Origin of the sequence: Paractinoplanes maris (genome assembly GCF_023544465.1) — a bacterium.
Classification (GTDB): domain Bacteria; phylum Actinomycetota; class Actinomycetes; order Mycobacteriales; family Micromonosporaceae; genus Actinoplanes; species Actinoplanes maris.
Window position 1 is genome coordinate 346,029 of record NZ_JALPVL010000007.1, and the last position, 57,390, is coordinate 403,418.

At 70.1% G+C, this 57,390-nt stretch carries 47 protein-coding genes (2 of these 47 running past the window's edge); 24 read left to right on the top strand and 23 right to left on the bottom strand.

What is annotated here, in order from left to right:
• On the top strand, window positions 1-874 hold the 3' portion of the coding sequence (locus NAG42_RS22120; RefSeq protein WP_250032666.1) for a chemotaxis protein CheW. Its footprint begins 575 nt before the window's first position; 874 of the gene's 1,449 nt are visible here — the last part of the coding sequence; the start codon falls outside the window, past its left edge; the stop codon is at window positions 872-874.
• A gap of 212 nt (window positions 875-1,086) precedes the next feature.
• Window positions 1,087-2,328: a family 16 glycosylhydrolase gene (locus tag NAG42_RS22125; RefSeq protein WP_250032668.1), complete on the top strand. Its 1,242-nt coding sequence runs from the start codon at window positions 1,087-1,089 to the stop codon at window positions 2,326-2,328.
• A 172-nt stretch (window positions 2,329-2,500) separates the two neighbouring features.
• Here the strand turns inward: NAG42_RS22125 and NAG42_RS22130 are convergent, their stop codons facing one another.
• The 6 genes from NAG42_RS22130 to NAG42_RS22155 form a co-directional block, all read right to left on the bottom strand.
• Window positions 2,501-3,775, bottom strand: a complete 1,275-nt coding sequence (locus NAG42_RS22130) for an MFS transporter (protein ID WP_250032670.1) — start codon at window positions 3,773-3,775, stop codon at window positions 2,501-2,503.
• Entirely contained in the window at window positions 3,768-4,868 is a 1,101-nt protein-coding gene (locus tag NAG42_RS22135) for a DNA glycosylase AlkZ-like family protein (protein ID WP_250032671.1), read from the bottom strand. The genes NAG42_RS22130 and NAG42_RS22135 overlap by 8 nt, the downstream gene beginning before the upstream one ends.
• Window positions 4,865-5,497, bottom strand: a complete 633-nt coding sequence (locus tag NAG42_RS22140) for a hypothetical protein (RefSeq protein ID WP_250032673.1) — start codon at window positions 5,495-5,497, stop codon at window positions 4,865-4,867. The genes NAG42_RS22135 and NAG42_RS22140 overlap by 4 nt, the downstream gene beginning before the upstream one ends.
• A gap of 104 nt (window positions 5,498-5,601) precedes the next feature.
• The gene (locus NAG42_RS22145; protein ID WP_250032675.1) at window positions 5,602-6,666 is read right to left on the bottom strand and encodes a cytochrome D1 domain-containing protein; all 1,065 of its coding nucleotides are present in this window, start codon (window positions 6,664-6,666) and stop codon (window positions 5,602-5,604) included.
• A 106-nt stretch (window positions 6,667-6,772) separates the two neighbouring features.
• A complete protein-coding gene (locus NAG42_RS22150) occupies window positions 6,773-7,438 on the bottom strand; it encodes a putative 2OG-Fe(II) oxygenase (RefSeq protein WP_250032677.1) in 666 nt (221 codons plus the stop codon).
• 365 nt (window positions 7,439-7,803) lie between these two features.
• A complete protein-coding gene (locus NAG42_RS22155; protein ID WP_250032679.1) occupies window positions 7,804-8,199 on the bottom strand; it encodes a DUF3592 domain-containing protein in 396 nt (131 codons plus the stop codon).
• Between the two features lie 117 nt (window positions 8,200-8,316).
• Here NAG42_RS22155 and NAG42_RS22160 point away from each other — a divergent pair, with 117 nt between their 5' ends.
• Window positions 8,317-9,129, top strand: coding sequence for an MBL fold metallo-hydrolase (locus NAG42_RS22160; RefSeq protein ID WP_250032680.1), 813 nt, complete (start codon window positions 8,317-8,319; stop codon window positions 9,127-9,129).
• A gap of 244 nt (window positions 9,130-9,373) precedes the next feature.
• Here NAG42_RS22160 and NAG42_RS22165 read toward each other — a convergent pair whose 3' ends face one another.
• Both NAG42_RS22165 and NAG42_RS22170 read right to left on the bottom strand, forming a co-directional pair.
• Window positions 9,374-12,148 (bottom strand): ATP-binding protein, encoded by a 2,775-nt coding sequence (locus NAG42_RS22165; protein ID WP_250032682.1) that lies wholly within the window; start codon window positions 12,146-12,148, stop codon window positions 9,374-9,376.
• Window positions 12,149-12,157: 9 nt separating this feature from the next.
• Window positions 12,158-13,711, bottom strand: coding sequence for an alpha/beta hydrolase (locus NAG42_RS22170; RefSeq protein ID WP_250032685.1), 1,554 nt, complete (start codon window positions 13,709-13,711; stop codon window positions 12,158-12,160).
• A gap of 320 nt (window positions 13,712-14,031) precedes the next feature.
• On the opposite strand from NAG42_RS22170, the gene NAG42_RS22175 reads away from it, so the two are divergent.
• The 4 genes from NAG42_RS22175 to NAG42_RS22190 all read left to right on the top strand — a co-directional run bounded on the left by NAG42_RS22175 (window position 14,032) and on the right by NAG42_RS22190 (window position 16,804).
• A complete protein-coding gene (locus NAG42_RS22175) occupies window positions 14,032-14,412 on the top strand; it encodes a MerR family transcriptional regulator (RefSeq protein WP_250032687.1) in 381 nt (126 codons plus the stop codon).
• Window positions 14,413-14,494: 82 nt separating this feature from the next.
• Window positions 14,495-15,586 (top strand): alkene reductase, encoded by a 1,092-nt coding sequence (locus NAG42_RS22180; RefSeq protein ID WP_250032688.1) that lies wholly within the window; start codon window positions 14,495-14,497, stop codon window positions 15,584-15,586.
• A gap of 96 nt (window positions 15,587-15,682) precedes the next feature.
• Window positions 15,683-16,087: a RidA family protein gene (locus tag NAG42_RS22185; protein ID WP_250032689.1), complete on the top strand. Its 405-nt coding sequence runs from the start codon at window positions 15,683-15,685 to the stop codon at window positions 16,085-16,087.
• A 60-nt stretch (window positions 16,088-16,147) separates the two neighbouring features.
• Window positions 16,148-16,804 carry a GOLPH3/VPS74 family protein gene (locus tag NAG42_RS22190; RefSeq protein WP_250032690.1) on the top strand — a complete coding sequence of 219 codons (657 nt, stop codon included), beginning with the start codon at window positions 16,148-16,150 and terminating at the stop codon, window positions 16,802-16,804.
• On the opposite strand, the gene NAG42_RS22195 is transcribed toward NAG42_RS22190, so the two are convergent.
• Window positions 16,774-17,601 carry a DedA family protein gene (locus NAG42_RS22195; protein WP_250032691.1) on the bottom strand — a complete coding sequence of 276 codons (828 nt, stop codon included), beginning with the start codon at window positions 17,599-17,601 and terminating at the stop codon, window positions 16,774-16,776. The two genes, NAG42_RS22190 and NAG42_RS22195, sit on opposite strands and share 31 nt — an antisense overlap.
• A 177-nt stretch (window positions 17,602-17,778) precedes the next feature.
• On the opposite strand from NAG42_RS22195, the gene NAG42_RS45000 reads away from it, so the two are divergent.
• Window positions 17,779-19,035, top strand: a complete 1,257-nt coding sequence (locus NAG42_RS45000) for a sensor histidine kinase (protein WP_250032692.1) — start codon at window positions 17,779-17,781, stop codon at window positions 19,033-19,035.
• The gene (locus tag NAG42_RS22205; protein ID WP_250032694.1) at window positions 19,032-19,721 is read left to right on the top strand and encodes a response regulator; all 690 of its coding nucleotides are present in this window, start codon (window positions 19,032-19,034) and stop codon (window positions 19,719-19,721) included. Before NAG42_RS45000 ends, NAG42_RS22205 begins: the two co-directional genes overlap by 4 nt.
• 42 nt (window positions 19,722-19,763) lie before the next feature.
• On the opposite strand, the gene NAG42_RS22210 is transcribed toward NAG42_RS22205, so the two are convergent.
• Window positions 19,764-20,885, bottom strand: coding sequence for an acyltransferase family protein (locus NAG42_RS22210; protein WP_250032695.1), 1,122 nt, complete (start codon window positions 20,883-20,885; stop codon window positions 19,764-19,766).
• Window positions 20,886-21,074: 189 nt separating this feature from the next.
• Here NAG42_RS22210 and NAG42_RS22215 point away from each other — a divergent pair, with 189 nt between their 5' ends.
• Window positions 21,075-21,893, top strand: coding sequence for an ABC transporter ATP-binding protein (locus NAG42_RS22215; protein WP_438872430.1), 819 nt, complete (start codon window positions 21,075-21,077; stop codon window positions 21,891-21,893).
• Entirely contained in the window at window positions 21,890-24,373 is a 2,484-nt protein-coding gene (locus tag NAG42_RS22220) for an FtsX-like permease family protein (RefSeq protein WP_250032696.1), read from the top strand. Before NAG42_RS22215 ends, NAG42_RS22220 begins: the two co-directional genes overlap by 4 nt.
• Before the next feature lie 103 nt (window positions 24,374-24,476).
• On the opposite strand, the gene NAG42_RS22225 is transcribed toward NAG42_RS22220, so the two are convergent.
• On the bottom strand, window positions 24,477-25,226 hold the full coding sequence (locus NAG42_RS22225) for a helix-turn-helix domain-containing protein (protein ID WP_250032697.1): 750 nt from the start codon (window positions 25,224-25,226) through the stop codon (window positions 24,477-24,479).
• A gap of 128 nt (window positions 25,227-25,354) precedes the next feature.
• Here NAG42_RS22225 and NAG42_RS22230 point away from each other — a divergent pair, with 128 nt between their 5' ends.
• A complete protein-coding gene (locus tag NAG42_RS22230) occupies window positions 25,355-26,272 on the top strand; it encodes a serine hydrolase (RefSeq protein WP_250032698.1) in 918 nt (305 codons plus the stop codon).
• A 13-nt stretch (window positions 26,273-26,285) separates the two neighbouring features.
• Here the strand turns inward: NAG42_RS22230 and NAG42_RS22235 are convergent, their stop codons facing one another.
• Entirely contained in the window at window positions 26,286-27,149 is an 864-nt protein-coding gene (locus tag NAG42_RS22235; RefSeq protein ID WP_250032699.1) for a LysR family transcriptional regulator, read from the bottom strand.
• Between the two features lie 120 nt (window positions 27,150-27,269).
• On the opposite strand from NAG42_RS22235, the gene NAG42_RS22240 reads away from it, so the two are divergent.
• Window positions 27,270-29,357, top strand: a complete 2,088-nt coding sequence (locus NAG42_RS22240; protein ID WP_250032700.1) for a transglycosylase domain-containing protein — start codon at window positions 27,270-27,272, stop codon at window positions 29,355-29,357.
• Window positions 29,358-29,464: 107 nt separating this feature from the next.
• Window positions 29,465-30,391, top strand: coding sequence for a class A beta-lactamase (gene bla / locus NAG42_RS22245; RefSeq protein WP_250032702.1), 927 nt, complete (start codon window positions 29,465-29,467; stop codon window positions 30,389-30,391).
• Between the two features lie 36 nt (window positions 30,392-30,427).
• On the opposite strand, the gene NAG42_RS22250 is transcribed toward bla, so the two are convergent.
• From NAG42_RS22250 to NAG42_RS22260, 3 genes are all read right to left on the bottom strand, one after another.
• Window positions 30,428-30,913, bottom strand: coding sequence for a sigma-70 family RNA polymerase sigma factor (locus NAG42_RS22250; RefSeq protein WP_250032703.1), 486 nt, complete (start codon window positions 30,911-30,913; stop codon window positions 30,428-30,430).
• A gap of 174 nt (window positions 30,914-31,087) precedes the next feature.
• On the bottom strand, window positions 31,088-32,929 hold the full coding sequence (locus tag NAG42_RS22255; protein ID WP_250032704.1) for a CocE/NonD family hydrolase: 1,842 nt from the start codon (window positions 32,927-32,929) through the stop codon (window positions 31,088-31,090).
• Window positions 32,930-33,061: 132 nt separating this feature from the next.
• Entirely contained in the window at window positions 33,062-34,582 is a 1,521-nt protein-coding gene (locus NAG42_RS22260) for an alpha/beta hydrolase (protein WP_250032706.1), read from the bottom strand.
• A gap of 348 nt (window positions 34,583-34,930) precedes the next feature.
• On the opposite strand from NAG42_RS22260, the gene NAG42_RS22265 reads away from it, so the two are divergent.
• From NAG42_RS22265 to NAG42_RS22280, 4 genes are all read left to right on the top strand, one after another.
• The gene (locus tag NAG42_RS22265; RefSeq protein WP_284045688.1) at window positions 34,931-36,058 is read left to right on the top strand and encodes an ATP-NAD kinase family protein; all 1,128 of its coding nucleotides are present in this window, start codon (window positions 34,931-34,933) and stop codon (window positions 36,056-36,058) included.
• A 37-nt stretch (window positions 36,059-36,095) separates the two neighbouring features.
• The gene (gcvPA, locus tag NAG42_RS22270) at window positions 36,096-37,496 is read left to right on the top strand and encodes an aminomethyl-transferring glycine dehydrogenase subunit GcvPA (protein WP_250032707.1); all 1,401 of its coding nucleotides are present in this window, start codon (window positions 36,096-36,098) and stop codon (window positions 37,494-37,496) included.
• Window positions 37,496-39,097 (top strand): aminomethyl-transferring glycine dehydrogenase subunit GcvPB, encoded by a 1,602-nt coding sequence (gene gcvPB, locus NAG42_RS22275; protein ID WP_250032708.1) that lies wholly within the window; start codon window positions 37,496-37,498, stop codon window positions 39,095-39,097. Before gcvPA ends, gcvPB begins: the two co-directional genes overlap by 1 nt.
• A gap of 386 nt (window positions 39,098-39,483) precedes the next feature.
• Window positions 39,484-40,323, top strand: coding sequence for an SDR family oxidoreductase (locus tag NAG42_RS22280; protein ID WP_250032709.1), 840 nt, complete (start codon window positions 39,484-39,486; stop codon window positions 40,321-40,323).
• Window positions 40,324-40,403: 80 nt separating this feature from the next.
• On the opposite strand, the gene NAG42_RS22285 is transcribed toward NAG42_RS22280, so the two are convergent.
• Window positions 40,404-41,012 (bottom strand): TetR family transcriptional regulator, encoded by a 609-nt coding sequence (locus tag NAG42_RS22285; RefSeq protein ID WP_250032710.1) that lies wholly within the window; start codon window positions 41,010-41,012, stop codon window positions 40,404-40,406.
• Window positions 41,013-41,085: 73 nt separating this feature from the next.
• Here NAG42_RS22285 and NAG42_RS22290 point away from each other — a divergent pair, with 73 nt between their 5' ends.
• Window positions 41,086-42,006 carry a zinc-binding dehydrogenase gene (locus NAG42_RS22290; protein WP_250032711.1) on the top strand — a complete coding sequence of 307 codons (921 nt, stop codon included), beginning with the start codon at window positions 41,086-41,088 and terminating at the stop codon, window positions 42,004-42,006.
• A 92-nt stretch (window positions 42,007-42,098) separates the two neighbouring features.
• Here the strand turns inward: NAG42_RS22290 and NAG42_RS22295 are convergent, their stop codons facing one another.
• From NAG42_RS22295 to NAG42_RS22310, 4 genes are all read right to left on the bottom strand, one after another.
• A complete protein-coding gene (locus NAG42_RS22295) occupies window positions 42,099-44,213 on the bottom strand; it encodes an alpha/beta fold hydrolase (RefSeq protein WP_250032712.1) in 2,115 nt (704 codons plus the stop codon).
• A 64-nt stretch (window positions 44,214-44,277) separates the two neighbouring features.
• Window positions 44,278-45,111 (bottom strand): enoyl-CoA hydratase/isomerase family protein, encoded by an 834-nt coding sequence (locus NAG42_RS22300; RefSeq protein WP_250032713.1) that lies wholly within the window; start codon window positions 45,109-45,111, stop codon window positions 44,278-44,280.
• Window positions 45,112-45,703: 592 nt separating this feature from the next.
• Window positions 45,704-46,390 (bottom strand): response regulator, encoded by a 687-nt coding sequence (locus NAG42_RS22305; protein WP_250032714.1) that lies wholly within the window; start codon window positions 46,388-46,390, stop codon window positions 45,704-45,706.
• Complete coding sequence (locus NAG42_RS22310) at window positions 46,387-47,697, bottom strand: sensor histidine kinase (RefSeq protein ID WP_250032715.1); 1,311 nt, start codon at window positions 47,695-47,697, stop codon at window positions 46,387-46,389. The genes NAG42_RS22305 and NAG42_RS22310 overlap by 4 nt, the downstream gene beginning before the upstream one ends.
• 248 nt (window positions 47,698-47,945) lie before the next feature.
• Here NAG42_RS22310 and NAG42_RS22315 point away from each other — a divergent pair, with 248 nt between their 5' ends.
• Both NAG42_RS22315 and NAG42_RS22320 read left to right on the top strand, forming a co-directional pair.
• Entirely contained in the window at window positions 47,946-50,762 is a 2,817-nt protein-coding gene (locus NAG42_RS22315) for an ATP-binding protein (RefSeq protein ID WP_438872432.1), read from the top strand.
• A gap of 160 nt (window positions 50,763-50,922) precedes the next feature.
• Entirely contained in the window at window positions 50,923-51,240 is a 318-nt protein-coding gene (locus tag NAG42_RS22320) for a hypothetical protein (RefSeq protein ID WP_250032718.1), read from the top strand.
• Between the two features lie 38 nt (window positions 51,241-51,278).
• Here NAG42_RS22320 and NAG42_RS22325 read toward each other — a convergent pair whose 3' ends face one another.
• Window positions 51,279-51,683: a MerR family transcriptional regulator gene (locus NAG42_RS22325; RefSeq protein ID WP_250032719.1), complete on the bottom strand. Its 405-nt coding sequence runs from the start codon at window positions 51,681-51,683 to the stop codon at window positions 51,279-51,281.
• 146 nt (window positions 51,684-51,829) lie between these two features.
• Between NAG42_RS22325 and NAG42_RS22330 the strand changes: the two genes are divergently transcribed.
• Window positions 51,830-52,624 carry an NAD(P)H-binding protein gene (locus NAG42_RS22330; RefSeq protein WP_250032720.1) on the top strand — a complete coding sequence of 265 codons (795 nt, stop codon included), beginning with the start codon at window positions 51,830-51,832 and terminating at the stop codon, window positions 52,622-52,624.
• Between the two features lie 25 nt (window positions 52,625-52,649).
• Here NAG42_RS22330 and NAG42_RS22335 read toward each other — a convergent pair whose 3' ends face one another.
• Window positions 52,650-53,006 (bottom strand): DUF6221 family protein, encoded by a 357-nt coding sequence (locus NAG42_RS22335; RefSeq protein WP_250032721.1) that lies wholly within the window; start codon window positions 53,004-53,006, stop codon window positions 52,650-52,652.
• A 63-nt stretch (window positions 53,007-53,069) separates the two neighbouring features.
• A complete protein-coding gene (locus NAG42_RS44275) occupies window positions 53,070-54,503 on the bottom strand; it encodes a diguanylate cyclase domain-containing protein (RefSeq protein ID WP_284045689.1) in 1,434 nt (477 codons plus the stop codon).
• Between the two features lie 162 nt (window positions 54,504-54,665).
• Here NAG42_RS44275 and NAG42_RS22345 point away from each other — a divergent pair, with 162 nt between their 5' ends.
• Window positions 54,666-56,183, top strand: coding sequence for a S8 family serine peptidase (locus NAG42_RS22345; protein ID WP_250032722.1), 1,518 nt, complete (start codon window positions 54,666-54,668; stop codon window positions 56,181-56,183).
• A 92-nt stretch (window positions 56,184-56,275) separates the two neighbouring features.
• Window positions 56,276-57,390, top strand: partial view of a putative bifunctional diguanylate cyclase/phosphodiesterase gene (locus NAG42_RS22350; RefSeq protein ID WP_250032723.1) — the 5' end (the start) only. 1,414 nt of this gene lie beyond the right edge of the window; the window shows 1,115 of its 2,529 coding nt (coding positions 1-1,115); the start codon lies at window positions 56,276-56,278; its stop codon lies off the right edge, out of view.

Below are 57,390 nucleotides of genomic sequence, written 5' to 3' on the forward strand. Positions count from 1 at the left end.
CCGGGTCCACTCGGTCATCCCCGAACTGCGGGTGAGACCGTCACCGATGACCGGTGGCGCGGTCCTGGGCGTGGTGACCATCGGTGACTACGAGGTCCCGGTGCTGGACCCGCTGATGCACCTCGGCCTGGGTGACCTGAACACGGCCCGGGCCGACCGCGGCGTGGCCCTGAGCTTCGACGAGGGCCTGCTGGTCTTCGCGGTCACCGAGGTGGAACAGATCGTCGCGGTGCCGGACAACGAGATCCTCCCGCTGCCCCCGTTCGCCGTATCGGTACCCGACGCGCTGACCGGCATCGTGACCGGTCACGGCGATCGTCTCTACCTGATCCTGGACGAGGAGAAACTGCGGCGCGACCCCGGCCTGCGCGCGCTGGCCGCGCTGGGCATCGCGACCGGCACGGAGCAGGACATCGGCACGGCCAACGCCGAGGCCGCCTTCACCCCGCGGACATTCCTCACCTACAACGCCGGCGTGGACGTGGCGACCCTGCTCGACCAGATCGACGAGATCCTGCCCTACCCGGAGCACATCGTCCCGCTGGCCGGGCCCTTCCCCGGGGTGCGCGGGGTCTTCACGCACCGGGGACGGGTCATCCCGCTGGTCTGCCTGACCACCATGGTCGGCCACGTCCCGCCCGCCGACGGCCCGCCGGCCCGGGTCCTGGTCGTCCTGACCCCGTCCGGCTGTGTCGGCTTCGTCGTGCCGCACCTGCAAGCGATCGAGCAGACGGTCTGGGAGGAAGAGCCCGGGCAACGGACCACCCGGCCCGAGGCCCCGCTGTCCTCCAGCCCGCTGGTCGAAGTGACCGAAGGCGGCCGGCGGCGGACACTGCCGCACATCGACCTGCTGGGCCTGGCCGCCGCGCTGTGACCAGTCGATGACGCCGGCGCCGAATCGGGGGATAACGGTTTTTTGAACCACGGGTAGAAAGTCTGCCGGTTCGGCCACATCTGCTTAACGCTGCCTTAAGCCAGCACGAACAGTCAGGCCGGGTCGGCCGTCCGGTGGTTACGGTGACGGCAGGCGGCCGAGGTTGGACATCGGGCGCCGGCTATCCCATCCCCTCCCCCGAGGAATCCCCGATGCGTAGATCAAGGCTTTTCATCGGCGCGGCCGTCATCGCGGTGGCCCTGAGCGCCGGCTTGACCGTCGCCTCCAGGAGCGACACAGCAGAAGCGGCTGTGGTGTGGAACGAAGACTTCAACGGTGCGGCCGGCTCCGGCGTCGACTCGTCGAAGTGGAACTTCGACACCGGTGGCAGTGGCTTCGGCAATCAGGAGCTGCAGTACTACAACAGCGGCACGAGCAACGTCGCCATGGACGGCCAGGGCCACCTGGTGATCACCGCCCGTAAGGGCAGCGGTGGCCACAACGACTGCTGGAACGGCACCTGCCAGTTCACCTCCGGCCGCATTCAGACCGCCGGCAAGTTCACCCAGCAGTACGGGCACGTCGAGGCCCGCATCCAGGTCCCCAACGGCTCCGGCCTCTGGCCCGCCTTCTGGATGCTCGGCGGCGGCAACTGGCCGACCGACGGCGAGATCGACATCATGGAGGTCGTCGGCCGGGACCCCAACCGGCTCTTCGGCACCCTGCACGGCCCCGGCTACTCCGGCGGCGAATCGTTCGGCGGCAGCCTCGTCGCCGGCTCGCCGTGGTATCAGGCCTTCCACACGTACGCCGTGGACTGGTCACCCACTCAGATCGTCTGGACCGTGGACGGCCAGGAATACTTCCGGGCCACGCCGGCCTCCCTGGCGGCGGCCAAGAACGGCGCGCGCTGGGTCTTCGACCACCCGTTCTTCATCATCCTCAACCTCGCCGTCGGCGGTAACTTCGGCCAGGGCAACCCGGCCGGCCTGCCCAACGAGAGCCGGATGCTGATCGACTACGTGCACGTCAGCACCTCGGCCGGCACGCCTGCTCCGCCGCCCGCCAGTGGCGGCAAAGCGCTCAAGTCGAGCCTGAGCGGCCGCTGCATCGACATCCCCGGCGGCAACGCGGTCGACGGGGCGCGCCTGCAGACGTACGACTGCAACGGCACCGCGGCGCAGCAGTGGGCAGCGAACGGCGACGGCACGATGCGCTCCCTGGGCAAGTGCATGGACCCGGCCGGTGGCGCTCTGACCAACGGCACACCGATCCAACTGGTCGGCTGCAACGGCAACCCCGTGCAGCGGTTCACCCTGTCCGACTCGGGTGACCTCGTGAACGTCTCCGCGAACAAGTGCGTCGACCTCAAGGATCGCAACACCGCCAACGGCGCCCAGCTCCAACTGTGGGACTGCTCCGGCGGCTCCAACCAGAAGTGGGCGCGCGCCTGACCCGCTCAGCAACGTGAACGCCGGCCGCCCTCGTGGGCGGCCGGCGTTTTCGATTCCGGCGCGGCATCGATCGGCTCGGCCGCCGGGTCAACGGAGTGTCGTTGCGGGCCCGGCACGACCACCTCCGCGCAACGTCTCGAGGGCGCCCCGCCCACTCGGCGAACGCGCCGCGCTACAGCACATCCGCTTCGGCCGGCGGGGCGGGACCGGCACCGGCCGGGGCCGGGGCCGGCGCTGAGGTGGATCGGCCCAGGAGGGCGATCGCGCCCAGGGCCAGGGTGGCCAGCGCCACCACGATCAGCGTGGCGGGCAGCGACCAGATGCCCAGGGCCGCGCCGGCGGCCAGGGCCGCCACGCCCGAGCCGAGGTTGTAGGACGAGCCGATGGCGGCGTTGACGGCGGTGTGCCGGTCGTCGGGGAAGGCCGCGCCGACAAGGGTGTAGGCCACGATGTACATCGGTGTCAGGGCGGCGCCGACCAGGAAGCTGCCGATCACGACGACCGGGATCGTCTGGCTGACGGCGACCACTAGGACGCCGGTGCAGAGGATCAGGATGCCGGTGAAGTACCGCACCCACGGCCCGGGGCGCCGGCTCGAGAGGTGGCCGTAGACGATCCCGGCCAGGATGCCGCCCACCGAGTCCAGCGCCACCAGCACGCCGGCCAGTTCGGCGTTCGCGTGGCGCAGGGCCCAGGCCGGATAGCCCACGCTGAGCGCGCCCATCGCCAGGCCGACCGCGATCATCGGGACGAGCAGCGCGGCCCCGTTGCGGGAGAGCAGCACCCCGATCGTGCGTTGCCGGGGGCGGTCGCCCGGTGGCCGGCTGCCGGTCGAGACCCGGTGGGCGCCGATCCGGTGGATCAGACCGCGGAACCACACTGTGCCGACCAGGGCGCACAGGCCGCCGGCGATGACCGCCCACTGGGCGCCGACGACCAGCCAGATCCCCGAGGTCAGCAACGGCGCGACCACGAACGTGGCCTCCTCCACGACCGAGTCGAGCGCATGCAACCGGGTGTTCTTCCCGGCGTCCGGGCCGGCCACCTCGGTCCACACCGAGCGCAGGACCGCGCTGTTGGGTGGCGCGAGGATGGCCGCCGACGCCGTCAGGACCAGGGCAGCGGCATAAGCGCCGACGCCGCCGTGCTGGGCCAGCAAGGCGGCCGCGGTGGCGACCACCGCAAAGGCGACCGCCATGGGCACGAGCATGCGGCGCGCACCGAACCGGTCGACCAGTGCGCCCTTGTGGGGCCCGGCCACGGCCGCCCCGATCAGGAACGCCGCGAACGACCCGCCCGCCCAGCCCAGCTCATTCTTGCTGGTGTAGATGGCGATCATGCCGAACGGGACCATGCCGGCGGCGAGGCGGCCGATCGATACGGCCCCGATGATGCCGGCGACGCGGCTGTCGCGCAGGAGCGACAGGAAACCGGTCGGCTCAGTCATGGTCACGTCCTTCGTACGCGATGGATTTGCTCCCGGTCCATCGGGCCACGATCTCGGCGCTCCGGTCGATGACTCCGGCCGGGAGGCCCGCGTCGACCTCACCGTTCTCCATCACGAGCACGTCACCGCGCCGGCGCAGCGCGATCCGGCCGACGATCGCGTCGCCCAGCAGGATCGGGAGCGCGAAGTAGCCGAACTCGCGCTTGGCAGCTGGCTTGTAGGCCTCGAGACGGTAGTCCTTGCCGAAGATCCGCAGCAGACGATCCCTGGTCCACACGAGCGGGTCGAAGGGGGACAACGGGTTCGGAGCATCCTCGATGATCTTCTTGGTGGGATCGGCGGTGGGGGCGAGCCACACCGGGTCCTTCCAGCCGGCCACCGCCGCCTGCTCCAGCCCGAGGCCGGCCAGCGCGGTGCGGGCGGTGGTGGCGTGGATCCGGAAGTAGTCGGCCACGTCCTTGGTGGTGGCCACCCCCAGCGCGTCGATGGCCCGGCGGCACAGGCGCGCGACGCACTCGTCGTCGTTCAGTTCCACCGCCCGTACGTCCGGTGGGATGACCAGGTCGGGCCGGCAGTAGACGCGCTCCCAGCGGTCGCGCTCGGCGCAGACCGCTCCGCCGGTGGCGGCGAGCCACTCCAGTGCCCAGCGGTAGGGCGAGTCGCGCTCCCATCCGCTGCCTTTCATGCCGCCGAAGTCGCGCAGCCGTACCCGGCCGTCGGCCTCCAGCCGGGCTCGCGCGACCTCGACGGCGGCGAAGTCCACCGCCGGTCCGCGCCAGCCGTGCGCGCTGATGTGCCGGCGGCGGAAGCCGAAGGCCGGCCACAGGTCCATAGCGACCAGCGACAACGCGTGCGCCATGCCCTCGAAGGTGGCGCCCTCGCCGGCCGCCGTGCCGACTTGGAGCACGACGTCGAGCGGGACGCCCCGACTGAGCAGCACGAGCTCGTGGGACCGGCGTACGGCCGACATCGAGTCGATCTGGACGCACCCGAGCCGGTCGAACACGGTCGTCGCCGACCGGGTCGGCTCGTCCAGGATCTGGGCGGCGATGGCGACGCTGCGCGCCTCGGCCGCCGTCAGCGTGGCGGTCATGACGCTCGCAGTGACTCGGGACCGACCAGGACGATCCGCGCGATCTCCTGACCGCGGCGGATGCCCAGCTCGCGGCGGGGCTGAATGGCGATGCTGAAGCCGGTGCCGTGCATCCGGTCCAAGGACGCCGGGGTCAGCACACCCACCATGACGCCGAGGTCCGGCAGGTCCTCGCTGGGGAAGACCAGCACCGACATCGGCTGGAAGTCGTCCGGTGACCAGCCCATCCGCCATTCGACGGTGCCCTGGCCGTTCGGCACGAACATGCTCCCCCAGCCGTCGCCGTCACGGAACTCGTACAGGTGCAGCCACGGCGGACGGTCCATCGCCAGCGCCGTACCGCTGCGCAGCCAGACTTCGCTCCGGCCGACCGCCGCGGCCGCGGCCTCGGTCTCCTCCCCGGAGATCTCGACCTGCGGAAGCGGTGCGACCGTCACGTCGACCGGGCTGAGGATCCGCCAGCCGACGCGCTGACCGAGGACCCAGGGCGCGCAGAACTCGGGCTGGCGGGCGGCCCGCAGATGGCGGAAGTTCTCCCGGTAGAGACGTTCCCGCTCCTTCGCCGCGTCGAGGTCGACCGTGCGCCGCTCAGGCAGAACCGCCCACGGCTGAAGGCGTACAAATTTCATGCCGTCCTTCCATGGGTACGTCGCCGGTGATCCCCCACCGGCGACGTCCCCTCGTCGTCTGATCGCTCCCTCGTCCTCTTGTCGCTCCAGGACCGGCGCCGCTCTCAGCCGGCCGAGCCTACCGAACTGTCCGCGACGTGCTTCGCGTCGATGTCGACGTTGTCCAGGCTGACCCGGTCGGTGTCGAAGAGCGACACGCTGCACGGGCCGAAGCCGACCTGGATGTCGTCGAACACCGGCCGGCCGCCGGTCTCCTCGTCCGTACTGAGGTCGACCCCGTCCATCTTGACCACGGTGATCGCGTGCGGCGCGCTGCCGGGCTGGCCGGCGTGCATCACAGTGCCACGGGCGAACGCCGCGGCGTAGATGGTGAAGTCGTTCTCGTCGACGGCGATGCCACGCGGCGAGGGACCGACCGGCAGGTACCGGGTCGCCTCGAAGGTGGACATGTCGATGACCGCGACCGTCGACTCGCGTTCCAGCGTCACCAGCGCGAACCGGTTGTCCGGCGAGAACGCGACCGCGCGGCCGCCCTGGCTCGTCACCGCGACCCGGTGCACGACCTTGTCGGTGGTCAGGTCGATGACCGGCACGTAGCCGACCGAGTTGCAGGCGACCAGCGCGTACCGGCCGGTGCGGTCGACGTTCAGGCTGTACGGGTGCGAGTTCTCCTGGATGCGGATCCGGGCGATCTCGCGCACGTTGGTGACGTCGCCGTTGTGCAGGCCGGCGATGTCGATCTTCGCGAGGTAGCCGGAACCCCAGATGCACACGTAGGCGAAGTCGCCGACGATGGCCATGTGCCGGGGGTCACGGCCGACGGCGACCTGGGTCAGTTCCTCGCGGGACTCCAGGTCGACGATGGAGACGGTGTTCGAGCCGGAGTTCGAGACCAGCATGTAGCGGTCGCCGGGCAGGATACCGATGCCCCGGGGGCCGGAGCCCACGCTGATCCGGGCCACCTCCCGGTGCGTGAGGGCATCGATCTCCGAAACGGAGTTGGTCGAGGTGTTGGACACGAAGCCCCGCCCGTCACGGGTGAACTTGACGCTCCCGCGGGGAGCGTTGCCCACCGGGATGGCGGTGACATTCGTGTAGCCGTCCGCGTCCTTGCGGACGACGGAGATCTGGCCGGAGTCGGTGTCGGTGGAGAAGATTTCGATCGGCACGAAAAGCTCCTAAACTGGATTGATGGCGCCTTTGCGGTTCGCGATCCGGGCAGCTTTCTTCGCGACCATCTCCTTTCCGAGAGAATGGACGAATGCCGTACGAGATTCAGTCCCCAGCGGGTTTGAGATGAACTTCCTCGCCGAATGCGTAAGCCAGGTTCCAGGCGATAGAAATGCGCACGTCGGCGTCGCCGTACTGCGGAACGGCGTGTTTCATCCACCCGGGAATCAGGACGAGTTCGCCCGGCCGGGAGGAGATCCGCACTATCTGGCCCTCGCTCGCGAAGGTGATGCCGGGGTCGAAGAGGTCCACGTTGACCCGCGGATCGAACAGGTCGAGCTCGCAGGTGCTCGCCGACGCCACGTAATAGATGGCCGCGATCGCCGTGTTGGGATGGTTGTGGGCCGAGTGGTGGTCGCCGCCACGATAGATGCTCGCCCAGCTCCGCTGGGGCAAAATCTGCACGTCAGTGGCCGTCTTGGCGCCCACCGCCTCGTGCAGCGGCTCGCGCCGCACGGTCTCCACGAACGTCCGCGCCACGCCCAGCATCCACCCGGTCAGCCGGTCGACGGCCGGGTCGTCCCAGTCGGTGAGGTTGCCGACGGTCTCCGACTTGAAGGCGAGATCTTTGACCTCGGTGGTCATCCGGCGACGGACGGCATTGGTCAGCGCCTCGTTGATCTCGGTGCCGAAAGGGCAGGGTACGCGAGCCGCCGGAGTGGCGAAAAGATTGAGCAGCTTGGCGCCGTTGCTCTCAGAACTCAATGTCATCCCCCGTGTCGGATGAGATAAGCCATTGATCGACGTTATTGGCTGGCCGCCACGGATCAGGCTAACACTCGGTCAGCCGCTGTCAATGCCAACTATTACCGTGAGCACTGGGGGAAACACGAAGCGCTCCGGAAGATAAATCTTGTATTCAATGATCGAAAGGCCCGCCACCTGCCCGGGATCTCCGCCCCGCCCGTGCGGTCAGCCGAGAGCCAGGCGTTCGTGCCCTTCACCAGCCGGGCGACGTTCCCCGGATCTCCGCGTCGGCCAGCAGCGACGTGGTGGCGTCCGCGACGGCCCGGGCGGCAGGTGTCGCCGTGCCCAGGTTCAAGCCGAGTCGGTGACAGGCGACGCTGCGCCGGCCGTCAACCCTGAAGTGACCAGAACAGGCCCAACAGCGCGAAGACCACGCCGAAGGCCAGCGGCAGACCGGCCACCACTGCCGCGTGTGTCCCCGAGACCAACTCCGCGGCGCCCGGCCGGCCCGCCGGATACCGCACCGGAACCCGCTGCCCGACGCGGTGAACCCGCCAGCTCGTACGCATGGCGGCCGTGAACTGGTGCTCGCCGCCACCCTCGTCGACGAAGGCCACAACCGGCTGGTAGATCGGGCCGTCGTCGCTCGTTTCCTCATGGCGGACGACGGTGCCCACCGCCGCGACACCTGTCCGCCGCAACCGGCGGCTCCCCAGCATCCGCACCACGCCGAAAGCGCCCACGGCCAAGCCCACGACCAACATGAGGACGCCACCCGGATTCATCAGTGCATGATGCCACCCGCCGTACCACTGCTATATCACCAGGCACAGAGTGCCGAAAGGCGATTGGCGATGGCATCGTCAGGTGAGCAGTCCACCCATCGCCGAAGGAGCCGGCCCATGCCGCAGCAAGCCAAAGCCCCACCTACGCAGCGGTTCGGTGCCGACGCGTTCGCGCCCTCCGACGACACGACCCTGCGCTGGTTGGGCATGGCCGGCTTCCTGATCAACAGCCGCGGCACGACTCTGATGATCGACCCGCTGCTGCGGGGGTTCGACATGCCGATCATGATCGAGATGCCGGTCATCGCCGCCGACGTGCCACACCTGGACGCTGTCCTGGTCACCCACAGCGACAACGACCACTACAGCGTCCCGACCTGCCGGGACCTCGCCGAGGTCACCGGCGCCTACCATTCCACCCGATACGTCGCCGCCCTGATGACCGGCCAGGGGCTCCCGGCGCATGGCCACGACATCGGCGGCGACTTCACCGTCGGTCCGGCCGGTGTCGAGGTGACGCCGGCCGACCACGCCTGGCAGAACGAGGCCCCCGGCGCCGCCGACCGCGTCTTCCGGCCCGAGGATGCCTGTGGGTTCTGGATCACCACACCCGACGGCACCATCTGGGCGCCCGGCGACTCCCGGCTCATCCCCGAACACCACCTCACGAGACCCGCACCGGACGCCCTGCTGTTCGACTTCTCCGACAGCGAATGGCACTTCGGACTCGCCGGCGCTGTGCGGATGGCCAACGCCTACCCCCGAACGCCGCTGCTGCTGCACCATTGGGGATCGGTCGACGCACCCGACTTTCCGCCCTTCAACGGCAACCCGCAGACCCTGTACGACCTGGTCCAGCACCCCCAGCGCATCCAGGTGCTCGCCCCGGGCCAGCCCTACCGCCTGCACCGGTCGCCGCCGCCGGCCTGACCGCGCCGGCCCTGCTGCTCACTGGGACGAGTCCGACCAGGAGATCTACAACGAAGGCGTCTACCGCCACCTGACGGCGAACGCCCGCGCCGTCTTCGCGGTACTGGCTTTGTCGCCCAGCGTGCTGTCGAGCACTACGCCTGGCTGTCGGCCGGCGAGATGGTCCGCGGTCTGGCCCGGGCCGAGTCCACACCCCGGTCCGCTCATCATGGTGGTGCAGTTCGTCGCCTTACCGTGGGCACGGTCAAGGCCGGTGGAGCCGCAGTTCCCTGAGTTGCCGGCGCGAGGTGATGCCGAGCTTGCGGAAGATCTTGCGCAGGTGGGCTTCGATGGTGCGGGGGCTCAGGAACAGCTGCGCACCCACCTCCCGGGAGGTCGCCCCGGTGGCTACCAGTCGCGCGATGTGCAATTCGTGGGCGGTCAGGGTGTCGGCCGGCCGGGCGCTCCTCTCCCGTGGACGCTCGCCGAGAGCACGCAACTCGCGGGCGGCCCGCGCGGCGAACGCCTCCGCGCCCATGCCCGTCAGGAGTTCGTGAGCGGTACGGAGTTGTCCGCGGGCTTCGTCGCGGCGGCCTTCGCGGCGCAGCCACTCGCCGTACACCAGGTGGGCGCGGGCCAGGTGGGTGGCCATCCGGCAGTGCTCGAGTCGCTCGACGGCCTCGCGATAGTACTTCTCGGCGGCCGGCCCGCTGCTGAGCAGCGCCCTCGAGCGCGCTTCCAGACCCAGCGCCCACTGGGTGCCGCTGGCGCGAGCCCGTACGCCGAACTGCTCCAGCGCGACGGCTGCACGCTCCGGCTGACCGGCGCGGACGGCCGCCTCGATCAGCTCGGGCAGCGCGATGCTGCTGTACGCCAACTCGTCGTACTCCCACGGCGGTGTCGCGGCGGCCAGTGCTTCGTCGTAGTTGCCCAAGCCGTTGTGCAGCGCCGCCAAGGCGACTTGGGCCAGGCCGAGCGTCGCGCCCTCACCTCGGTCCGTCGCCTCCTTGACCATGGCTGCGTACAACTGCAAGGTTTCGTCGTGCCGGCCGCGCCAGGCGGCCAGGATGAGCCGGGCGTTGGGCAGCGGCGGAGCCCCCGTGGCCTCGGTGATGGCATGTTCTTCGGCGAACAGCTCGGCGGCTCGGGCGAGTTCGCCGGTGAGCACCAGCACCGAGGCCAGGGCGTTGAGTGCGGCGGGGAGGGTAGCCAGCGTGCCGGCTTCGCGGGCGAGCTCGACGTCGCGGGTGGCCAGTGCGTGGATCGCGTCGTCGTCCCACAGCATCGCTGCGACGTGGCAGGCCAGCCACCGCCATCGGTGGCTGGCGTCGTCAGCCCGGAAGTCGTGGTTCCGCAGCGTCTTCAAGGCCAGCTGAAGGGTGGGAACGCTCGCCTCGTACCCTCCGGTGAACCTCGTGGCCAGCCCGTCCAGCAGCAGGTCGACCGGTCGCGGCGGCGCCGGTGGTGCGGGCGCGGACCGGGCGGCCTCGGCCACCGCCGGCAGCCCGTGACCGCGACTGAGGCGACCGGCGTGGAAGGACGCCTCGAACGCGTGCAGGTAGGTCTCCCGGGCCAGCGCGGCGTCCAGCGGTCCTAGCGTCCGGGCCGCCTCCAGCAGCATCCCCGGCACCTCGCTCCCGCGAGTCAGGTGAAACTCGACCTGGGCGCGCAGCAACTCGAGGCGGGCGCGTTGCAGAACGTCCAGCGGCCCGGCCGCCGCGATCGTCAGCAACTGCAGGGCGGCCTCGAAGGCGCCGGCCTCGTGCTTGGCGTGAGCGGCCTCCAGCGCCCGTCTCGCACGGTCAGCCGGCTCTGGGGTCAACTCGACCGCCTGCCGCAGGAACGCGGCGGCCGCGGCCGAACCGCCGCGGGCACGCGCCCGGACGGCCGAGCGCTCCAGCCCCGCGGCCACTTCTTCGTCGGTGCCCGGCACCGCCTGCGCACGATGCCAGGCTCGCCGGTCAGGATCGGTGTCCGGATCGGTGGCAGCGGCCAGCGCGCGGTGGGCCCGGCGGCGGTCCGGTGGTGGGGCAGCCCGATAGACCGCCGAGCGCACCAGCGGATGGCGGAACCGCACCCGGGTGCCGATCTCCAGCAACCCGGCGGCCTCAGCCGGCGCGGCCGCCTCGCGGGCGATCCCCAGGTGCGCGGCCGCGCGCCACAGGACGGCCACGTCGCCGGTCGACTCGGCTGCGGCCACCAACAGCAACAGTTGCGTCTCGGCCGGCAGACTGCCGGAGCGGCGCTGGAAGCCTTCCTCGATGCGGCGCGGGACGTTCCGCACGTCCGGTAGCTCGAATCCGCCCGCCAATCCGGCCGGCGGGGCACTTCGGGGCAGCTCCAGCAGCGCCAAGGGGTTGCCCCGCGCCTCGGCGACGATCCGGTCGCGCACCTGGTCGTCCAGCGGCGCGTGGACCGCGGTGGCGAGCAATGCTCGGGCGTCGGCATGACCGAGCCCGTCCAGGCGCAGCGCGGGGAGCCCGGTGAACGCGCGGAGGTCGTCGTCCGTAGGGTCGCGCAGCGCGAACACCAACGCCATCCGCTCCGCCGCCACCCGTCGCGCCACGAACGCGAGTACTTGCGCGGACGCCTGATCCAGCCATTGCGCGTCGTCGACCAGGCACAGCAGCGGCCCCTCCTCCGCGACCTCGGCCAGCAGGTTCAGGACGGCCAGGCCGACCAGGAATCGGTCGGGTGCCGCACCGCCCTGCAGTCCGAACGCCACGCCCAGGGCGGCTCGCTGCGGATCGGGCAGCGCACCTACGTGGTCCAGCAGCGGCGCGCACAGCTGATTCAGGCCCGCGAACGCGAACTGCGTCTCGGACTCGACCCCGGCCGAGCATTCCAACCGGAACCCCCACCGGGCCCCGGTTTCCCGGGCCTGCCCCAGCAACGCGGTCTTGCCGATGCCGGCTTCCCCGCGCACCACCAGAGCCCCGCTGCGCCCCGCCCGCGCCCGGTCCAGGAGTTGCTCCACCGCATCGCGCTCCGCGCGCCGGCCCACCAGCGTTGCGGTGGCTACTCGGTCATCGGTGTGCATAGCCGGAGTTCAGAGTCGACAGGTTGCGTCTTGCGCGGGCACCTTGAGGTCGATCAGATAAGTGGCGATGGCGGCATCGACACACGCGTTGGCTGCAAGCATCGTGCCGTGCTGCTTGCCCTCCACGGTCAGGAGACCGCCGCCCAAGGTCTTGGCCAAGCTCACGCCGCCCGCGTGCGGGGTCAGCGCATCGCCGGTCACCGAGATCGTCAATGTGGGCGGCAGGTTCGGGATGCCGGTCGCATAGGGAAATCCGAGTGTCGGCTCCGACGGCCAGCCCTCGCACCAGTCAGGTGTGTCCTTCACGGGCGTACCCGGATCGAGGAAGGGCGCGGCAGCGAGGGTCTTCTGTGTGAGTTCAGCCGTGCCGCGGGGAGAGAAGCGATCCTCGTCGAGGCAGTCGATCGCGTAATTCGCCTCCACGGAGTTGTCGTACTGGCCGTTCGGTGACCGCCGATGGTAGCTGTCTCGCAGGGCGAGCAGAATCTCCCCTCGCCCCTTCTTCAGCTCGGCCAGCCCGGCCACGACCTGAGGCCAGAGCCGCTGGGCGTAGAGGCCGGTGACGATGCCGTCGTTGGCGGCGATGAAGCTCAGCCGGCGACTGTTGCCGGCCGGCACCGGGTTGCTCAGAAGGGGCCGTGCGAGTTTCTGGTACTCCGCAGTGGCTCCCTTGACGTCGTCACCGAGCGGGCAATCCCCCTTCGCGATACAGAAGGCCGCGATCTCGTCGAAGGCCTGCTGGAAACTCGCCCACTGCTCCTGCCGGCGCTGGAGGGTGTTCGCGTGCGGATCCAGCGCGCCGTCGAGCACCAGTGCCCGTACCTTGTCGGGAAACATCTCGGCGTAGACCGGACCCAGCCGTGTGCCGTAGCTCGCGCCCGCGTAGGTCAGCTTCTCGTCGCCGAGGACAGCCCGCAGGATGTCCAGATCGCGGGCCGCGTCCCGGGTTCCGAAGTGGGCGAGCTTGTCCGCGCCGCCTACGCTGTCCGCGCACGCCTGCACGAGTGGGGGCGCACCGGGACTAATCAGTTGACTGCCCGGCGTGACGTCGGCGTCCCGTTCGGTGTTGTCGAAGCAGTCGAGCGCCGGCTTGCTCGCGCCTGTTCCGCGGGGGTCGAAGCCGACGATGTCGAAACGCTCGGAGACCGGGTTCTTGGCCAGGGTCGCCGAGATCATCGCCGCATAGCCGACGCCCGGGTAGCCGGGACCGCCGGGGTTCAAGAACAGTGACCCGATCTTTTTGTCGCCCCGGGCCGCGACCCGGAACACAGCGATCCGCGCGACGTCGCCGTCAGGTTTCTGGTAGTTCAGCGGCACCTCCACCTGGCCGCATTCTCCGTCGACGACGATTTTGGTGCCCTCCAGCGGAGTCTTGCACGGCGCGAAGGCAGCCTTCTGCTGGTAGTACCGATCCAGCGACGGCGACGGCGACGGGGAGGCCTGCGCGGACGGCGACGCGGCGGTACACGCGCTCAGAAGCAACAGCAGAGGCACCATGGCGGCCGAGGCCTGGCCGAGAAGGCGACGCGCCGGTGCCGGCGAAGCACCCGGTTCGATGTCCATGTGCTCACGGAACACCATGTTCTCGGAACAGGGTCAAGAGCGGCCGATCCGCTTACCTGCCGCGACGCCGCTGTGCGGGCTACGTGCGGCGCCGCCGTGTCATGCTTGCTCGGTGGCAGACGTGGACCTGCGGCAACTGCGTTACCTGGTGCCCATGCACCAATACCGGCCAGGCATGCGTGGCCATGCCTGGTCGGCATTCCGGAGCGGGTGAACGAGCTTCCCCCCGGCAGCCGGAGACATCGGGTCACCGGTCGCACTCCGGCGCGTCGGTAGACTGGATCTCACATCGACGTGAGATCAGGGCCGGGGAGGCAGTGGTGGAATCGACCATCCGGATCGGTGAACTGGCTTCGCGTACGGGAGTGAGTGTTCGATCCCTGCGCTATTACGAGGAACAGGGGCTGCTCACCAGCCTGCGGAGTCCCAGCGGCCACCGCCGCTACCTCGAGAGCCAGGTCGAGCGGATCGATTTCCTCCAGCGGCTGTTCTCCGCGGGCCTGAGCAGCCGGACGATCGTCGATCTGCTGCCCTGTGTGGATTCCCCCAGTGACGACGCCTCCGAGGCGGCCCTGGAACGGATGCTCCAGGAGCGGGACCGGCTCGATCAGCACATCGAGGATCTGACCTCGACTCGTGGTGTGCTCAACGGTCTGATCGACGCCAATCGCAGGCAACGGATGGCTCCCGCGGGCGCGTGACGGGCGCCGCCCGGGTGAGCCTGGCCACCTCGCGCGTTCACGACTTGCATCTCACATCGGTGTCAGATTCTACGGTGAAGTCATGACATCACTTTTCGACACCGTCTCGCTCGGCGGACTCCGCCTCCCCAACCGGGTCGTGATGGCCCCGATGACGCGGATCCGATCCGACCGCGACGGGCTGGCGACCGCGTCGATGGCGACCTACTACGCCCAGCGGGCGAGCGCGGGCCTGATCATCAGCGAGGGTGTCCGGCCCACTCCGGTCGGGCAGTCCAACCCGCTGACGCCGGGGCTCCACACGCCCGCGCAGGTCGACTCGTGGCGGCAGGTGACCTCCGCCGTGCACGCCCACCACGGACGGATCTTCGCGCAGATCATGCACGCGGGACGGATCAGTCACCCGGACACGACCGGCCACCAGCCGGTCGCGCCGTCCGCCGTCGCCGCACGCGAGGTCTACGTCTACACCCCCACCGGACCGCAGCTCACGCCGACGCCACGCGCGCTGTCGACCCGTGAGGTGGCGGCCGAGGTGCAGAATTTCGCGGCCGCGGCGAGGCGCGCGGTGGAGGCCGGCTTCGACGGCGTGGAAGTGCACGGCGCGAACGGATACCTGATCGGGCAGTTCCTCGCCGGCAACGCCAACCTGCGCACGGACCGCTACGGCGGGACCATCGCGGGCCGGATCCGGTTCGCTGTGGAGGCGGTCGCGGCCACCGTCGACGCGATCGGCGCTGATCGTGTCGGGCTGCGGCTGTCACCGGGCGCGGGCATCGGGGACGCCATCGACACCGACATTCCCGAGACGTACGGGGCGCTGCTCGCCGAGCTTGTCCCGCTCGGCCCGGCGTACCTGCACCTGGCCAGCACCGAGGACGAAGTGCTGCTCGGGCTGCGCCGCGCGTGGCCCGGCACGCTCATCGTCAACCCGTCGGCGGCGAACAGTCCCGTCCAAGCGACCCGGGCCGACGCTGAGCGCTGGTTGGCCCAGGGGGCCGACCTGGTCTCGTTCGGCCGCGCGCACCTCGCCAATCCCGACCTCGTGGAGCGGTTCCGGGCAGATCTGCCGCTGACGGAGGCCGATCGGAACACCTTCTACACCGGCGGCGACGACGGCTACCTCACCTACCCGGCGTACGACGCGCGCCTGGCCGCCCCGGCATCCGCCTGACGCAAGCGGACCACCTCGCCTTGACTGTGTTCCCGGAACACAGATTTCACTGGGAGGGATCACCAGGCACGCAACGCCGGACGACAGGAAGATCACATGGCCGTCGAATTCAGGCATCCGGACGGATTGCTTCAGCAGACCGATTACTCGCCGGTCGCTGTCGCCACCGGATCCCGGCTGGTCCTGCTGGCCGGACAGGCCGGCGTCACGCCCGATTTCCAGCCGGCCGCGCCGGATCTGGCCGGTCAGGTCCACGCCGCGCTTCGCAACATCATCATCGGTGTCCGCGGCGCGGGAGGAGACGTCGGCGACCTCGCTCGACTCACCTTCTTCATCGTGGACTGGGTGCCGGAGAAGTGGAACGAGGTGCTCGCCGGCATCGCTCGGGCCCAGGAGGACGGTCTGCCCGCACCGACTCCGCCCATCACGATCATCGGCGTCCAGGCGCTCTTCACACCCGACTTCGTCGTGGAGATCGAAGCAATCGCCGTCCTCGACTGAGGCGGCGCACCGCATGATTCGCCCACCGACTTACGCCCCTGTGACGTCAGGAACTCCCGCATGATGCCGACGGCCGACGCCCTGCCGTTTCCGCACCAGCTCTTCCTCCTCAGTGTCCACCTCGAGAAGGGCCGGCTCGACGCCGACAGCGAACCGGTTCGCGGATCGCTGTTCTGCGCCGCCGCGGTCGCCGAACTTCGCATCGGCGGGCTGCTGCACGACCGCGACGGCGAGGCCGGGCGAACGAACACGACGACACCGGCCACGCTCGATCCGTTCCTCACCGAGGTGCTCGGCGAGGTCCCGGCGAGCGGTTCACGAAGCTGGTTCGAGGTGCTGGAGAGCCGATGGGACAAGGCCGAGCGCGCCGTCCGGGAAGACCTCGTCAGCGCTGGGCACATGGCGATCGAGCACCGTCAGATCTTCGGTCCGTTCCGGCGGAAGGAGATCGTCCTCGCCGATCCCGACCGGGTTGAGGCGCTGCGGGAGCAGGTACGCGACGCGGCGCTGGGAGGCTCCGGATCCGCGTCCGTCCCCCTCGTGCACGCCGTGCTCGCGACCTTGGCGGTCGACGGGTTGGTGGGGACGATGTTCCGGTGGCGTGAACTGGCAACGCACAGGCGCGACATCGGCGCCCTGGCCGATCGGGTCGAGCAGGAGATGCCGGGTCTGCGCAAGGCCCTGTCCTACTCCATCGCGCTGCGCCGAGGCGGATGACCGGGAAGCTGTGCCGGGCCGGCCACTGGGGACTGCTCTTCCGTCGGCGGGGAGGCATCGGTGAGACGGCAGCTTGTCAGGCACCAGCGGGGCGCGTCCGTGCGTACTGGTGTCTCGTGGACGACCGGCGCCAGAGCCTTGGCCGGTGCCGGCAGGAACAGCATCGCCGCGGCCGTCGTCGCGACGGTCACTGCTCGCAGCTTGCGCCGGCTGTTACGCAGGGTGGATCGGCGCCTGATCAGCTCGATGATGCCGCTCACCGCGAGGGACAGGCCGAGGCCGGTCGCGAGGCCGATCAACGGGTTCTCGACGAAGGCCGCGCCGCCGAGCAGGCCCAGCCCGGCGTGGTAGGTCGCCCAGGTGACGGCGGCGATCGCCGAGGCGGGACTGAACTTGGTGAGTGGCACCCGCGTCGTCCCGCTGGCGACGTTCGTCGCCACCCGGCCGCCGGGCACGAAACGCGAGATCACGATCAGCGGGCCGGTCCGGTGCTCGAGCTGCCGGCCGGCCAGGTCGACAGCCCGGCCCAACCACCGGAAACGGCCGATCAGCCGGGGTCCGAAGGCGCTACGGCTCAGGCCGTACACGAGGTGGTCGCCGACGAAGACGCCGGCGGCGGTCGCGGCGACCACCAGGACCAGGCTCTGCGTGCCGGTGCGCGAGAACATGCCGGCGGTGAGGATCGCCGCCTCGGACGGGACGACCGGCACGATGCCGTCCAGGCCGCCGAGCACCGCCAGCAGCGGGTACAGCAGCGGCGAGGTCATCGCCGGGCCGAGCAGGCTCATCAGATCCATGCGTTCAGCCTCGGGCCGGAGTGCCGGTGGCTGCGTCATCCCGCGGTCCCATCCGGCGTCATCCCGTCGTCGCGTCCGGCGTCATCCCGTGGTCGCGTCCGGCGTCATCCCGGGGAAGGGGTGGTATCCATCACCAGTCGGACCCTGCACGCGAACAACCCAATCTACGGTGGCCGGGTGACCGCATCGCCGGAGCCGGACCAGGCAGCCGATTCGCGCCCGCTCACCGGGGTCGACCCGCGGCTGCGCCGCCCGGTCCTGTCGTGGCTGATGTGGTGGCTGGTCGCCGGGGGGCTCGCGCTGATCTTCCTGCCCGTCAACGCGACGCTGGGTGCTCAACTGTTCGGGATCGACCCGATGGTCGCGGTGATCACGGGCATCGCCCAGAGCGCCGCGCTGCCCCTGGTCCTCGTACGGCCTCGCGAAGCGACCGCGCTGCAACTGCTGGCCGTGGTGGTGGTCGGGGTGGCCATCCCGGCCGGCTCGGCATCGACGTGGCCGCTCACCGTGCCGGGTCTGCTCACACTGATCGCACACATCGGCCTGATCTCGGTCCGCTACGGCTGGCGCGCCGCCGCCGCGACCTGGGGAGTGAGCGTTCTGCTCATCCCCGTCGTGGCGCTGCTCGCCCCTGGCGGCCGATCGGTCGGTGACGGGCTGCTCATGGAGGTTCTGTATCCGTCCCTGTCGGCCGGAGTGCTCGGCGGCGTCATCCTGATCCGCCGGTGGCAGCAGGTCCGGCGGGAACTCGCCGACGCGCGGCGCGACATCGAGGTCGAGCAGAGTCACCGCGCCGTCGCCGAGGAGCGCACCCGGATCGCCCGCGAACTGCACGACGTCGTCGCGCACAGCATGTCCGTGGTTCACATGCAGGCGACGTCCGCGTCGTACCGGATCGAGAACCTGGACCCGGACGCCGAGGTGGAGTTCAAACGGATAGCCACCGGCGCCCGGGCGGCGATGCGCGAGATGCGGCAGCTGCTGTCGGTACTACGCGCCGAGGACGCGGACGCCGAGCTGGCCCCGGTGCCCGGCCTGAGCGGGCTCGGGGAACTGTTGGCGTCGGCGCAGCAGGCCGGGCTGCCGGTCGAGATGCGCCGGGGCGAGGCGGTGGAAGCGGCGGCCGTGCCCGAACGCGTGGCCCTGACCGCGTACCGCCTCATCCAAGAGTCGCTGAGCAACGTCATCCGGCACGCGCCCGGTGCGCGTACGCTGATCGATATTGATCTTGAAGGAAGTGATCTGATGCTGTCGGTCGTGAACGAGGCCGCGGCCGGACCGGCCGAGCCGATGGAGGCCGCCGGGTCGACCGGTCACGGGTTGACCGGGATGCGTGAGCGGGTGCGGCAGGTCGGCGGAACGCTGGAGACCGCTGCTCGCAACGAAGGCGGCTACCGGGTGACGGCACGCCTGCCGATCGGGGAGGAACAGTGATCCGCGCACTCATCGTGGACGACCAGTCGATGATCCGGATGGGCATCCGGGCGATCCTGCAGGCGCAACCGGACATCGAGGTCGTCGGCGAGGCGGAGGACGGGCAGGCCGGGGTGGACCGCAGCCACCGGTTGCGGCCCGACGTGGTGCTGATGGACGTCCGGATGCCGGTGCTCGACGGACTGGCGGCGACCCGGGCCCTGCTCGGTCCGGAACGCCCGGCGGGCCACACGCCGCGGGTGCTGATGCTGACGACGTTCGACCTCGACGACTACATCTACGCCGCGCTGCAGGCCGGCGCCAGCGGGTTCCTGCTCAAGGACAGTGAGCCCGAGGAACTGGTCCGAGCCGTGCGGGTGGTGGCCGCCGGCGAGGCGCTGCTGGCGCCGAACATCACCCGCCGGCTCATCGAGAACTTCGTCGACGCGCGGCCACAGCGTCCCACCGGCGCCACCGCGCTCAACGGCCTGACCGACCGCGAACGCGAGGTCCTGCGCCTGATAGCGCTCGGCCTGTCCAACACCGAGATCGCCGCCTCGCTGTTCATCGCCGAGCCGACCACCAAGACACACGTCAGCCGGATCCTGCGCAAGCTCGGTCTGCGGGACCGGGTCCAGGCCGTGGTGTTCGGCTACGAGACCGGCCTGGTGAGCCCGGGCGGTCCCGGCGCCCGCGCAGCTCGGTAGCAAACCTCGTTCCGATACGCCTCGACGGCGATCGGCCCGGCCTCACCGGGTGACGACCGCGTCATGTTCGCGGGAGGGGGCGACGGTCACCGGGTTCTCGTAACGGCGCACCATCACGACGATGCCGGCCAGGGCGAGCGCGAGCACCGGGTACCAGGCGAACCGGGCGGCAACCCACCCCGCGCTAGCCGGCGCGTCACCGAGGCCGGGCAGCGGGCCCACCCGGCGGGCGAGCTCCGAGACCCCGACGAGCGCCACCTGATGCCAGGTGAACACGCTCATCGCACTCAGATTGAGCCCGGTCACCACCGCCCAGACCCGGGGCCGGCGCAGGAGCCGCTCGATCGGGCCGCGCAGGAGCAGGACGACGCCGATCTGGATCGCGGCCAGCGCCGGGACCATCAGCGACGGCGGGTTCGAATTGGACCGCGCCGAGCCGGGCACGCTCACGATGCTCACCGGATATTCCAGGACGGCGAGCAGGAGCACGAACACCGTCAGGCCGGCGGCGAGCAGACCGGCCGCGACCCGCCGGCCGACCCGTCCTGCCGACCAGGCCACGCCCAGCTGGTAGGCGAAGAACCAGGCCGGCAACACGCTCAGGTATCCGACGGCGGCCGGCTCGACGTCCGGGCCGAAGCGCAGCACGTCCACCACGGCCACGGCTGCGGCGAACGCCAGGACCACCCGGAGCCCACCACGGCGGTCGAGCCTGAGGGCGTACGGCGTGAGGGCGGTAATCACCGCGTACACGCCCATGAACCACAACGGCTGCAGGAACAGCACCACGGTCGTCCGCGCGGTGGAGGCACCGAGTCCGAGGACGACGAGCAGCGGCAGCGCCACGGCCAGGATCACCGTCGCGGCGAGCACCGGCCGCCCGATCCGCCACAGCCGGCGGCGCACCCACTGCGCGTCGGTCTCGCCGCGCGCCCGGGCCCGGCGCAGTCCCTGGGCCGCCGTGTAACCGCCGACCAGGAAGAACAATCCCAGCATCTGCAGCAACCAGGTGACCGGATGCAGGCCCTCCAGATGACGCAGTGGGCTGTCGATCCGCAGGCCCGTCGGGGTCGCCACCAACGCACCGACCATCCAGTGCCCGATGACAACCCCCAGGATGGCCAGGGCACGGAGCCCGTCGATGAACCGGTCGCGCTGCCGCATGACTTTCCCTCCGTCGATGTCTGGAGAAATCGACGCTAGGAACGGCCACGGTGCAGCGGCATCGGGCGCGGGATGTATGCGGGGCCCCACGGCGGATGTACGCCGGTGTGATCCCCGGGGATGACGCCGAGGGCGACACCGCCCCCGCACAGTTCTTCCGTAAGCACGAGAACGCCATGAGAGGCAGCAATGAGGCTACGCAACAACAAGCGACCCAGGACGACCGGACCTTCGGCGGCTCCGGCCGCCGACACCGGTCTCGCGGTCGAGATGAACGGTGTCCGGCGCCGGTACGGCCGCGGTTCGCGTGCCGTGAACGCGCTCGCCGGCATCGACCTGGCCCTGCCGCGCGGAACGTTCACGGCGGTCATGGGGCCGTCGGGATCCGGCAAGTCCACCTTCCTGCAATCCGCCGCGGGACTGGACCGGCCGACGGAGGGTTCCGTGCGCCTCGGTGGCACGGAGATCACCGGGATGAACGAGGACGAGCTGACCAAGCTGCGTCGTAGCCGGCTCGGCTTCGTGTTCCAGGCGTTCAACCTGTTGCCGTCGCTGACGGTGGAACAGAACGTCCTGCTGCCCCTGCGGCTGGCCGGGCGACGTCAGGACCGTCGCCGAGCGGCCGAGGTGCTCGCGCGGGTCGGGCTGGCCGACAAGGCCCGGCGCCGGCCCGACGAGCTGTCCGGTGGCCAGCAGCAGCGGGTGGCTGTTGCCCGCGCCCTGATCAGCGACCCTGATGTGATCTTCGCGGACGAACCCACCGGGGCCCTCGACACCGGCACCGCCGCCGAAGTGCTCGGCCTGCTCCGGCACGCGGTGGACACTCTCGGCGCGACCGTCGTCATGGTCACCCACGATCCGGCCGCCGCGGCGTGGGCCGACCGGGTGCTGTTCCTGGCGAACGGCGCCTTCGCCGGCCATCTCGAACGGGGATCGGCGGCCCAGATCGCGGCCCGGATGACCGCGCTCACCTCCGGCACGAGCATGATGGCCGGTGCGGCGGCATGATGCGTCCCAACGGACTCGCCCGTGCGGCCATCCGGTTCAAGCCCGCGTCGTTCGCGGGAACCTTCCTCGCCCTGCTGATGTCCGCACTCATCGTCGCGGCCGCCGGCATCCTGCTCGAGACCAGCCTGCGCGCGTCGGTGCCGCCGCAGCGCTACGCGAACGCGCCGGTCATCGTGGCCATGGACCAGAACGAGTACATCGTCACCGGCAGCGGTGAGGACCAGGAGAGGGAGGCGGTGCCCCTGCCCGACACGAAGCGGGTGGACGCCACCCTCACGGCCCGGGCCGCCTCGGCGCCGGGTGCGGCCACAGCCGTCGCCGACTACACCTTCCCGGTACGCGCGGCCGTGCCCGGCGGGGCGCTCGCCGCGCACGGTTGGGGATCACATGTGTTCACCGGCGCCGCGCTGACAGACGGCTCCGCGCCCCGTGACGGCGAAGTTGTGCTCGACCCGGGCACGGCACAGGCCATGCAAGCGGCCGTCGGCGGCACTGTCGCGCTGGAGACCGCTACCGGCCGGCAGGACTTCCGCGTGGCCGGCATCGCCGAGCTCGCGGGCGCCGGGGGCGGGCTCGCCTGGTTCGCCGACACCGAGGCGGCCGTCCTCGCCGGGCATCCCGGCCGGGCCGACGCCATCGCCGTGATGGCGACGCCCGGCACCGAGGCGGCCGCGCTCGCCCGCTCGGTGAGTGAAGCCGTGGCCGGCTCCGGAGCCCAGGTGCACCTCGGCGACGACCGCGGCGCCGTCGAGGATCCGGGTCTCAGCTACGCCAAGGAGATCCTCTTCGGCATCGGCGGCTCCTTCGGTGGCATCGCCGTCATCGTGGCGATCCTCACCACCGCCTCGATGGTGGCCCTCTCGGTGTCCCAGCGGGCCCGGGAGTACGCACTGCTGCGAGCCATCGGGGCCACGCCACGGCAGATTCGCCGGGCCGTCGCCGCCGAGGCGCTGCTGGTCGCGCCGCTCGCCGGAATCGCCGGCCTCCTGCCCGGCCTCGGGCTCGCGCACTGGTGGTTCAACCAGTTGCAGGATCGTGGCGCCATCCCGGAGGCGGTGCAGCTGCAGATCTCGGTGATGCCACTGCTCGCCGCGGTCGTGGTCGGGTTGCTCACCGCGCTCGGCGCCGGCTGGACAGCCGGTCGCCGACCGGCACGGACCAAGCCGGGACAGGCCCTCACCGATGCGTCGATCGAACGTCTGCGCCCGGGCGGGATCCGTACCGTCCTCGGCCTGGCCGCCCTCGTCGGCGGCACAGCACTCGCCGGCGTCGCGGCACGCTCGGCCGGAAACGACGCGGCCGGTGCCGCTCTCGGCGTCGTCATGCTGTTCATGCTGGCCGTCGCGCTGCTCGGCCCGCTGGTGGCGTGGTTGCTCGCGGGCCTGTTCGGACTGCCGCTGCGCGGCGCGGGCCCGGCCGCCGGACTGGCCGTCGCCAACTCCCGGACCAACGCCCGTCGTCTCGCCTCGGCGATGACGCCGATCGTGCTGGCCATGGCCTTCGCCTCGACCCTGGTGTTCATGAACTCGAGCGAGAACCGCGCCGCCGACAAGCAGCTGCGCGCGGGCGTCACGGCGGACCACGTCGTCACGGACCCGGCCGGGCTGCCGGCGACGGCGGCGGCCGATGCCGCCCGCACCCCCGGGGTGGAGACCGCCGTCGCCGTGCTGAAGACCCAGGTGCTGGTCCCGGTCGGCTCCGGTGAGTTCAAAGCACTGCAGGGCGCGGCGGTCCAGGCCGTCACCGGCTCCGGCGCCGAGCTCACGAAGGTGCAGGACCTGGACGTCCGCGACGGCAGCCTCGACCGGCTGGGCAGCGACCGGATCGCCATCGACACGACGCTGGCGACCGTGGCCGGGCGCGGTGTCGGTGACCGGCTCCCGCTCTACCTCCCCGACGGCAGCCAAGCCGCTCCCGAGATCATCGCGGTGTACGGCCGCGGTCTCGGACTGGCCACGGTCACCATGGACCGGGCGTCGCTGGCCGGGCACCTCACCTCGAGCTTCGACAGCACGCTGCTGGTCCGGGGTGGCTCGGCGGATTCGCTGGCTCCCTTGGGGACGGTCACCGATGCCGCCGGCTACGCCACCGAGCGGAGCCTCGACGCGCAAACGGGTGCCTGGCTGAACAACACCATGGCCGCGGTCCTCGGTGGCTTCGCCGCCATCGCCGCCCTCAACACGCTGGTGATGACGGTCGTCGACCGTCGCCGTGAGCTGGGGACGCTACGGCTGGTCGGCGCCACCCGGCGCCAGGTCCTCACGATGCTCCACTGGGAGAGCCTGCTCGTCTCCGTCGCGGGCATCCTGCTCGGCTCGGCCATCGCGGCCGCCACGCTGTTCCCGATGATGAACGGGACGACCGGCGACGCGCCCTACGTCGCCCCGTTGACGTACGGATCGTTCGTGGCCGCAGCCGTCGGCCTGGCCCTGGCCGCCGTCACCGTGCCGGCCCGGGCGATTCTGCGCCGGTGGTCGTAATGCGCCTACCGGGGCGACGGCCGGCGCCCGTCCGGCCGTTGCCCCGGCGCATCACGCTCGTCTCTTCCACCGAGCGCTCGCGACTCCGGGGGCGGAACCGGAGTCAGACGCTGTCCTGGTTCTCGTCCCTCTCGCGCGCCTCGCGCAATTGCTGCTGAGCGAGGACGCTGGCCCGGCCCAGCACGTCGACCTGGGCCGGGTTGTAGAGCGCTACCACCGCGTCGACGAAGGTCCGCTGGGTCACCTGCGCACTGTTGGACACGTGGTCCGCCGGGTCGCTCAACCAGGGATAGGCGATCAGGTGCCGCACGATCGACGGGGCGAGCTTCTCGGCGAGGCCCTGTCGGGTCTCGTCGTCGGCGTCCGGCGGCAAGGCGTCGAAATCCTCGTCGGCGGCGCTGATGTCACTGCCGGCCATCTCGCGCAGATCGTTCATCGCCCCATCGTCGTACAGCCGGGTGTAGACGTGGATGAGCGAGGTGTCGGACGCCGACAGACGCCGCGCGAGGGACTCGAAGCCGGCCGGCATGTCGGCCGGCGCTCCGTCGCGGAGGATGACGGCGAGATCGGAGCGGGTTCTGGCCAGGCGCTCGGCCTCGGCGGCGAGGTCGGCGTCGATCCGGCGCAACAGCTCCGGGTCGATGTCGCCGTCCGACCCGATCTGGTTGAGCGGCACACCCAGCTCCACCAGCCTCCGGATGCGCAAGAGGCGAATGAGATGCCGGATCTCGTACTGCTTGTAACCGTTGTGCCGGCGCTCCGGCTCCTCGAGGATGCCGACGCGATGGTAGTGCCGGATGGTGTTCACCGTCGCACCGGCGAGTTCCGCGAGTTGATGGGTGCTCCAAGCCATATCGGCCCCCTCCAGAGTCCGGACCGGGCGCCGGCGACGCGGCCCGTAAACTGTAGATCAGACTTCACAGCGCCCCCGACTGGGCCAAGACAACGGCACGGCAGGACGAGAAGACAGGACGTGCGGCGATGAACACCGATCGCGTCGTCCGCAACGCGCGTGATGCGCTGCGGGACGCCGGCCTGCGCGGCTCGTTCCTCGTTCGCGATCTGGACACCGGCGACGAGGTCGACCTCGATGGCGACACCGTCTTCCCGGTCGCCTCGCTGGTCAAGGTCCCACTGGCCGTCGTGACCCTGGAACGCGTCCGCCGCGGCGAGCTCGACCCCGCGGAACGTGTCGAGGTCACCCCGGGGCGGATGGTCGCTCCCGGGCCCACCGGGTTGAGCAAGTTCCGGCATCCGGCCGCCGTGGCGATCGAAGATCTGCTTTACCTGGCTGTGGCCGTCAGCGACAACGTGGCCGCGGACGCACTGTTCGCGCTGACCCCGCCGGCCGAGGTCGACGCCGCCGTCCGCGAACTGGGATTCGACGGCATCAGCGTCCGGCATGTGATGCACGACCTGATGGACACGCCCGCGGAACGCTTCGACGCGGCAGACGTCCACCTGGCCCACTCCCTCGCCATCACCGCGGGAACGACCGAGAGCGGCCATCCGGTGCCACAACTGGACGTCAGCCGGGCCAACACGGGTTCCGCGCGTTCGTACGCGGCCCTGCTCACGGAGATCTGGCGGCCGGCCGCACTGCACCCGGCGACGGCCGAGCACGTACGCCGGCTGCTCGGTGACAACGTCATCCGGCACCGGCTGGCTCCGGACTTCGCCTCCGACGCGTCCCGCTGGTCGTCGAAGACCGGCACCCTGCTGAACCTGCGGCACGAGGCCGGGGTCGTCGAGCACGCCGACGGACAGGCATTCGTCGTCGCCGCCCTGACCGAGTCCACCGTGCCGGCCGCCGCGCAGACCGGCGTCGAAGCGCTCATGGGCCGCGTCGCCCGTACGCTCCGCGACACGGTGCGGTCCGGTCGTGCTGCCCGTGTCTGACCTCGTTCCCGGCTCACGCTCCCAGACAGTCCGCGATGGCGTCCGACAGCAGGGCGCGCACCTTCCTGCCGTCCTCCTTGTCGGCCGACGTGATCGTGTATCCGCGACTGAACGGTTCCTCCCCGACGGGCCGCCAGCCCAGTCCCCATGCCTCGGCCTCACGTCGTGAGCACAGCAGCAGGTCGGCTCCGCTGATCGCCCGGGACACGGCGGCGGGCACCGTCCGCGCCGTCGTGATCTGTGACCGTTGCAACCCGACTGCGTTGCCGAGCCGGACCATCCGGTCGAGCACGTGGGGCACGACGTCCTCGGGCTGAATCCAGACCCGGCGAGGTGCGGACCCCGCCGTCCGGGCCGGTCGCAGTTCCTCCAGGAACATGGCGGTGTCGGCCTGGTCGTTGCCGGCCAGGCCCACGGGCACCTGCCACGTGCCGTCGCCGGGGGGCACCGCGGTGATCGCGGCGTGCACCTCCCGCGCCCGCACCAGGTCGGAGCGCTGACTGGGCTCGGCCGGAACGACATCGAAGTACAGACCGTGGTGCCGGCCGTCGGCGATCAGGCGGGCCAGCGCCAGCGCCGGGCACGAGACGGGTACGGCGAGGTCGAACACCCGGAGCCGGGCCCGGTCCGCGTTGTCGCGCATCGCGTCGGCCAGGTCGACCAGGCGTTGCGCCATGGGCAACATGTCCCGGCCGAACGGGGTGAGCACGACCGTCCGTGACGAGCGCTCGAGCACCAGCGCGCCGAGGTGCCGCTCCAGGGCGGCGATGCGGCGGCTCGCCACCGGCTGGGGAATACCCGCGGCCGCGGCTCCCTGGGTGAAGCTGGCGTGCCTGCTGACCGCGACGAAGGCGGCGCAGCTCGCGATGAGGTCCATCAGATCAACCTATGTCAAAATCGCATCACCACAAAGAAAACTGTCTTGGACGACATGAATCCCGCGTGGCAACGTCGAAGCGACACCTGACCGATCGACCGAAGCGACGGAGCGTCCGCGATGAAACGACTGGCATTACTCGGCATCTGCGGTCTGCTGGCCGGCATGCTGGTAGCTGCCGCTTCGTTCCCGGCCGTCGCCCTGTCGGGCCTGGCCGCCATGGCCGGTTCGGACAGCTTCGCCGAGCTACCCGGCGAACTCGAGCAGCGCTCCGCGCCGCAGGTCTCCCGGATCCTGGCCGCCGACGGTAAAACGCAGATCGCGGTCATGTACGACGAGTTCCGCAGCGACGTACCCCTCAAGAGGATCTCGAAGGCCATGCAGAACGCGATGGTGGCGGCCGAGGATCACCAGTTCTTCGAGCACAACGGCGTCGACCTCAAGGGAGTCGCGCGGGCGTTCGTGAACAACAGCCGCGGCGGCGCACCGCAGGGCGCGTCGACGCTGACGATGCAGTACGTCCGCATGACGCTGGCCTACACCGCCAGGACGCCGGACGCCGCGATCGCGGCCACGAACGACACGCCGGAGCGCAAGCTCACCGAGATGAAGTACGCGCTCCAGCTCGAGAGGACGCTGTCCAAGCAACAGATCCTCGAGCGCTACCTGAACATGGCGCCCTTCGGCAACGGCGCGTACGGCGTCTACGCCGCCAGCCAGGTCTACTTCAAGAAGAAGCCGAAGAATCTGACGATCGCCGAGGCCGCGTTGCTGGCCGGCATGGTGAAGGCGCCCACCGCGTTCGATCCGACCACCGCCACCGGTCACCCGCAGGCGCTGGACCGGCGCAACTACATCATCGACAACATGGTGGACCTCGGGGCCATCACTGCGCAGCAGGCGGTGAGCGCCAAGAGATCCAAGGTCGGCCGGACGACCACCCAGCCGGGCAACGGCTGCACCCAGACCGTCAAGAGCAGCTGGGGCTTCTTCTGCGACTACTTCTACCGCTGGTGGCTGAGCCAGGACGCGTTCGGCGCCAATGCCTACGAGCGGGAGCGGCTCCTCAAGACGGGTGGATACCGCGTGGTGACGTCGCTGGACCTGCGGGCCCAGGCCTCGGCCCGCACCGAGATCAGCGACGTCATCGGCGACGACAACCGCAACGCGCTGCTGCTGGCGGCGGTGCAGCCGGGCACCGGCCGGGTTCAGGCACTTGCGGCGAACCGTCAGTACAAACTCGACAACGGCAGTAACAAGCCGAATTCCAACCCCGCACTAGCGGCGAAGGGGGTGCGAAGCACGTATCCGAACACCACCAACCCGATCATCACCGGCGGCGGTGACATCACCGGCTACCAGGCCGGCTCGGTTTTCAAGGTGTTCACCATGGTCGCCGCTCTGGAGAGCGGCTATGACCTCGATCACCCGATCACGTCCGGCTACACCTACCGCTCGCGCTACGCCATCGACCCGGACTCGCCGACCGCATGCCCAGGCACGTCTTTCTACTGCCCGCACAACGCCTCCCGGAGCCTCAAAGGCACGTACAACATGTGGACCGGCTTCGGCCAGTCGGTCAACACCTACTTCGTGCCGCTGCAGGAACAGGTCGGGGCGGGGAAGGTCGTCGCGGCGGCCAAGCGGTTCGGGGTGCGGTTCCGGGCGGGGTCGGATGCCGCCATCGCCGGCAACCCGGCCGGCGCCGATCAGTGGGGGGCCTTCACGCTCGGCGTCTCGGCGTCGACCCCGCTGGACATCGCGAACGCGTACGCCACGCTCGCCGCCGATGGCAGTTATTGCACACCGACGCCGATCCACCACATCACCGCGGCCGACGGCACCGCCGTCGACATCGGTCAGCCGCACTGCACCCGCGCTACTTCACCTCAGGTCGCCCGCAAGGCGCTCGACGCAGCCCGCTGTCCCGTCGGCGACCGGGCCCAGCTCGGCACCTGCCAGGGCGCCACAGCACCCGAGACCCGAGCCGTGGTGGGTCATCCGGTCTTCGGAAAGACCGGAACCACCGACGGCGACAACACCGCCTCGATGGTCGTCGGCACCCGGGACGTGGTGGTGGCCGGCTACCTGGCCAACCCGGACTGGGCCGCCCACCGCGATCGCATGCGGCACAGCATCGTCAACCCGGCCGTCTACCGCACCGTTGCCGAATACATGGCCGGAAAGACCATCCGTCAGTTCCCGTGAGTGAGCGAAGGGCTTCGGGCCATGCAGCCTCTTGATATGCCGCAACAGCATGGAATGCGCTGTTCGTGTCTTTGACTGCATGAGCCGTGGATCGCATGCTCGGACTCATGACTTCAGCTACCCGGCGCCCTGCCGTCCTGGCTCTCCCGCTCGTCCTCGCTGCCGCGCTGCTGAGCGGGTGCGGTGCGGAGGTCACCACCACCGCACCGCCACCGTCGAGTCCCGCAAGCATGTCGGCCGTCGCGGAGTCCACACCCACAAACCCGCAATTCAGCGCGATCGAGCGCCGCTTCAGCGCTCGCCTGGGCGTCTATGCGATCGACACGGGAACCGGTCGCCTGATCACCCACCGCGCGGACGAACGCTTCGCCCACGCGTCGACGTTCAAGGCCCTGCTGGCTGCGGTGGTGCTGCGCCGCCTGCCCGACACCGACCGCCGACGCGTCGTCAAGTACACCGAGGCCGATCTCCTGGAGTACGCACCGATCACGTCGAAACACGTGGCCACGGGGATGTCGATCGACGCCCTCATCGACGCCGCGGTGCGATACAGCGACAACACAGCAGCGAACCTGCTGCTCGACGAGATCGGTGGCCCTCAAGGGCTGCAGCGGCAGCTACGGGCCATCAAGGACCGGACCACCAACGCCGACCGGAACGAGCCGGCGCTGAACGAAGCCACTCCGGGCGACACCCGCGACACCAGCACCCCACGGGCGCTCGGCACCGATCTGCGGGCCTTCGTCCTGGGTGACCTGCTGCCCCCGGCGAGGCGGCAGAAGCTCACCGACCTGCTGATCGGCAACACCACCGGTGGCCCGTACATCCGCGCCGGCGTCCCGGCCGGATGGAAGGTCGGCGACAAGACCGGCAGTGGCGGATACGGCACCCGCAACGACATCGCCGTCGTCTGGCCCCCCACCGGCAGCCCGCTCGTCATCGCCATCCAATCCGACCGCGGTGTGGCAGACGCGCCCTCAGCCGACGCGCTCATCGCCGAGGCGACCAAGGTCGTCGTCGCGACCGTACGCTGACCGATCTGCCACCACCGGGTAACGGCCACGCCAGGTCTAGCCGGGGTCGACGCTGCTCAGCATGTCCCGGACGGTACGCAAGGCATAGTGCGAGCGCGAACGAACCGTGCCCTCCCGGATGCCCAGGCTCACCGCGGTCTCGGCCACCGACCGGTCCGTCCAGTACAGCGACACCAGCACCGCTCGCTGTGCTTCGGTCAGCCGCGCCAAGGTGTCCCCCAGCACGTGCCGGTCGAGCAGGCGGGTGGTCTCGTCGGGCACCGCCGCGGTCCCCGGGAGGTCACCGTAGACCTCGACCGGCCTGGCCTTCCGATTCCGGACCGCGTCGATCGCCACGTTCCGCGCGACGGTGAACATCCAGCGGCGACAGTCATCGACGCCGGTGGGCAGGTCGTCGACCCTGCGCCAGGCCCGCAACATGGTCTCCTGAAGCAGATCCTCGGCGTCCTCCGGCCGGCCCGGCGACAGACGCGTGAGGTAACGCCTCAGATGAGCCGCGGTTGCCGCGTAGAGCTCACACATGCGTTGCTCTCGCGCCGCCGAATCCGCCTCGGGTTTCCTGTAGACAGCAACGGGCATCGCCGTTCGTCCTTCCACTCGGTACGCCATCGGCAACGAATCCAGCGGACCGTGCCAGTCCCCGCGATGGCTCGGTGCGCCCGCGGGATGACGCGGCGGACACGGCTGACTCTCAGGTCAGCGGATGGTGGGCAGAGTGAACGAGGGCCGCAGGGCGGCGGTCAGGTTCACCTGGTGACGTTCCAGGTACTTCGCCTGGAAGAGGGCCGGGCCGCCCGCGGTGGCGACGTCGTCGGCCGGGTTGTCGAGGGGCAGGCTCAGCCGCGCGTCCCGCACCCGGATCGTCTGGCCGGACGGCAGGTCGTACCAGGAGCCGGTCTGCACCGCGCCGATCTCGACGCCCAGCACGTGGCCGGGAGCCAGGGTCCAGTCGGTCGATTTGAGCTCGAAGGTCGTGCGGCCCGGGTCGAGCACCGACACGTTCTCGTTGACAATGACGGCTTTTCCGTCGGGAGCGACGTCGTACAGCTTGACCATGACGTTGCCCCGGCCCCACGCGGCGATCGTCACCTCGGGCGTGCCGACCAGCCGGGTCGCCTTGGCCACCGGCGTGGAGAACTTGTAGATCGCCGAGGTGGTGCGTCCCTGCTGGATCCGCTTGAGCTGCACCGCGGCCAGCTGCTTGGGGATGGTCGGTTCCAGCGCGCCCGCACCGCCGTCACCCGAGTTGCCGGGGCCCGGCGCCGGGGGCGGCGGGACCGGGTGGCCGGCCTCGACCAGCGCGGCGTACGCGTCGGTGCCGCCGTCGTCGACGTACGAGCCGCCGCCCAGACCGATCCGGGCGGTCTTCTCGGCGGCCGGCCAGCGGTTCTGCGCGCGCCACTTGCCGGTGCTGTCCTGGATCGCGAAGGCCGGGTACTTCGTCGCCGGCGTGATGCCCTTGAGGTGCTGGTCGTAGAAGGACATCACCTCCGTCAGCCAGCCCTCCCGGCCCATCTTGAGGCGCCCGCTCTCGTCCCGGTCGTTGCCGCGGACGTGATCCCACTGCCCCAGCCAGGCACGCTGCGGACCGCGGTGGTTGGCCAGGTATTCCTCCATGGCCTCGGGCTTGGTGTTGTCCTCGATGAAGCCTTGCGTGAACAGCAGCGGCGTGTCGCTGCCCCGGGCCATCCGGGCCAGGTCGCGCGCCTGCCAGTGCGCCGACTCCTGCTCGTTGACCAGCATCCCGGCCATGTAGGTGTCCGTGCACTGCGGGTGGGTGGCTTCGTACGCCGCGTTGGCCAGATATTTCTTGTCGTCGTCAGGCATCTGCGGCAGCTGTGCGATAGCGGGGTAGGAACCCTGCAGCAGCAACGAGTTCAGCCGCGGGATGTCGTTGGAGTGGGCCGGGCGGTACGGGTCCCAGGCCGGCTCCTGCGCGACGACGGCCTGGAGCGCGTCATCCTTCAGCGTGTTACCGATCAGGCCGGTGATCGCGTCGTACGACTTGCCGTACATCCCGACCTTGCCGGTCGACCAGGACCGGCTCGCCGCCCAGTCGATCGCCGCCCGCACGTCGGCCTGCTCCCCCGGGCCGGCCCAGTCGATGCAGCCGGTCGAGCCGCCGTAGCCGCGTGAGTCCACCATCACCAGGCCGTAGCCGCGCTCGAGAAGTCTGCCTTGCTCGATGAGGTCGCGGAACCGGGCGGACGGGCCGGTGTGCTTCCAGTCCTCCTTCGTCGTCTCGCCGGAGTGCCCGAAGTACGGGCCGATCGAGAGGATGACCGGCACCTTCTGCCCCGGCGCCAGCTTCTCGGACAGGAGGACGTCGGCGTGCAGTTCGGCGCCCGCGGAGGGGAAGTAGTGCTGGGTCCAGGCCGCGCCCTTGGGCACGCGGTCGTTCTCCTCGTGGGTGACCGGGTCGGTCGCGGTGGCCACCGCCGCCTTCTCATCGGCGTAGGCGGTCATGAACGTACCGGTCAGGGCCGCCACAGCGACCAGTACGACGGCCGCCCGGGCGCCCGTACGAACGAATTTCACGCGTCTCTCCCTCAACAGCGACATGTCTGCCAATCGGGTCAGGCGATCATGTGTTCTCGGCACAGGGTCAAGCCGGAACAAGGTTGAGCAACCCCGACACGGTGTCCCCTGGTCATGCCGGTGTCGAGCGGGTCACAGGCTGCAGCGGGCGTTGGCGGGTGGGGTTTTGAGGTCGAGGAGATACTTGCTGACCACGTCGTCGACGCATTTGCTGCCACCGAGGAGGTAGGCGCCGTGCTGCTTGCCGTCGACGGTGAGCAGGCTTCCGTCGAGAGCCCGGGCCATCGCGATACCGCCCTGGTGTGGCGTCGCCGGATCACCGGTGACCGACACGACGAGCGTCTCAGGGACGCCTTCGACATCGGCGAGCCAGGGCTCGTCGCGTGTCGGCGGCGCGGGCCACGCCTCGCATTCGCTGTGGTAGTTCCCCGCCGTGAATACGTCGAGGTCGAACATCGGCGCGACCTTCCCGATCTGGCGGGCGAGCGCAGTGTGTTCCTCCGGCGTCAACCGGCGCGAGTCCATGCAGCGCACCGCGATGTTGGTATCGAAGTCCTGGCTGTAGGCACCGTCCGGCGTACGGCCGTAGAAGGTGTCGCGCAGGGCGAGCATCTTGTCGGCGTTCCCGGCCTCGAGCGCGGTCAGGGCGGAGATGACTTCGGGCCATTTCGCTTCGGCGTAAAGTCCGCCGCTGATGCCGAGGTAGACGTCCCAGACGCTCACGTCCCGGCCGCCGGTGGCCGGCGCCGGTGTCTCGACCAGAGGCTCGACGATCTTGAGCAGGCGGTCGTTCGCGGACGCGGGGTCGGGACCGAGAACGCAGTCGGACGATTTCGCGCAGAGTGCGGCGAGGTCGTCGAATCGTGCCTGCAGGCCGGCGAATTGGGAGAGGCGGAACTCGCTGGCCGTCAGGTCGGGCGAGACGACCCCGTCGAGCACGATCGCGCGGACCTTCTCGGGATAGGTCGCGGCGTACATGGCGCCGAGTTCGGAGCCGTAGCTGTAGCCGAGATAGGTCAGCTTGTCGTCACCGAGCACCTGGCGGATGACGTCCATGTCGCGCACGACGTTCGTCGACCCGGCGTTCACCAGGTTCGCGAGGCCGCCGGAGCCGTCGGTGCAGCGCTTCGCGAGCTCGGCTGCCTCTTCAGCGCTCGTGATGTCATACACCGCACCGAATCGTGGCACGTCGCCGGCGTCGTACTCCTTGTCGGTGTAGCAGTCGAGGGCCGGGGTCGACGACCCGATCCCGCGCGGGTCGAAGCCGACGATGTCGAAGCGCTGGGCGACGGTGCCGGCCTGCCACAGCGCAAGCAGACTGGCGACGAAGCTGGTGCCGGACCCGCCCGGTCCGCCCGGGTTGATCAGCAGTGAGCCCTCGGCCTTGCCCGCGGCGGGGAGGCGCGTGAGCGCGATTTTCGCCCTCTCGGCCTTCGGTTTGGCGTAGTCGAGCGGAACGTCGACCGAGGCGCACTCGAGTGCCGGGTCCGCGAACAGCTTGGCGTCGGCCGCGGTCTTGGCGGTGTCCTTGCATTTGGTCCAGTCGAGCTTCTGCCCGAGGTAGACACTGAGGTCCGCATCGGCCCCGGAGCCCGGTGAACGGGACGCGGACGTGCATCCGGCGACCAGGATCAGCACGACTGTGGCGAGCACAGTGCTGAGATGTCGGGATCCATTCAGGAGCCGGGAATGTGGTCGCACGCGCTTCTCCTTCGCACAGCTGCGGTCGAGACTCTGTCCCTCTGACGCCTCTTGAGGAGAAACCCTGTTGCGACCACCGAGTCAATCGCCCGAGGAAATCGGCGATGTGTGGACGGCGCCGGACGTTTCCGGGGGGCGTGCGGTGGCTCACATTCTGAACACGCTTGTGGCTGTTCGAGTTCATCAGGTCAGGACAGCGCGACCAGCGATCCCTTATCAGCCACGGAAACGGGCGGGCTGACGGTCGACTCGGCGAATCACGCGCGGCCAAGAGATCAATGAGCATCCTGAGGAGGCGGCATGACAGCCGGCGCAACGCTCGGTCTCATCATCAATCCCGTGGCCGGAATGGGCGGCAGTGTCGGGCTCAAAGGCACCGACGGCGAGGACGTCCTGCGCGAAGCCTGGCGACGTGGCGCGCAGCCGGCCGCCGAGAAACGCGCCCGCGCCGCGGTCACCCGACTGACCGAATCCGTGACGCCGCTGCGCGTTCTCACCGGCTCCGGCGAGTCCGGCGAGGATGTCGTACGCGCAGCCGGCCTCGATGTGGAGGTGGTGCACCGAGCGGCACCCGGGCCCACCACCTCCGCCGACACGCGGGCGGCGGCTGACGTCATGGCGGCGCGTTCGGTCGATCTCCTGCTGTTCGTGGGCGGCGACGGGACGGCGCGCGACATCCTCGCCGTCGTGGGCGATGGCGTGCCCGTTCTCGGGGTGCCGGCCGGCGTGAAGATGCATTCCGCGGTCTTCGGCACCAGCCCGAGGAATGCCGGACACCTCGCCGCCCTGTTCCTCGCGGGCAGTCCGGCCGCGAGGCTACGCGAAGCCGAGGTGATGGACCTCGACGAAGCCGCCTTCCGCGGTGACCGGCTTTCCGCACGGCTCCACGGCTACGCGCGCAGTCCGTACGAGCGTCACCTGTCGCAGAACGCCAAAGCCGGATCGGGGGTCGGCAGCGAAGCTTCGCTGCAGGTCGCGGCGCGGCAGGTGGCGGCCGGTATGCGGCCCGGTTGCCTCTACATCCTGGGTCCGGGGACGACCACACGCCGTGTCGCCGACGCTCTCGGCCTGCCCTCGACCCTGCTCGGTGTCGACGCCGTGATGGACGGCCGAGTCGTCGGTGCCGACCTCGACGAACAGGCGCTCCTGGAGGTCATGCGGGGCCGGGAGACGTGGATCGTCGTCGGCGTCCTCGGCGGCCAGGGCAGCCTGTTCGGACGCGGCAACCAGCAGATCAGCGCCGAGGTGATCCGCCGCGCCGGACGCGAACGCATCATCGTCCTCTCCAGCCTGGAAAAACTGATCGCCTTGCGAACCGCAGCACTGCACGTGGACACCGGCGACGCCGAGGTGGACGCGATGCTGGCCGGCTACATCCGGATCGAAACCGGCCCCGACCGCAGCACGCTCTACAAAGTGGAGGCGTGACCGCGGCCCTTTCTCATCTCGACGAAGGAGCCCTCTCATGGGAGAAAGCACGGCACATCCGTACATGGCCAACTCGGTGCCCGCGATTCAGCGGGAGATGCTCGACGCGATCGGCGCCGACAACATCGACCAACTGTTCAGCCAGATCCCGGCCGACCACCGTACGAAGCATTCGTTCGACCTGCCGCCGGCGCTCAGCGAGAGCGAGCTCAGCCGGCATCTCATCGGCATCCTGGCAAAGAATCGGACCGTCGAGCAGAACCTCAACTTCCTCGGCGCGGGCAGCTGGCAGCATCACGTTCCCGCCGTCTGCGACGAGGTGGTCCGCCGTAACGAATGGCTCACCTCGGTCTTCGGCGAACCGAGCTCCGACCACGGCCGCAACCAGGCGTGGTTCGAATTCTGCAGCCAGCTGGGCGAGCTGGTCGATCTCGAACTGGTCGGCCTGCCGGTGCGTAGCTGGGGCAGCGCGGCCGGATCCGCGCTGCGGATGGCCTCACGCCTGACCGGGCGCAACGAGGTCGCGGTCGTCCGGGCCATCGACCCCGAGCGCCTCTCGGTGATCCGCAACTACTGCGAGCCGGTCGAGATGGCCGACCACATCGCCGTTCGCCTCGTCGACTACGACCCGGCCACCGGCCTGATCGACCTGGACGACCTGCGCGCCGCGGTCGGCGACCAGACGGCCGCCGTCTACTTCGAGACCCCGTCCTATCTCGGCGTGATCGAACATCAGGGTGCCGCCATCGCCGAGATCGCCCACGCGGCGGGCGCCGAGCTGATCGTCGGGGTCGACCCCATCTCGCTCGGCGTGCTCGCTTCACCCGCCGGCTACGGCGCCGACTTCGTCGTCGGCACCATTCAGCCCCTCGGCGTACGGCTGAACACCGGCGGCGGAATCGGCGGCTTCATCGCCACCCGCGACGAGGACCGCTACGCCCACCAGTACCCGACGCTGCTGCTCAGCATCGCCGAGACGATCGAACCCGGCGAGTACGGCTACGGCCTGAGCCTGTTCGAGCAGTCCTCCTACGGGCTGCGCGACAAAGGCAACGACTGGACCGGTCACTCGGTCTACATGTGGGCGATCGCCGCGACCACGTACATGGCGATGATGGGCCCGAAAGGGTTCGAGGAGATCGGCGGCGTCATCCTGCAGCGGGCGCATCACGCGGCGCGGCAGCTCGCTGAGATCGAAGGCGTACGCGTCATGTTCCCCTCCGGCTTCTTCAAGGAGTTCGTCGTGAACTTCGACGACACCGGCCGGGAAGTCGGTGAGATCAACGACTCCCTGCGCGAGCAAGGCATCTTCGGCGGCAAGGACTTGTCGCGGGAATTCCCCGAACTGGGCGCGAGCGCTCTGTACTGCGTCACCGAGATCCACACCGGGACCGACATCGAGCGCCTGGTCGGCGCCCTCAGGAAGGCGATCGCGTGATGAGCATCGAACCGAAGGAATACCAGGCACCGGTCTGGCACGAGCCGGTCATCCACCAGATGGGCGCCCCGGGCCGCCGCGGGGTGCTGTTCTCGCGGGTGGAGGACGAGATCGAGGCCGGCGTCGGTCCGGCCGCCGACCTGATCCCGGAGGCGGTGCGCCGCCGCGACCGACCCGCCCTGCCGGAGCTTTCCGAGCCCGAGGCGCTCTATCACTATCTGCGGCTGTCGCAGCAGACACTCGGCATGATGGGTATCAGCCTCTTCGGGACCTGCACGATGAAGTACAACCCGTCGGTCAACGAGGCGATCTCCTGGCGACCGGAAATCACCGAAGTGCATCCGCTCCAGCACGACGACACCCTGCAAGGCACCCTGGAGATCGTCTACGGGATGGACCTGATCCTGCGCGAGCTCTCCGGGATGGATCAATTCGTCTTCCAGGCGGGCGGCGGCGCCGAGGCGGCGTATGTCAACTGTGCCGTGACCCGTGGCTATCACGCCGCCCGGGGCGAGCTGGAACAGCGCAACGAGATCATCACCACGATCCAGACCCACCCGTCCAGTGCCGCGACCGCGGCCACGGCGGGGTTCAAGGTCATCACGCTGATGCTCGACGAGAACGGCTATCCGTCGCTGGACGCGCTGAAGGCCGCGGTCTCGAACCGGACGGCCGCCCTGATGGTCAACAACCCCGACGACATGGGCGTCTACAACCCGGAGATCAAGGAGTGGGTGCGCATCGTCCACGAGGCGGGCGGGCTCGCCTTCCACGACAGCGCCAACTTCAACGGCATCATCGGCAAGCTCCGGCCGCGTGAGATCGGGTTCGACGCCTGCATGTTCATGCTTCACAAGACGTTCGGAGCGCCCAAGAGCGGCGTCGGCGGACCAGCGGTCGGCGCGTACGGCTGCTCCGCCGAGCTCGCCCCCTTCCTCCCCTCGCCGCTGGTCGCCTTCGACGGCCACCGATACCGCCTCGACTACGACCGGCCGCAGAGCATCGGCAAGATCCGTGAGTTCTGGGGCAACGTGCCGGTGGTGGTGAAGGCCTACGCCTGGTCGCGTTCGGTCGGCGCCGAAGGGATGGGGCAGGTCTCCGACCTCTCCGTGCTGGCCAACAACTACATGGAGAAGGGCCTGCTGGCCATCCGCGGGGTCACGCGATCGCACCCCGACGCGACCTCTCCGCGCTTGGAGATGACGCGCTACAGCCTGCAGACGCTCAAGGAAGAGACCGGGGTCGACATCCACGACGTCCAGAACCGGATGACCGACTTCGGCATCGACGCGCCGTGGACCAGCCACGAACCCTGGCTTCTGCCCGAGCCGATCACCCCGGAAGCCGGCGAGATGTGGGGCAAGGAAGCGCTCGACAACTGGATCGCCGTCCTCAAGAAGGTTTCCGACGAGGCGTACTCCGATCCGGAACTCGTCAAGACGGCCCCGCACAATCAAGCGGTCCACCGCCTGAAGCCCGGCGTGATCGACGACCCGGACACCAGGGCAATGACCTGGCGCGCTTACCAGCGGAAGACGGCTCACCAGTCAGCACGGCGGCGCGCGTCGCCGGGTGAAGTGCCAGGACAGCCCGGCGAGTAGGCCTCCCCAGCGAAACCCTCGCCCGGAAGGTGATTTCCACCTTCCGGGCGTTCCCCCTTCAGCCGACACCACACCCGGGTTCATCACGGCAAGGCGATGTAGGGCTCCTGCTCCAACGGCGATGTTCGCGACGGCGAGCATCATGCCGGGATCGGCAGAGGTACCGCCGGTGGTGAACAGGATCGTGCCGCCGCGTCAGTCATCGCCGGCAGGATGTGTTGCGTAACGCGGCGTCAGCCGGGCGCGCGCCGCGCGGAGGAAGTCGGCCAGGGCGTCGGGGTGCCCAATCTGTCCCAAGAAACAGTGGCCCTTCTTGGAGATCCGCTGCGCGCCGACGATGAACGAGTCGCGGTGATGCGGCGAACCCTTGTCGAAAGGAATACCCCATGTCTGTCTGGATGATCACCGGAGCTGCTCGCGGGCTCGGTCTCGAGATCGCTCGCGCCGCTCTCGCCGGCGGTGAGCAGGTCGCGCCGGCCACGCGCCGCCTGGAAAGCCTGCCGGAGGATGTCCGCGACCACCCGAACGTGCTGCCGGTGCGGCTCGACGTCACCGACCAGGCGCAGATCACCTCGACCGTGGCGAAGGTCGTCGACCGGTTCGGCTCGATCGACGTGCTTGTCAACAACGCCGGTCGCGGCCTGCTCGGCGCGCTCGAGGAGATCACCGACCCCGAGACGCGTTCGCTGTTCGACGTGAACGTGTTCGGTCTGATCAACACCACTCGTGCCGTCCTGCCGATCATGCGCGCGGCCGGTCAGGGCAAGCTCGTCCACATCGGATCGCGTTCCGGGTTCGAGGGCGAGCCGGGCGTGAGCATGTACGCCGCCTCGAAGTTCGCCGTCGCCGGTATCAGTGAGGCCCTCGCGGCCGAGCTGGAGCCCTTCGGGATCCAGAGCATGGTGGTCGAACCCGGTGTGTTCCGCACCGATTTCCTCGACACCTCGTCGATGCAGCTGCCGCAGGACCGCATCGCCGCCTACGACGGCACCCCGGCCCACGTGACGCTCGACTGGGCGGACAAGGCCAACCACACGCAGCTCGGCGACCCCGTCAAGGGCGCCGCCTTCATCTACCAGGTCGTCTCGGGCGAGCAGCTCCCCCTGCACCTGCCCGTCGGCCAGGACGCGCTGGACCGCCGCACCGTGATGAGCGAGCGCATCGAGCGCGAGACCGCGCCGCTGCGGGAGGTGTCGGCCGCGACCGCCCACACCGAAGCCGAATGAGCCCGTGCCGGGCCCTTCGACCCCTACCTTGTGGTGGTCACGGTGCTGCACGAACACCACGGGAGCGAGGACGGCGCTCGTCAGCCTCCGAAGCGGGCACCGTCCAGCTGTGCTACCAGGTCCATAGCGGCGCCGACCTGATCGCGCAGGGCGCCGCGATCAGGGGCGCCGGCGGCCAGCCATCGGTCCACGGCCAGCCGCCAAGCCGCCACAGTGGCGTCCAGGGCGAGCCGCAGCGAGGGTGCGATCTCGTCCTGACCGTCCAGCTGGGCGGTCACCAGGTTGAGGACTGCCGCGTTGACCGAGGCGCAGTGTTGGAGGCTGACTGCCTCGAGCGCCGGCGTCTCGCGCACCAGCCTGCCGGCGACGGCCCAGCGATCGAACCACTCGTCATCCAGGCCGTCCAGTGCGGCGACGAGTGCCTCTCGGCAGAAACGCAGAACCGGCCCGGCCGGCGGACGCCGGCCGGCCTCCTGTCGTACGGCGTCGAACAGCTCCTGCTCGGTGGCGAGCACCGCGGATTCTTTGGACGGGTAGAACCGGAAGAACGTGCGCTTCGAAACGTTGGCCGCATCGGCGATCGCGTCGACCGTCACGTTCTCGAAGCCCCGGTGGGCGCTCAGGCGCAGCGCGACAGTAGCCAGTTGCTGAGTGGTCTGCAGCTTCTTTCTCTCGCGAAGGCCGGTCACGGCGGCAAGCATACGACGATGTGAAAGAAATGTCACTTGGCGACAATTGGCACTCGGTGTCACCATGACGGTCATGAGAGCACTGGTCGTCAATCATGAATCGCCGTTCCCTCTGGCCCTGGCCGAGGTGCCCGAGCCGACCACCGCCCCTCACGAGGCCCTCATCCGGGTGGAGGCGGCTGCGGTCAACCCCGGTGAGCTCGCGGACCGTCTCCCCGCTGCCCCATCCGGCACCATTGCCGGCTGGGAGGCCGCCGGGGTCGTGCTGCGCCCCGCGGCGGACGGCTCCGGACCTGAGGCCGGAACGCCGGTGGTGACGGTCTGGGAGGGTGGCGCCTGGGCCGAGCTGCGCGCGGTGCCGACTGCCGCCCTCGGTGTGCTGCCGTCCGGTGCCGACTTCGCCGCTGCCAGCACCCTGCCGGTGGCCGCCGGCTCGGCCCTGCGAGCCTTGCGGGCGCTGTCGGCGGCGCCGGGCCGGCGGATACTGATCACCGGCGCGTCAGGGGCCGTGGGTCGTTTCGCCGTCCAGCTCGGCGCGGCCGCCGGTGCCCATGTGATCGCCGCGGTCCGCCGCCCCGAGGCCGGCACCGAATTGCTGAACCTGGGCGCCGCCGAGGTCGTGGCCACGCCGGCGTTGACCGATCTGGCGCCGGTCGACGGGGTACTCGAAACGGTCGGTGGCGAGATCCTGGTGGAGGCCTTCGGCCGGCTCAAGGCCGGTGGCCAGTTGCTGTCCGTGGGCCGGGCCTCGGGACGGGACATCACCTTCCGGCCGGAACAGCTGATGGGTGATCACGGCAGCCACGGACGCTCGATCACGACGTTCTTCTTCGGCGACGGCACACCTGGCGTGGACGCGGACCTCACTTGGCTCGGCGGGCAACTGGCTGCCGGCCGGCTTCACACGCACGTCAGCCGGGTGGTATCGGCAGCCGACGCGCCGGCGGCCCTGACCGAACCGGCCGACGGCAGAGTGGTGATCGATTTCAGCTGACCGCGGATCTGGCCTGCCAGGCTCGGGGTGGTGTCGTCAGTGGTCACCGTGTCCCCGGGCCGAGCTCGAGCACATCCGCGTCGGTCGAGGCCTCATCGAAGGTGGCGGAAGGTAGCCCGGATCTCCTCGGCCAGCAGCTCGGGCTGCTCCCAGGCGGCGAAATGCCCGCCCCGGGGCAGCTCGTTGTAGTGCACCAGATTCGGGTACTTGTCCTCGACCCAGCGCCGGCTGGCCAGGTAGATGTCTCGAGGGAAGAGGCTTACACCGACCGGCACCTCCACCTTCGGGTCCCGGTAGCTGCGGAAGCTCTCCCAGTAGATGCGGGCGGCGGAGGCCGCGGTCCCGGTCAGCCAGTAGAGCGTGATGTTGTCGAGCATCTCGTCGCGGCTGAGCAGAGTTTCCGGGTCGCCCCCGTGGTCGGTCCACTGCTCGTACTTCTCGTAGATCCACGCCGCTTGTCCGACCGGCGAGTCGGTGAGCGCGTAGCCGACCGTCTGCGGGCTCTGCATCTGCTCGTGCCGATAGCCCGACTCGTTGGCCTCGAAGTCGCGCCACCGCTGCAGCGCCCGCGCCTCCTGCTCGTCGACGGCCTGCTCGGTGCCGTACGTCGGGAACATGTTGGAGTGGATGGCGCGGACCGCGGGCTCCCCGATGCCGCCCAGGGCGGTCGTGACGGCATGACCCCAGTCCCCGCCCTGCGCGACGAAGCGGTCGTAGCCCAGCCGCCGCATCAGCTCGACCCAGGCCCGCGCGATGCGCTCGGGACCCCACCCGGTCTCGGCCGGCTGGCCCGAGAGCCCGAAGCCCGGAAGCGAGGGCAGGACAACGTGGAAGGCGTCCCGCGGGTCGGCACCGTAGGCCCGCGGATCCGCCAGCAACGGCGCGATCTTGAGAAACTCGACGACCGACCCCGGCCAGCCGTGGGTCATCACGAGCGGCGTCGCGTCCGGTTCGGGCGAGCGCAGGTGCAGGAAATGAATGTCGACACCGTCGATCCGCGTCGTCGAAGGGTCGAAACCGTTCAGCCGCGTCTCGCACGCCCGCCAGTCGTAGCTGTCCCGCCAGTAGTCGCACAGCGCCCGCATCCGCGCTGACGGAGCGCCCTGGCTCCAGTCCCGCACGGGTTCGGGCCGGGGCCATCTCGTACGGGTCAGCCGCTCGCGCAGGTCGTCCAGCGCCGCCTGCGGAAAAGCGAAAGGCCGGGGCCGGATCGCGATTCGCTCGGCCTCGAGGAGCAGTCGCGCGAGGTCGTCGTAGCGGTAGAGATCGGCCAGTTGCCGCGGCGTATGACCGGTGTGCGAGACAAGGTCGAGCCGGGCGCCCGCCTCCATCAGAGCCTGCACCGCTTCCCGGTTTCCGTGCCACACCGCGTCGTGCAGGGCCGTGAAACCGTTGTAGGCACCCTGCGCGTCGAGGTCGAGCGCCGTCCCCGGCGCTGTCAGCACCTGCAAGACCTCGGCGTGCCCGGCGAAGGCGGCCTCGTGTCCGGGCGTCGCCCGCATCAGGCCGTTGAGTCGGCGCGGGTCGGCGCCCGCGTCGAGCAGGACGCGGACGATATCGGTGTGCCCGTCGCGGGCGGCCAGACCGAGCGCGGTGTAGTCGTCGTCGTGCTCGCCCACCGCCGGCAACCGCTCGTCAAGCGGCGCACCGGCTGCGATCAGCCGTTCCACCTCTGCCAGATCGCCCGCTTCGGCAGCGGCCGGCAGGCGTGCGGCGCGTACCCGATCGGCCTCAGTAGCGATGTGCGCCCGCAGCAGACCGACCATGACGTCGGACTGGTCACGGCGGGCCAGGTCGAGCGCCGTTTCTCGCCAGTGGTTCCGGATCGTCGCCCGGGCACCACGCGCCAGCAGCAACCGGACCGCCGCCTCGTGCTTGTGCTGCACCGCGTCCATCAGCGGGGTGTGCCCCAGCCGGGCCGACTGCTGGTCGACGAGAGCACCGTGGTCGAGCAGGCAACCCAGGACATCGGTGTCGCCGGACTGCGCCGCCTTGTGCAGGGCCGTCGCGCCCATGCGGGGTTCGGCCGAGAGAACGTCCGCTCCCGCCGCCAGCAACAGTTCCACGACCCGCGTCCGGCCCAGGCCCGCGGCGATCATCAAGGGTGTCTGCCCATCGGATTCCCGGCGATGCGGATCAGCGCCCGAACTGATCAGCTCGCTGACAGTCACCGTGTCGTCGGCCCGGATCGCAGTTTCCAGTGTCATGTCAGCTCCCGGAAAGACTTGCTCGCGGTTCACCCGCACCGCGATGAATGAGTGGTCGTGCCGTTCAACTCGGCAGATTGCGCATCAAGGCCTCCAGACCGAGTTCGCCGTCGCGGGTCTGGGCACCGTGCTTCAACCCGCCTCGGATCAGCCGCTCGGCCGCCGGCCGGACGAACTGCTCCTGCCAGGCCTCGTGCTCCCGCCGATACCCTTCGGCCAGATCGGCCGGCACGATGGCGCGCTTGGCCGCCGCGACGACTCCGTCGGGAAGCGCGGCGATGTCGCGCGCCAGCCCATCGACGAAAGTGTCGAGTTGGTCGGCCGGCAACGCCCGGTTGAGCCATCCGTAGCGCGCGGCGGTGTCGGCGTCGAACAGCCCGGCGCCCAGCACCACCTCGAGCGCGCGATGGCGACCGATCCGGTCAGCGAGGTACTGCGTACCGCCGCCCCCGGGGACGATGCCCATCAGTGCCTCGATCTGACCGAGCCCGGCCCGCCCGACGGCGCCGAACGCCATGTCCGCGGCGATGACGAACTCGGCGCCCCCGCCGCGGGCCAGGCCGGCCAGTTTGACGATCGTCACCTGGGGCTGGTGCCGCAGCAATTCGCCCAGGGCCTGGAAGACATTGACACCGTCCGGGATGTCGGCGGCGAGTGGGTCGAAGGCGTCCGGCCGGTTCACGAGTGACATGTCGACGTGGGCGATGAAGAAGTCCGGGTTGGCGCTCTCGAACACAATGACCCGCACGGTGTCGTCATCACGCAGCGTGGTGAGGACCCGCCGCAGATCGGTCATGAGAGCCACGTCGAGGACGTTGACCGGCGCGTTGTCGATGGTGACCCGGGCGACACCGGACTCGCGCCCCAGACGAAGGGTGCGGTAGTCGTCGTTGCTCATAAGCCGTGGCTCCTTATCGCTTACGACAAGCCAAAACCGTGTCCCGGCAACAGGGTCAAGGGAAGCGACGACGAAGCCCTGTGATGGCGCGCCCGCGGTGCGCGGCACAACGAGGTGACGCGCCGGCATCGCCCCAGGCGGGTGCGGCTGACCGACGTCGCTTGACTATGCCCCGCGTACATAGTGTCCAGTGTCGAAAACAGCCGGAACGTGAGCTGTTCAGCCGCCCTCACCCTCGAGGAAGGGTGGAACGGCGCGAGGGGAGCCACGCGCGCTGCGGGCACTGAGCCGGCTGGACGAGCACCGGCATACCCCGGCCGCGCCTGCACGACGACCCGACGGCCGCCGGCCTGGCTCAGCACGACCAGAACACCCCCAGAAACGGCCGAGCGGCGTCCTCGCCGAGTACCGGCGGCTGGTGTCCGTTCTCGCCGCCCCGCCGACCGGCAACCGGGTCCGCGTCGAATACGACTTGACCAATTTCGGTGACTGGCTCGCGGGGGCGTTGGCATCGTGGCCGCCCGCCGCGACTGAGGCTCCCGCGACCTGGACGGCGTGTCCCAGAACAACTAGGCGGCGAGCGCGGTGTGGTTCAGCCGGCTGGTTCCAAGGGCGGTGGATCCAAGGGCGCCACGCCGTGGCGGTAGGCCCAGATGACGGTCTGGACGCGGTCGCGGGCTCCGATTTTGGCCATCGCCCGGCTGAGGTGGCTCTTGACCGTGCTGACCTCGACGACGAGTTCGGCGGCGATCTCGGCGTTGGACAGGCCCTCGGCGAGCAGACGGACGATCTCGTTCTCGCGCGAGGTCAGAAGGTGGTCGACGGCGGCGGCCGTTGAGGTCGGCATGGCCCGGCGCCGGCGCGCGAATTCGGCGATCACCCGCCGGGTGACCGTCTGGTCGACCATTCCCTCACCGGCGGCCAAGCGGCGGATCGCCTCGATGAGGTCGTCCATGTCGGCGTCCTTGAGCAGAAAGCCGCTCGCGCCCGCTTCGAGTGCTCCGAAGAGGTACTCGTCGAGCTCGAAGGTGGTCAGCACCAGGACAGCGGGAGGCGGATCGATCTCGTTGACGATGGCGCGGGTCGCGTCGAGGCCGTTGCCGCCGGGCATGCGGACATCCATGCAGACCACGTCGGGGTGCAATCGGCGCGCCAGCGCCACCGCGTCGGGGCCGCTGGAGGCCTCCCCCACGATCTGGATGTCCTCGGCGAGCTCGATCAGGGAGCGGAATCCCGCGCGCAGCAGTGGCTGGTCGTCGACCAGGAGCACCGTGATCATGCGGGCCGGCCGGGTGTGCGGGGAATGGTCAGCTTGACCGACCAGCCGCCGTCCGGGGTCGGGCCCGCGGCCAGGGAGGCCCCGATGAGGCCGGCGCGCTCGCGCATGCCGATGAGTCCGAAGCCGCGATGGCGACGGTCGGCCCGCGTCCGTCGCGCATGAGCCGGGCCGTTGTGAACCTCGAGCACGCAACCCTCCGTACGGTGGTCGATCTTGATGGTGACCGGAGCGTCGGGTGCGTGATCGCGGGCGTTGGACAGCGCTTCCTGCGTCACCCGGTAGAGGGTCAGATCGACCGCCGCCGACAACTCGCCGGGTTGGCCGGAGACGATCAGCTTGGGCCGCGCCTGCGTGTCCGCGTGACCGGCCACCAGGTGTTCGATCATCACCAGACCAGGTACGGGCGCGCCGCCGTCGGGCAGTCCGGATTCCGCCGGGTCGGACTCTCGCAGGGCGCCGACGACCAGCCGCAGATTGTGCAAGGCGCTTTTCCCCTCCGTACGGATGGTGACAGCGCCACGACGGGCCGCCTCCAGATCTCGGTCGAGCATGCGTTCCACGACGGTCGCTTGCACGATGAGAGTCGTCAGGTGGTGGGCGGCCACGTCATGCAGTTCCCGAGCCATCCGGGTGCGCTCGGCGGCGAGCGCGGCGTCGGTGCGCACGCGCAGATTCTCCGCGGCCTCGGCGGCTCGCAGTTCGACCATCTCGGTGTACCGGCGGCGAATCGAGGTGTTGCGGCCCAGCAGAGCCGCCCCGCCGTAGAGGATCGCCGACAGAACGATCTGCACCAGGATGCGGGAGATCAGCGGGGGCGACGGGGCGACGCTGGACGCGAGGGCGGCCGGGATCGCGCTCAGCACCACGAAGCTGGCCGTCTCCGTGAACGCCGCTAGCCCGGCGACCAGCAGAGCACGGCGCTTCGGCATCAACGTGCCGCAGGTGTAGACGGCGATGGCCAAGGCCGCTCCGCGGAGGCCCTCCCCGGGCCCCGCCGCCACGGCCAGGCCGATCTGCAGGCTCAGCACCGCCGTGAGGCACCACACCGGTCGGATCCGGCGCAGACACAACGCCGCCGCCTGTGCCACCAGCAGACCCGCCACCAGGTACGGCGGATCCTCGGTGAACGTGGTCACCGTGCCGGAGATGCCCGGCAGGAGAAGCAGGCCGGCCGTCACGGCGGCGGCGACAGTCGCGAGCGCGCTGTCCCGACGGAACGGTGTGGTCAGTCCCAGCGCGTCCAGTCTGCTGTCCCAGTCGCGCCGTCGCCGGTCGGCCGGCCCGGCGAGCCCGCGAGGTTCATCCAATGCCGCTCACCCATTCGCGCTCTCGACGTGTGGCCAGCACCGATGCTACTCAGCGGACCGGGCACACAGCGCTCCTCGAGGCGTCCGGCCATGAAGTTCCTCCCTGCGGCGGAGCCGCCTCCGTCGGAGGTCGCAAAGCGGAGTTCACGCCTGCGCCAGATGTGCCGGTGAGGTCGGAGACGGCAACGTACCGGTGAGCTCCACACGCTTCGCTCGAGGAGGGCACCATGGCGCAACCGACCCGGACCATGGGGCCGGCTCCGAATCGGAAAGTCCTCCGGTCGCAACAGCCTGGCGTCTGGTTCGACGGCGAAGCCGAACGGACAGTTCTGCTGGGCCGGTGCGCGGAGCGTGATGCGGTGGAGCAACTGCTGACCGGGGCGCACGGGGGACGCAGCGGGGCTCTCGTGGTGCGCGGGGAAGCCGGCATCGGCAAGACCGCGCTGCTCGAACACGCCGGCACCATCGCGGTCGGACGAGGGTTCCGGGTGGAGTCCTCGACCGGAGTGGAGTCGGAGACGCAGTTCGCGTTCGCCGGCCTGCACCAGTTGTGCGAGCCTTTGCTCGACCGCAAGAATGCTCTGCCGGAACCGCAGCAGACCGCCCTCGGGGTGGCCTTCGGACGGCAGGGCGGTGCCGCCCCGGACCATTTCCTGGTCGGGCTGGCCACTCTCAACCTGCTGGCCGAGGTGGCCGAGGAAGGACCACTGCTGTGCCTCGTCGACGACGCGCAATGGCTGGACCAGGCGTCGGCGCAGGTTCTCGCCTTCGTCGCCCGACGAGTCGCCGCCGAACGACTGGCGCTGGTGTTCGCGCTGCGCAGTCCCGTCGAAGGCCACGTTTCCCGCTTCACCGGGCTGCCGGAGCTGCGCCTGAACGGGCTCGGTAGGGCCGATGCCCGAGCGCTGCTGAATTCCGCGGTCAATGGCCCGCTCGACGTCCGGGTGCGCCACCGGATCGTCGACGAGGCGCGGGGCAACCCGTTGGCGCTCCTGGAGCTGCCCCGCAGCGCGCCGCCGGCCCGGCTGGCCGGCGGATTCGAGCGACCCGATGTGCTGAGCGTTCCGCGTCGTGTCGAGCGCAGCTTCCAGCGCCGTTCGGGCAGCCTGCCGGCCGAGACGCAGCGCCTGCTTCTGCTTGCGGCGGCGGAGCCGACCGGTGACGTGGCCCTGCTGTGGCGCGCCGCCGCGGAGCTGGGCATCACCCGCGAGGCCGCGACGCCCGCGGAAGCCTCCGGTCTGCTGGAGATCGACAAGCGGGTTCTGTTCCGTCACCCGCTGGTACGTTCGGCGGTCTACCGGGCCGCCTCGCCACCGGACCGCCGCGGCGCGCACGGCGCGCTGGCCGCTGCCACCGATCCGGAACTCGACCCTGAACGGCGGGCCTGGCATCGTGCGCAGTCGCTGCTGGACCCCGACGAGGAAGCCGCCGCCGAACTGGAGCGCTCGGCCGGCCGGGCGCGTGCCCGCGGCGGGTCGGCCGCCGCTGCGGCCTTCCTGCAGCAGGCGTCCGAGCTGACTCCCGAGCCGGCCAACCGTGCGAGACGGGCGCTGGAGGCCGCTCACGCCAAGCACGAGGCCGGCGCCTTCGAGGCCGCCTCGGAGTTGCTGGCGATCGCGGCGGCCGGGCCGCTGGCCGCCCTGCAACGCGCCCGCCTCGAGTTGCTGCGCGCCCAGGTCGAGTTCCCTCTGACTCGCGGGAGCGAGCTGACGGGAATGCTGCTCGACGCCGCGCGGAAGCTGGGCCCGTTGGACGCCGCGCTGGCCCGCGAGACCCACCTGCACGCGTTCGAGGCGTCCTTCCGCGTCGGCCGCCTCGGGCACGGCCACGGGCTGCCGGCGGTGGCCGAGGCCGCCCGGTCCGCGCCCGCACCACCGGCGCCGCCGCGACCGGCCGACCTGCTGCTGGACGGGCTGGCCACCATGTTCACCCAGGGGTACGAAGCGAGCGTTCCCACCCTTCAGCTGGCTTTGAAGACATTGCGGGACCACGACTCTCCCGTCGACGACGGCAGTCGCCGCTGGCTGAGGCTGGCCGTCCGCACCGCGGCGATGCTGTGGGACGACGAGGCGCTCCACGCACTGGCCACCAGCGACGTCCAGCTCGCCCGCGAAGCCGGCACGCTGGGCACCCTCCCCGCCGCACTCAACGCCCTGGCCTCGGTACTGGTGCTCACCGGCGAACTCGCCCAGGCCGCCGAGCTGTTCGCCGAGGGACATGCCATCGCCCGGGCGACCGGGGCTCCGCCGCCGCCCGACGCCCGGCTCATCCTGGCTGCCTGGCGCGGCCGGCCGACCGAGACCTCGGAACTGTATGCGGCCGTGGTCGAGGATGCGACGGGCCGGGGTGAGGGCGCGACGCTCGGCCTGGCCCAGGTCGCGCTGGCGGCGCTGCACAACGGATTGGGCAACTACGACGAAGCGCTCGCCGCCGCGACACCGCCGGGTGAGCACGACGAGTTGGCGTACAGCAGCATCGCGCTGCCCGAGCTGATCGAGGCAGCCGTCCGCGCCGGTCAGCCGAAGCGTGCGGCCGTGGCGCTGGAGCAGCTCAGCCGGCGGACACGCGCGAGCGGCACCCCATGGGCACTGGGACTCGAGGCGCGCTCGAGGGCGCTGCTCAGCAGCGGGCCGGCCGCCGAGAAGTACTACCGCGAGGCCGTCGAGCGACTCGAGCACTGCCGGATAGCCACCCACCTGGCCCGCGCCCACCTGGTGTACGGCGAGTGGCTGCGCCGCGAAGGCCGCCGGCAGAACGCCCGCGAACAACTTCGCATCGCCCACGATCTCTTCTCGGGCATGGGCGCGCAGGCATTCGCCGAGCGCGCGGCCCGGGAGATGCGCGCCACCGGCGAGCATCCCCGCAAACGGACCGCCCAGCCGGCCGACGATCTCACGGCGCACGAGCTGCACATCGCCCGACTGGTGGCCACCGGGGCCACGTCCCGGGAGGTGGGCGCGCAGCTGTTCCTGAGCCCTCGCACGATCGAAGCCCACCTGCGCAAGATTTTCCGCAAGCTCGGCGTCACCTCCCGCCGGCAACTCAGGGAACTGCGGCTTCACTGACCGGCGCGGAATATCGCCCGGCCGCGAACCAGGCCGCCCACACCCCGACCCCGCCCAGCGCCAGCTGACTCTGCCCAACGACAAGAAGACTCCGGGCACGGTCGCGTCGGTCGGCGCCAAGGCGGAGCCGAAGGAACCCGGTGGCACGGCCCTGATCCCGGTGACCGTCGCGCTCGGTGACGAGGCTCCGCTCGGGAAGCTGCGCGAGGGGCCGGTCACCGCGACGTACGTCAGCGAACAGCGCAAAAACGTGCTCACCGTGCCGGTCGCGGCGTTGGTCGCCCTCGCCGAAGGCGGCTACGGGCTCGAAACGATCGACGACAGTCGACGACGGCACGCGCCGTTTCCCTGCCGGTCGAGGTGGATTGATCGCCGACGGCAAGGCCGAGGTACGCGGTGCCGGCCTGGCCGTGGGTATGACGGTGGGGTTACCCGAGTGATCACACGCCTCGCCCCGACCGAAGCACTGGCCCGCTGACCACCGGCGCCGACCGCATGGTCAAGCCGGCTCCGGTGTCACGGCACCGTCGCCGGTACTTGGCCCAGACGGTCGGGCTCGAGGATGCCGGAACTGACCAGCAGGTCGGCTCCAACCGGCACCCGGGTGTCCAGGATGGTGGCGATGTCGGTCCGGGCCTTGCTCAAACGCTCGATCTCCGATGCGAGGTCGGCGTCGACCTGCTTCAAGACCTCAGGCGCGGCCGCGTTGTCCGCACAGATCTCGCGGATCTGAGACAGCGGTACGCCCAGCTCGGACAGCCGCCGGATGCGCACCAGACGGGCGAGGTGAAGAACCCCGTACTGCTTGTATCCGTTGTATCTGCGCGTGGGCTCATCGAGCAGGGCGATCCGGTGGTAGTGCCGGATCGTATTGACTGTCGTGCCGGCGAGCTCCGCGAGTTCCCGAGTGCTCCAGGCCACGTCGGCTCCTCCCCCCTTGTACGGCTGTGGCTCCACGGTCGCATCGGCCGGGCGAGGTTCGCGTCGGTGAAACTCCCTTACCGGTCCACGCCCGAAGGACGGCGACTACGGGCTGAGCGGCCAGGGTCACACCCGGGGCGGAAGTCATGGACCTGCTCGGCCGCGACGCGCCTCGGAATAAGGGATTTCTACCGACGCGAAGGGGCCGGTGCCGGTGCGAACCTGGGGGTGCTGCCCTCCCCCAGGGCAGCGCGGATCCCCGGGAAGGCTGGAACGCCATGACGCAGCTGTTCAAAGTCTTCATCTTCGGAATCAGCGGAGGCGTCGGAAGACTGCTGGCACGCAAGCTGACCGATCGCGGCGATGTGGTCTGTGGTCTGGTGCGCCGCGACGATCAGCGAGCGGAACTCGTCGGGCAGGGCGCCGATGCATACGTCGGTGAGATAACGGACCTGACCGCCGACTCCCTGACCTCCATGATCGGCGGATTCGACGCCGTCGTGTATGCCGCCGGATCCAACGCGGGGGCTCGTGAGGTCACCGCCGCGATCGACGGTGACGGTGTGCTGAAAGCTCTGGAGGCGACGAGCAGAGCCGGCGTGAAACGCTTCGCGTTGCTCTCCGTCCTGCCCGAGGCTGAGCGCGGGCGGCATGTCGACGACGTGAAGGAGTTCTACTTCGCGGTGAAGAAGCTCGTCGACGTCACGGTCAGCGAGTCCGACCTCGACTGGCTGATCCTCCGCCCGTCCATGCTCGTCGATCGGGCCGGGACCGGTGCGATCGCCCTCGGTCCGGCGCAACCGCACGACGAGATCCCCCGCGAGGACGTCGCCGCGACCCTGACGGAAATGCTGCACGAGCCGCGGATCCGCCGGCAGATCCTCGAAGTCAACCAGGGCACGACGCCGATTGCCGCGGCCGTCCGGGCCAACCTCCGCTGAGGTACGGAGGACGTGTCCGGCACGGTTACTCCGGTCGCCACTCCTCGCGATAGCCGGGCTGGTCGGCGAAAGCCTCGGCGAACACCTGGACCGCCTCGTCCAGCACCACCAGGGCCAGCGGCGGCACGGTGATGTCCTGGTTCGCCTCGTACAGAGCCAGAAGCTTCCGGCCGGCGACGATGACGGCCTTCCACTGGGGGTCGCTGATGTGGTGCGGGTCGTCGCAGGCGGAGGCACTGTGCTCGAGGTGGCGCTCCCGCTCGTCGAGTCGCAGCCGGAGCCAGGTCACCAGATCGTCCTCCGGTTCACTGTCCGAGACAGGCTCTGACATCGCGCTCACCAGCGCTTCAGCGTCCACGCCGAAACTCCTCAGCTCGTCCATGCCCTCATCCTTGCATCGGGGCCTGCCCGCGCAGCAGGCTCCCCTTCCGGAAGCACGTCGGCTTCAGCGGCGTGACGGTGCCGTGCGGCGGGCTGCCTTGCCGGCGTACATGGCCATGTCGGCGAGGCCGATCAGCACATCGCGGTCGACGTTCTCGCCCGGCCGGGCCTGCGCCGCGCCGATCGTCAGGCCCACCGAGACCACTCCGGCGGGTACGGGGATCGGTTGCCGGACAGCGGCGGTGATCCGGTCCTGAGCGGGCTCGTGGGCGCCCCGGCAGACCACCACGAACTCGTCGCCGCCGAGCCGGCCCACCAGGTCGCCATCGCGGACCGCCGCGGTCAGCCGGGACGCCACCACCTTGAGGACCTCGTCGCCGGCCGGGTGCCCGTACCGGTCGTTGATCGGTTTGAAGCCGTCCAGGTCGCACAGCAGGACCGTGATGCCGTCCAACTCGCCCCGGTTGACCTCGGCGAGCGCCCGGTCGATCTCGGTGCCGATGTGCCGGCGGTTGAACAGGCCGGTCAGTTCGTCATGGGTCGCGTGGTAGGCCAGGGTCTGCTCGGCCCGGTCCCGCTGCGTCGAGAGCTGACGGATGCGCAACGTCACCAGCGGGATGATCAGCAGCGTCCCGACCGGCAGCAGGAGGCTTGTCGACTGCAGGCCGCGCACCGCCTGGACCGCGGCGATCAGCGGGTTGGCGCAGAGGGCGGCGGTCAGCCACCCCAGATGGGCACCGGCGGCCCGCGTGCTCCCTTGCGGGCGGGCGGTGAGCCCCGGCGCGTCCGGGTGCAGTGCCGCCGCCGCCATCGGGGGAAAGGCGAGCAGGAGGAGCTCGGCGCTGATCACGCGGTTCTCGAAGATCGTGCCGGCGATCTGACCGGCCAGGACCAGAGCCGAGCCGACCGCGAGGTACACGATCGTGGCCTTGCCCCGGCCGGGCATCGTCCGCATCCGGACCATGCACCCGATGACGCCGCACATCACCAGCAGGTCGGCCAGCAGCATGATCTGGCCGGCCACCGGCGACCCGGCCGGCAGGCGGGGCTGGACCACCCATTCCCAGATCGGCCCGCCGGCGCAGAGCCCGAGCAGGCCCATGTCGATGATGCCGCCCATGTCCTGGCTCGCCCGCCGGCGCAGTGCCGCACCCGCGCCGAGCAGGAAGAGCAGGTGCGCGGCGGACATCGCGAAGTCGGTGGCGGAGCCCTCGGCCTGGCCGAGGTGGCGTTGCCCGATCCACCCGGGCCAGCGGACCTGAATGCACAGGAGCACCACCAGCCCGCCCGCCGCGGTGATCCACGGCCAGCGGTCCGGGAGGTGGCCGACCGCGATCGCGAGGGCGAAGGTGCTGAACGGGATGAGAATCCCCAGCGTGTAGACGACCGGGCGGCCGGCGTCGCCCGCCAGCGCGTACGCCGTGGCCAGCACCGCCGACGCGACGAGGTACAGGACATGGACGGGCCATGCCGGTGCAGACGCGCGCGGCCAGCGCATACACGCTCCTCGGTTCGGGTCTCGATGAGTTCATCGGCGCGGTGAACCAGCACTTGAGCAACGCTCACCGAGTGCGGCGGTGCAGGTTCCTGCCGATTTCTCTTGAAAGTCGGATGACCAGGCCGATGGGGGCGCTCAGCATCGAGAGACAGCGGGGTTCACATGAACGGGAAGACACGAGTCGGCGCCTGGACGGCAGCGATAGCCCTGGGGGCCGGTTCGCTCGGCGTCGCGCCGGCTCCGGCCGGGGCAGCAGGCGCCGCCGGGGCAGCGACGCACTGGGCGAGTTGGCTGGGCTCGGCCAACACCGCGCAGGGGACGACCCTGAAGCACATCCGAACGGTCATCGGGGCCGACACCGGCGCCGCCGCCACGTTGACCGGCAAGGGAGTCGGTGTCGCCCTGATCGACACCGGTGTGGCCCCGGTCAGTGGCCTGCCCGCCTCGCAGATCGTCAACGGTCCCGATCTGTCGCTGGAGTCACAGGCCTCCGAGCTGCGCTACCTCGACACTTTCGGGCACGGCACGCACATGGCCGGCATCATCGTCGGCAACGACACGGCCACCGGGACCAAGGGGCTGGCCCCCGGGGTCAAGCTCACCTCGATCAAGGTGGGCACCGCCAACGGAGCCGTGGATGTCACTCAGGTGATCGCCGCCGTCGACTGGGTCGTCGAGCACCGCGGCGACGACCCGGCCAACCCCATCAGGGTGATCAACCTGTCGTACGGCTCCGGCGGAACGCCGAAGACCTGGAACGACCCGCTGGGCTTCGCGGTGGAGAGGGCCTGGAAGGCCGGCATCGTCGTGGTCGCCGCGGCCGGCAACGACGGCAACAGCGCCGGTTCGCTGGCCAACCCCGCGTCGGACGAGTGGATCCTCACGGTCGGTGCCGCCGACACCAAGGGCACCGTCAGCGCGGCCGACGACCAGCTGACCACCTTCACCAACCTGAGTAGCTCGGGCAAGCAGATCAACGTACTGGCCCCGGGCGTCTCTGTCCTGTCGCTGCGCGACAACGGCTCATACATCGACACCACCTACCCGACGGCCCGCGTCGGCGACACGCTGTTCCGCGGGAGCGGCACCTCCCAGGCGGCCGCCGTCACGTCGGCCGCCGCGGCCCTGCTCCTGCAGGCGCGTCCGTCCGCGACCCCGGATCAGATCAAGGACTGGATGGTGAAGGGTTCCACCCGGGTGCCCAACGGCCTGGCTGCCGGCATGGGACTGCAGGAAATCAACGTCAACGGTGCGATCGCGCGCAGCAGCACGGCGACCCCGGCCCAGGCTTGGTCGGTGTCCAACGGCACGGGCACGCTGGACAACTCCCGTGGCTCCAGCCGCGTCATGATGGACAACACGCCGCTGTCCGGCCAGCGCAGCGTCTGGGGAAGCTTCCCGACCGCCACCTGGGCACCGCGAAGCAGCCTGGGCGACTCGTGGGTGGGCGGCACCTGGATGGGCAAGCAGTTGGCCGGCGACGGCTGGACCGGCACCTCCTGGGCCTCCCGCACCTGGGCGGCCGCCTCCTGGTCGAACAGCGCGCCGTGGACCTCGAGCACGGCGTGGTCCGACCCGGCGTGGGCCGGACGCCGCTGGACCGGCCGATCGTGGACGAGCGGCACCTGGTCGGGCCGCTCCTGGTCCAGCGACGACTGGGCGTCGGCTTCCTGGAGCTGACGGGCTCGCCGAGGCAGCCGCCGGACGGGAGTCTCATGCCGGCCCGGCGGCTGCCGATCGTAGGAGCGAGGCGACGAAGAGGGGATCCGCTGATGGAGGTGCCACCTTCCACCGGACGATCGCGGCTTTCCCCGGACGCACGGACCGGCCTGCTGACGGCCGCTCTCTTCCTCGGTACGTCGGGCATCGTCCTGTTCTGGCTGCGGGATGACCCTTCGTACGGCGGCAGCCTCGCGCAACTGGGAGCCATCGCGGTGTTGTTCGCCGCCACCGAGCGGTTCACCGTGACCTTCCCCGTGCGCCGCGGGTCGCACACCATCAGCCTCAGCGAGATCCCCCTGATCCTCGGGCTGGTGACGCTCGCCCCGGCCACGCTCGTCCTGGTGCGGGTGGTCGGCGGGCTCGCCGGCCTGGTTCTGCTGAGCCGCCAGCGCGGCAGCAAACTGGCGTTCAACACCGCCCTGTACGGGATCCAGGCCGCTGCGGCCGGCCTGCTCTTCCACCTGATCGCCGGGTCCTCGGATCCGCTGAGCCCCCGAGGGTGGGTCGCCTGTTTCGTCGCGGCGCTCGTCGCCGACCTCATCTCCATCGTCCTGATCAGTGCGGTGATCGCCCTGCACGACGACACCGAGGAGTGGCGTCGTCTGATGAGCGCGGACGTACGCGACATCGTGCAGATGCCGCTGGTGGTCGTCACCACCACGCTCGGCCTGATCACCGCCATCGTCGTCCGTGACCAGCTCGCCGCCGCGGTGCTGCTGGGAATCCTGTCGTTCGCGGTGTACTGGGTGTTTCACCGCTACTCACAGCAGACACAGGGGCACGCGCAAGTGGAGGCGCTGTACCGCTTCACCCGCGCGGTCAGCGGCTCCAGCGATGCCACAGCGGTGGCCAACGAGGTGCTGCGGCAGGCACGAGACCTGCTGCGGGCGGAGACGGCAGAGCTGATCCTGCTCGACGAGCAGGGAAGCACGCGCCTCGTACTCACCGGGCAGAGCACCTTCGAGGTGCTCACCGGGGCACCGGAGGAGGCCGCCTGGTGGCAGCCGGTCCGGCACGGCGAATCGATCCTGCTGCCCGACCTCACCCGCAGCCGCCCGGCGACGCGGCCAGGCCCGCGCGACGCCATGGCCGCGCCGGTCAGCCTGGGCGACACCACCGCCGTCCTGGCCGTCTCGGACAGCTTGCCGGACATCGAGACCTTCGA

What these genes read in the sequence shown, in the direction of transcription:
- NAG42_RS22140 (WP_250032673.1), bottom strand. Translation starts at nt 5,497, where the DNA reads ATGAAATTTGTACGCCTTCAGCCGTGGGCGGTTCTGCCTGAGCGGCGC.
- NAG42_RS22170 (WP_250032685.1), bottom strand. Translation starts at nt 13,711, where the DNA reads ATGGACATCGAACCGGGTGCTTCGCCGGCACCGGCGCGTCGCCTTCTC.
- NAG42_RS22125 (WP_250032668.1), top strand. Translation starts at nt 1,087, where the DNA reads ATGCGTAGATCAAGGCTTTTCATCGGCGCGGCCGTCATCGCGGTGGCC.
- NAG42_RS22250 (WP_250032703.1), bottom strand. Translation starts at nt 30,913, where the DNA reads ATGTGTGAGCTCTACGCGGCAACCGCGGCTCATCTGAGGCGTTACCTC.
- NAG42_RS44275 (WP_284045689.1), bottom strand. Translation starts at nt 54,503, where the DNA reads ATGCGCTGGCCGCGCGCGTCTGCACCGGCATGGCCCGTCCATGTCCTG.
- NAG42_RS22300 (WP_250032713.1), bottom strand. Translation starts at nt 45,111, where the DNA reads ATGAGCAACGACGACTACCGCACCCTTCGTCTGGGGCGCGAGTCCGGT.
- bla (WP_250032702.1), top strand. Translation starts at nt 29,465, where the DNA reads ATGACTTCAGCTACCCGGCGCCCTGCCGTCCTGGCTCTCCCGCTCGTC.
- NAG42_RS22165 (WP_250032682.1), bottom strand. Translation starts at nt 12,148, where the DNA reads ATGCACACCGATGACCGAGTAGCCACCGCAACGCTGGTGGGCCGGCGC.
- NAG42_RS22150 (WP_250032677.1), bottom strand. Translation starts at nt 7,438, where the DNA reads ATGACATTGAGTTCTGAGAGCAACGGCGCCAAGCTGCTCAATCTTTTC.
- NAG42_RS22220 (WP_250032696.1), top strand. Translation starts at nt 21,890, where the DNA reads ATGATGCGTCCCAACGGACTCGCCCGTGCGGCCATCCGGTTCAAGCCC.
- NAG42_RS22235 (WP_250032699.1), bottom strand. Translation starts at nt 27,149, where the DNA reads ATGGACCTCATCGCGAGCTGCGCCGCCTTCGTCGCGGTCAGCAGGCAC.
- NAG42_RS22345 (WP_250032722.1), top strand. Translation starts at nt 54,666, where the DNA reads ATGAACGGGAAGACACGAGTCGGCGCCTGGACGGCAGCGATAGCCCTG.
- NAG42_RS22280 (WP_250032709.1), top strand. Translation starts at nt 39,484, where the DNA reads ATGTCTGTCTGGATGATCACCGGAGCTGCTCGCGGGCTCGGTCTCGAG.
- NAG42_RS22240 (WP_250032700.1), top strand. Translation starts at nt 27,270, where the DNA reads ATGAAACGACTGGCATTACTCGGCATCTGCGGTCTGCTGGCCGGCATG.
- NAG42_RS22330 (WP_250032720.1), top strand. Translation starts at nt 51,830, where the DNA reads ATGGACCTGCTCGGCCGCGACGCGCCTCGGAATAAGGGATTTCTACCG.
- NAG42_RS22230 (WP_250032698.1), top strand. Translation starts at nt 25,355, where the DNA reads ATGAACACCGATCGCGTCGTCCGCAACGCGCGTGATGCGCTGCGGGAC.
- NAG42_RS22210 (WP_250032695.1), bottom strand. Translation starts at nt 20,885, where the DNA reads ATGCGGCAGCGCGACCGGTTCATCGACGGGCTCCGTGCCCTGGCCATC.
- NAG42_RS22225 (WP_250032697.1), bottom strand. Translation starts at nt 25,226, where the DNA reads ATGGCTTGGAGCACCCATCAACTCGCGGAACTCGCCGGTGCGACGGTG.
- NAG42_RS22335 (WP_250032721.1), bottom strand. Translation starts at nt 53,006, where the DNA reads ATGGACGAGCTGAGGAGTTTCGGCGTGGACGCTGAAGCGCTGGTGAGC.
- NAG42_RS22185 (WP_250032689.1), top strand. Translation starts at nt 15,683, where the DNA reads ATGGCCGTCGAATTCAGGCATCCGGACGGATTGCTTCAGCAGACCGAT.
- gcvPA (WP_250032707.1), top strand. Translation starts at nt 36,096, where the DNA reads ATGGGAGAAAGCACGGCACATCCGTACATGGCCAACTCGGTGCCCGCG.
- NAG42_RS22135 (WP_250032671.1), bottom strand. Translation starts at nt 4,868, where the DNA reads ATGACCGCCACGCTGACGGCGGCCGAGGCGCGCAGCGTCGCCATCGCC.
- gcvPB (WP_250032708.1), top strand. Translation starts at nt 37,496, where the DNA reads ATGAGCATCGAACCGAAGGAATACCAGGCACCGGTCTGGCACGAGCCG.
- NAG42_RS22305 (WP_250032714.1), bottom strand. Translation starts at nt 46,390, where the DNA reads ATGATCACGGTGCTCCTGGTCGACGACCAGCCACTGCTGCGCGCGGGA.
- NAG42_RS22155 (WP_250032679.1), bottom strand. Translation starts at nt 8,199, where the DNA reads ATGAATCCGGGTGGCGTCCTCATGTTGGTCGTGGGCTTGGCCGTGGGC.
- NAG42_RS22265 (WP_284045688.1), top strand. Translation starts at nt 34,931, where the DNA reads ATGACAGCCGGCGCAACGCTCGGTCTCATCATCAATCCCGTGGCCGGA.
- NAG42_RS22315 (WP_438872432.1), top strand. Translation starts at nt 47,946, where the DNA reads ATGGGGCCGGCTCCGAATCGGAAAGTCCTCCGGTCGCAACAGCCTGGC.
- NAG42_RS22195 (WP_250032691.1), bottom strand. Translation starts at nt 17,601, where the DNA reads ATGGATCTGATGAGCCTGCTCGGCCCGGCGATGACCTCGCCGCTGCTG.
- NAG42_RS22160 (WP_250032680.1), top strand. Translation starts at nt 8,317, where the DNA reads ATGCCGCAGCAAGCCAAAGCCCCACCTACGCAGCGGTTCGGTGCCGAC.
- NAG42_RS22190 (WP_250032690.1), top strand. Translation starts at nt 16,148, where the DNA reads ATGATGCCGACGGCCGACGCCCTGCCGTTTCCGCACCAGCTCTTCCTC.
- NAG42_RS22290 (WP_250032711.1), top strand. Translation starts at nt 41,086, where the DNA reads ATGAGAGCACTGGTCGTCAATCATGAATCGCCGTTCCCTCTGGCCCTG.
- NAG42_RS22215 (WP_438872430.1), top strand. Translation starts at nt 21,075, where the DNA reads ATGAGGCTACGCAACAACAAGCGACCCAGGACGACCGGACCTTCGGCG.
- NAG42_RS22130 (WP_250032670.1), bottom strand. Translation starts at nt 3,775, where the DNA reads ATGACTGAGCCGACCGGTTTCCTGTCGCTCCTGCGCGACAGCCGCGTC.
- NAG42_RS22180 (WP_250032688.1), top strand. Translation starts at nt 14,495, where the DNA reads ATGACATCACTTTTCGACACCGTCTCGCTCGGCGGACTCCGCCTCCCC.
- NAG42_RS22295 (WP_250032712.1), bottom strand. Translation starts at nt 44,213, where the DNA reads ATGACACTGGAAACTGCGATCCGGGCCGACGACACGGTGACTGTCAGC.